Annotated in this window: 58 protein-coding genes and 2 pseudogenes; 14 read left to right on the forward strand and 46 right to left on the reverse strand. The window is 39.1% G+C overall.

All coding sequences use genetic code 11. The features are described from left to right. Window positions 1–116: 116 nt before the first annotated feature. Window positions 117–515: pseudogene (locus C6Y03_RS17875) on the forward strand (sigma-70 family RNA polymerase sigma factor); the annotation flags it as partial. 450 nt (window positions 516–965) lie between these two features. On the opposite strand, the gene C6Y03_RS17880 reads toward C6Y03_RS17875, so the two are convergent. From C6Y03_RS17880 to C6Y03_RS17915, 8 genes and pseudogenes are all read right to left on the reverse strand, one after another. Beyond that, window positions 966–1979: an NADP-dependent oxidoreductase gene (locus tag C6Y03_RS17880; RefSeq protein ID WP_106039703.1), complete on the reverse strand. Its 1014-nt coding sequence runs from the start codon at window positions 1977–1979 to the stop codon at window positions 966–968. Between the two features lie 373 nt (window positions 1980–2352). Then, complete coding sequence (locus tag C6Y03_RS17885; RefSeq protein ID WP_106039704.1) at window positions 2353–3105, reverse strand: SDR family NAD(P)-dependent oxidoreductase; 753 nt, start codon at window positions 3103–3105, stop codon at window positions 2353–2355. A 186-nt stretch (window positions 3106–3291) separates the two neighbouring features. Next, window positions 3292–4077, reverse strand: a complete 786-nt coding sequence (locus tag C6Y03_RS17890) for an SDR family NAD(P)-dependent oxidoreductase (protein WP_106039705.1) — start codon at window positions 4075–4077, stop codon at window positions 3292–3294. Window positions 4078–4415: 338 nt separating this feature from the next. After that, a complete protein-coding gene (locus C6Y03_RS17895) occupies window positions 4416–5474 on the reverse strand; it encodes an alkene reductase (protein WP_060596634.1) in 1059 nt (352 codons plus the stop codon). A gap of 14 nt (window positions 5475–5488) precedes the next feature. Then, window positions 5489–6337, reverse strand: a complete 849-nt coding sequence (locus C6Y03_RS17900) for an alpha/beta fold hydrolase (RefSeq protein ID WP_106039706.1) — start codon at window positions 6335–6337, stop codon at window positions 5489–5491. A gap of 109 nt (window positions 6338–6446) precedes the next feature. Next, window positions 6447–7022 (reverse strand): TetR/AcrR family transcriptional regulator, encoded by a 576-nt coding sequence (locus C6Y03_RS17905; protein WP_060596632.1) that lies wholly within the window; start codon window positions 7020–7022, stop codon window positions 6447–6449. A 144-nt stretch (window positions 7023–7166) separates the two neighbouring features. Next, window positions 7167–7291, reverse strand: a pseudogene (locus C6Y03_RS19415) (TetR/AcrR family transcriptional regulator); the annotation flags it as partial. A gap of 203 nt (window positions 7292–7494) precedes the next feature. Further along, on the reverse strand, window positions 7495–8331 hold the full coding sequence (locus C6Y03_RS17915; RefSeq protein WP_034661397.1) for a helix-turn-helix transcriptional regulator: 837 nt from the start codon (window positions 8329–8331) through the stop codon (window positions 7495–7497). Window positions 8332–8435: 104 nt separating this feature from the next. Between C6Y03_RS17915 and fabF the strand changes: the two genes are divergently transcribed. Continuing rightward, on the forward strand, window positions 8436–9668 hold the full coding sequence (fabF, locus tag C6Y03_RS17920) for a beta-ketoacyl-ACP synthase II (RefSeq protein WP_003217365.1): 1233 nt from the start codon (window positions 8436–8438) through the stop codon (window positions 9666–9668). Between the two features lie 38 nt (window positions 9669–9706). Here fabF and C6Y03_RS17925 read toward each other — a convergent pair whose 3' ends face one another. Then, complete coding sequence (locus C6Y03_RS17925; RefSeq protein WP_106039707.1) at window positions 9707–10042, reverse strand: NUDIX hydrolase; 336 nt, start codon at window positions 10040–10042, stop codon at window positions 9707–9709. A gap of 152 nt (window positions 10043–10194) precedes the next feature. Here C6Y03_RS17925 and C6Y03_RS19515 point away from each other — a divergent pair, with 152 nt between their 5' ends. Beyond that, a complete protein-coding gene (locus C6Y03_RS19515) occupies window positions 10195–10326 on the forward strand; it encodes a hypothetical protein (RefSeq protein WP_003217310.1) in 132 nt (43 codons plus the stop codon). A 46-nt stretch (window positions 10327–10372) separates the two neighbouring features. Here C6Y03_RS19515 and C6Y03_RS17930 read toward each other — a convergent pair whose 3' ends face one another. The 4 genes from C6Y03_RS17930 to C6Y03_RS19420 all read right to left on the reverse strand — a co-directional run bounded on the left by C6Y03_RS17930 (window position 10373) and on the right by C6Y03_RS19420 (window position 13149). Next, window positions 10373–10564, reverse strand: coding sequence for a hypothetical protein (locus C6Y03_RS17930; protein WP_060596631.1), 192 nt, complete (start codon window positions 10562–10564; stop codon window positions 10373–10375). A 101-nt stretch (window positions 10565–10665) separates the two neighbouring features. Continuing rightward, a complete protein-coding gene (locus C6Y03_RS17935; protein ID WP_106039708.1) occupies window positions 10666–12078 on the reverse strand; it encodes a polysaccharide deacetylase family protein in 1413 nt (470 codons plus the stop codon). A 160-nt stretch (window positions 12079–12238) separates the two neighbouring features. Beyond that, entirely contained in the window at window positions 12239–12793 is a 555-nt protein-coding gene (locus tag C6Y03_RS17940) for a delta-aminolevulinic acid dehydratase (RefSeq protein ID WP_106039709.1), read from the reverse strand. A gap of 137 nt (window positions 12794–12930) precedes the next feature. Then, window positions 12931–13149, reverse strand: coding sequence for a GNAT family N-acetyltransferase (locus C6Y03_RS19420; protein WP_223260773.1), 219 nt, complete (start codon window positions 13147–13149; stop codon window positions 12931–12933). Between the two features lie 410 nt (window positions 13150–13559). On the opposite strand from C6Y03_RS19420, the gene C6Y03_RS17950 reads away from it, so the two are divergent. The 5 genes from C6Y03_RS17950 to C6Y03_RS17970 all read left to right on the forward strand — a co-directional run bounded on the left by C6Y03_RS17950 (window position 13560) and on the right by C6Y03_RS17970 (window position 17455). Beyond that, window positions 13560–13886, forward strand: coding sequence for an uberolysin/carnocyclin family circular bacteriocin (locus C6Y03_RS17950; protein WP_034661404.1), 327 nt, complete (start codon window positions 13560–13562; stop codon window positions 13884–13886). Window positions 13887–14582: 696 nt separating this feature from the next. After that, a complete protein-coding gene (locus tag C6Y03_RS19425; protein ID WP_223260774.1) occupies window positions 14583–15725 on the forward strand; it encodes a hypothetical protein in 1143 nt (380 codons plus the stop codon). Next, window positions 15688–16227 (forward strand): stage II sporulation protein M, encoded by a 540-nt coding sequence (locus tag C6Y03_RS17960; RefSeq protein WP_223249893.1) that lies wholly within the window; start codon window positions 15688–15690, stop codon window positions 16225–16227. Before C6Y03_RS19425 ends, C6Y03_RS17960 begins: the two co-directional genes overlap by 38 nt. A 21-nt stretch (window positions 16228–16248) precedes the next feature. Beyond that, entirely contained in the window at window positions 16249–16794 is a 546-nt protein-coding gene (locus tag C6Y03_RS17965; protein WP_066030632.1) for a hypothetical protein, read from the forward strand. Continuing rightward, window positions 16787–17455 carry an ATP-binding cassette domain-containing protein gene (locus tag C6Y03_RS17970; RefSeq protein WP_106031277.1) on the forward strand — a complete coding sequence of 223 codons (669 nt, stop codon included), beginning with the start codon at window positions 16787–16789 and terminating at the stop codon, window positions 17453–17455. The genes C6Y03_RS17965 and C6Y03_RS17970 overlap by 8 nt, the downstream gene beginning before the upstream one ends. 53 nt (window positions 17456–17508) lie before the next feature. Here C6Y03_RS17970 and C6Y03_RS17975 read toward each other — a convergent pair whose 3' ends face one another. Next, window positions 17509–17802, reverse strand: a complete 294-nt coding sequence (locus tag C6Y03_RS17975) for a spore coat protein (RefSeq protein ID WP_034661411.1) — start codon at window positions 17800–17802, stop codon at window positions 17509–17511. Window positions 17803–18023: 221 nt separating this feature from the next. Between C6Y03_RS17975 and C6Y03_RS17980 the strand changes: the two genes are divergently transcribed. Continuing rightward, entirely contained in the window at window positions 18024–18236 is a 213-nt protein-coding gene (locus C6Y03_RS17980; protein ID WP_060596628.1) for a hypothetical protein, read from the forward strand. 36 nt (window positions 18237–18272) lie between these two features. Here C6Y03_RS17980 and C6Y03_RS17985 read toward each other — a convergent pair whose 3' ends face one another. The 4 genes from C6Y03_RS17985 to C6Y03_RS18000 all read right to left on the reverse strand — a co-directional run bounded on the left by C6Y03_RS17985 (window position 18273) and on the right by C6Y03_RS18000 (window position 23457). After that, on the reverse strand, window positions 18273–19613 hold the full coding sequence (locus C6Y03_RS17985; protein ID WP_106039710.1) for a sugar porter family MFS transporter: 1341 nt from the start codon (window positions 19611–19613) through the stop codon (window positions 18273–18275). A gap of 81 nt (window positions 19614–19694) precedes the next feature. After that, a complete protein-coding gene (gene araA / locus C6Y03_RS17990) occupies window positions 19695–21116 on the reverse strand; it encodes an L-arabinose isomerase (protein ID WP_106039711.1) in 1422 nt (473 codons plus the stop codon). A gap of 17 nt (window positions 21117–21133) precedes the next feature. Next, window positions 21134–21838 carry an L-ribulose-5-phosphate 4-epimerase gene (locus C6Y03_RS17995; protein ID WP_034661424.1) on the reverse strand — a complete coding sequence of 235 codons (705 nt, stop codon included), beginning with the start codon at window positions 21836–21838 and terminating at the stop codon, window positions 21134–21136. Then, window positions 21832–23457, reverse strand: coding sequence for a xylulokinase (locus tag C6Y03_RS18000; protein ID WP_106039712.1), 1626 nt, complete (start codon window positions 23455–23457; stop codon window positions 21832–21834). Before C6Y03_RS18000 ends, C6Y03_RS17995 begins: the two co-directional genes overlap by 7 nt. A 273-nt stretch (window positions 23458–23730) precedes the next feature. Here C6Y03_RS18000 and C6Y03_RS18005 point away from each other — a divergent pair, with 273 nt between their 5' ends. Beyond that, a complete protein-coding gene (locus C6Y03_RS18005) occupies window positions 23731–24831 on the forward strand; it encodes a GntR family transcriptional regulator (RefSeq protein ID WP_106031275.1) in 1101 nt (366 codons plus the stop codon). 33 nt (window positions 24832–24864) lie between these two features. Here C6Y03_RS18005 and C6Y03_RS18010 read toward each other — a convergent pair whose 3' ends face one another. The 20 genes from C6Y03_RS18010 to C6Y03_RS18100 all read right to left on the reverse strand — a co-directional run bounded on the left by C6Y03_RS18010 (window position 24865) and on the right by C6Y03_RS18100 (window position 44157). Continuing rightward, entirely contained in the window at window positions 24865–25590 is a 726-nt protein-coding gene (locus C6Y03_RS18010) for a DsbA family oxidoreductase (protein ID WP_106031274.1), read from the reverse strand. Between the two features lie 141 nt (window positions 25591–25731). Continuing rightward, complete coding sequence (gene hxlB, locus C6Y03_RS18015; protein ID WP_106039713.1) at window positions 25732–26289, reverse strand: 6-phospho-3-hexuloisomerase; 558 nt, start codon at window positions 26287–26289, stop codon at window positions 25732–25734. Further along, window positions 26286–26918, reverse strand: coding sequence for a 3-hexulose-6-phosphate synthase (gene hxlA / locus C6Y03_RS18020; RefSeq protein WP_003216301.1), 633 nt, complete (start codon window positions 26916–26918; stop codon window positions 26286–26288). Before hxlA ends, hxlB begins: the two co-directional genes overlap by 4 nt. Window positions 26919–27104: 186 nt before the next feature. After that, window positions 27105–27461 (reverse strand): transcriptional activator HxlR, encoded by a 357-nt coding sequence (hxlR, locus tag C6Y03_RS18025; protein WP_012010675.1) that lies wholly within the window; start codon window positions 27459–27461, stop codon window positions 27105–27107. Between the two features lie 76 nt (window positions 27462–27537). Then, window positions 27538–28404: an alpha/beta hydrolase gene (locus C6Y03_RS18030; RefSeq protein ID WP_106039714.1), complete on the reverse strand. Its 867-nt coding sequence runs from the start codon at window positions 28402–28404 to the stop codon at window positions 27538–27540. Window positions 28405–28696: 292 nt separating this feature from the next. Then, entirely contained in the window at window positions 28697–28834 is a 138-nt protein-coding gene (locus tag C6Y03_RS19430; RefSeq protein ID WP_223260775.1) for a hypothetical protein, read from the reverse strand. A gap of 18 nt (window positions 28835–28852) precedes the next feature. Then, entirely contained in the window at window positions 28853–29200 is a 348-nt protein-coding gene (locus C6Y03_RS18040; protein ID WP_106039715.1) for a YxiJ family protein, read from the reverse strand. 80 nt (window positions 29201–29280) lie between these two features. After that, window positions 29281–29757, reverse strand: coding sequence for a hypothetical protein (locus tag C6Y03_RS18045; protein WP_106039716.1), 477 nt, complete (start codon window positions 29755–29757; stop codon window positions 29281–29283). A gap of 175 nt (window positions 29758–29932) precedes the next feature. After that, window positions 29933–30136, reverse strand: coding sequence for a hypothetical protein (locus tag C6Y03_RS18050; protein ID WP_223260776.1), 204 nt, complete (start codon window positions 30134–30136; stop codon window positions 29933–29935). 56 nt (window positions 30137–30192) lie between these two features. Beyond that, window positions 30193–30822 (reverse strand): hypothetical protein, encoded by a 630-nt coding sequence (locus tag C6Y03_RS18055; protein WP_106039717.1) that lies wholly within the window; start codon window positions 30820–30822, stop codon window positions 30193–30195. Window positions 30823–30846: 24 nt separating this feature from the next. Beyond that, on the reverse strand, window positions 30847–31008 hold the full coding sequence (locus C6Y03_RS18060; RefSeq protein ID WP_262982412.1) for a DUF2750 domain-containing protein: 162 nt from the start codon (window positions 31006–31008) through the stop codon (window positions 30847–30849). Between the two features lie 16 nt (window positions 31009–31024). After that, entirely contained in the window at window positions 31025–31507 is a 483-nt protein-coding gene (locus C6Y03_RS19435; RefSeq protein ID WP_223260778.1) for a hypothetical protein, read from the reverse strand. A gap of 65 nt (window positions 31508–31572) precedes the next feature. Further along, a complete protein-coding gene (locus C6Y03_RS18065; protein WP_106039718.1) occupies window positions 31573–31815 on the reverse strand; it encodes a DNA-binding protein in 243 nt (80 codons plus the stop codon). 47 nt (window positions 31816–31862) lie between these two features. After that, window positions 31863–32621: a hypothetical protein gene (locus C6Y03_RS18070; RefSeq protein ID WP_106039719.1), complete on the reverse strand. Its 759-nt coding sequence runs from the start codon at window positions 32619–32621 to the stop codon at window positions 31863–31865. A 73-nt stretch (window positions 32622–32694) separates the two neighbouring features. Continuing rightward, on the reverse strand, window positions 32695–33354 hold the full coding sequence (locus C6Y03_RS18075) for a hypothetical protein (RefSeq protein WP_106039720.1): 660 nt from the start codon (window positions 33352–33354) through the stop codon (window positions 32695–32697). Between the two features lie 450 nt (window positions 33355–33804). Next, window positions 33805–33975: a hypothetical protein gene (locus tag C6Y03_RS19440; RefSeq protein WP_223260779.1), complete on the reverse strand. Its 171-nt coding sequence runs from the start codon at window positions 33973–33975 to the stop codon at window positions 33805–33807. A 181-nt stretch (window positions 33976–34156) separates the two neighbouring features. Further along, a complete protein-coding gene (locus C6Y03_RS18085) occupies window positions 34157–34915 on the reverse strand; it encodes a hypothetical protein (protein WP_106039721.1) in 759 nt (252 codons plus the stop codon). A 16-nt stretch (window positions 34916–34931) separates the two neighbouring features. After that, window positions 34932–41747 carry a DNRLRE domain-containing protein gene (locus C6Y03_RS18090; RefSeq protein WP_411266092.1) on the reverse strand — a complete coding sequence of 2272 codons (6816 nt, stop codon included), beginning with the start codon at window positions 41745–41747 and terminating at the stop codon, window positions 34932–34934. A 334-nt stretch (window positions 41748–42081) separates the two neighbouring features. Next, on the reverse strand, window positions 42082–42870 hold the full coding sequence (blaBPU, locus tag C6Y03_RS18095) for a BPU family class D beta-lactamase (protein ID WP_106039730.1): 789 nt from the start codon (window positions 42868–42870) through the stop codon (window positions 42082–42084). Between the two features lie 123 nt (window positions 42871–42993). Continuing rightward, complete coding sequence (locus tag C6Y03_RS18100; RefSeq protein ID WP_106039723.1) at window positions 42994–44157, reverse strand: acyl-CoA dehydrogenase family protein; 1164 nt, start codon at window positions 44155–44157, stop codon at window positions 42994–42996. 144 nt (window positions 44158–44301) lie between these two features. Here C6Y03_RS18100 and C6Y03_RS18105 point away from each other — a divergent pair, with 144 nt between their 5' ends. Genes C6Y03_RS18105 through C6Y03_RS18120 form a run of 4 tightly spaced genes read left to right on the forward strand, consistent with a single transcriptional unit; the run spans window position 44302 to window position 47344 of the window. Further along, entirely contained in the window at window positions 44302–45066 is a 765-nt protein-coding gene (locus C6Y03_RS18105) for an amino acid ABC transporter ATP-binding protein (protein WP_170938403.1), read from the forward strand. Next, the gene (locus C6Y03_RS18110; RefSeq protein ID WP_095285487.1) at window positions 45063–45923 is read left to right on the forward strand and encodes an amino acid ABC transporter substrate-binding protein; all 861 of its coding nucleotides are present in this window, start codon (window positions 45063–45065) and stop codon (window positions 45921–45923) included. Before C6Y03_RS18105 ends, C6Y03_RS18110 begins: the two co-directional genes overlap by 4 nt. Beyond that, window positions 45920–46618 (forward strand): amino acid ABC transporter permease, encoded by a 699-nt coding sequence (locus C6Y03_RS18115; protein WP_066030620.1) that lies wholly within the window; start codon window positions 45920–45922, stop codon window positions 46616–46618. Before C6Y03_RS18110 ends, C6Y03_RS18115 begins: the two co-directional genes overlap by 4 nt. A 12-nt stretch (window positions 46619–46630) precedes the next feature. Then, a complete protein-coding gene (locus C6Y03_RS18120) occupies window positions 46631–47344 on the forward strand; it encodes an amino acid ABC transporter permease (protein ID WP_106039724.1) in 714 nt (237 codons plus the stop codon). A gap of 37 nt (window positions 47345–47381) precedes the next feature. Here C6Y03_RS18120 and C6Y03_RS18125 read toward each other — a convergent pair whose 3' ends face one another. The 8 genes from C6Y03_RS18125 to fdhA form a co-directional block, all read right to left on the reverse strand. Next, window positions 47382–48212, reverse strand: coding sequence for a manganese catalase (locus tag C6Y03_RS18125; RefSeq protein ID WP_106031267.1), 831 nt, complete (start codon window positions 48210–48212; stop codon window positions 47382–47384). A gap of 124 nt (window positions 48213–48336) precedes the next feature. Beyond that, window positions 48337–49377, reverse strand: coding sequence for a 2,3-butanediol dehydrogenase (locus C6Y03_RS18130; protein WP_034661461.1), 1041 nt, complete (start codon window positions 49375–49377; stop codon window positions 48337–48339). A 70-nt stretch (window positions 49378–49447) separates the two neighbouring features. Continuing rightward, window positions 49448–50668 (reverse strand): MFS transporter, encoded by a 1221-nt coding sequence (locus C6Y03_RS18135; protein WP_106039725.1) that lies wholly within the window; start codon window positions 50666–50668, stop codon window positions 49448–49450. A 371-nt stretch (window positions 50669–51039) separates the two neighbouring features. Continuing rightward, window positions 51040–51789 (reverse strand): SDR family oxidoreductase, encoded by a 750-nt coding sequence (locus tag C6Y03_RS18140; protein ID WP_106039726.1) that lies wholly within the window; start codon window positions 51787–51789, stop codon window positions 51040–51042. Window positions 51790–51931: 142 nt separating this feature from the next. Continuing rightward, complete coding sequence (locus C6Y03_RS18145) at window positions 51932–53053, reverse strand: ABC transporter permease (RefSeq protein WP_106039727.1); 1122 nt, start codon at window positions 53051–53053, stop codon at window positions 51932–51934. Next, the gene (locus C6Y03_RS18150) at window positions 53046–54212 is read right to left on the reverse strand and encodes an ABC transporter permease (protein WP_106039728.1); all 1167 of its coding nucleotides are present in this window, start codon (window positions 54210–54212) and stop codon (window positions 53046–53048) included. The genes C6Y03_RS18145 and C6Y03_RS18150 overlap by 8 nt, the downstream gene beginning before the upstream one ends. 19 nt (window positions 54213–54231) lie before the next feature. Beyond that, window positions 54232–55176, reverse strand: coding sequence for an ABC transporter ATP-binding protein (locus C6Y03_RS18155; RefSeq protein WP_106036907.1), 945 nt, complete (start codon window positions 55174–55176; stop codon window positions 54232–54234). Between the two features lie 234 nt (window positions 55177–55410). Beyond that, window positions 55411–56625 carry a formaldehyde dehydrogenase, glutathione-independent gene (fdhA, locus tag C6Y03_RS18160; protein WP_106031262.1) on the reverse strand — a complete coding sequence of 405 codons (1215 nt, stop codon included), beginning with the start codon at window positions 56623–56625 and terminating at the stop codon, window positions 55411–55413. Window positions 56626–57072 lie beyond the last annotated feature (447 nt).

The raw sequence follows: 57072 nt of genomic DNA on the forward strand, positions 1-57072 counted from the left end.
ACTAAACAAACAAAAAGAAGAATATGAAGAACTTAATTTAACCGACGACTTGACGCTGGATGAAACTGCAGCATCGAATGAAATATATGAGGATGACGACGCTCCCCCCTCTTGACATTAATAATGAAATTCTGATGCATTTACGCGCACTCAAAAAAACTAAAAAGGATGTCTCCTTACATGACCCCATCGGTCAGGATAAAGAAGGCAACGAAATTTCTTTAATTGATGTCTTAAAATCAGAAAGTGAAGATGTGATCGATACCATTCAGCTCAACATGGAGCTTGAAAAAGTAAAGGAGTATATCGACATTCTCGACGGCCGAGAAAAAGAAGTCATCGTCGGCCGGTTCGGTCTTGATTTAAAGAAAGAAAAAACGCAGCGGGAAATAGCAAAGGAGCTCGGGATTTCGCGAAGCTATGTATCCCGTATTGAGAAGCGGGCGCTGATGAAGATGTTTCATGAGTTTTACCGGGCGGAGAAGGAGAAACGGAAGCGGGAGAAGGGGAAATAATATCAAAGAAGCCGGTCTAAATTCCGGCTTCTTTTCATTCCACTAAGCACTCAACATAATAAAACCATATCATTGGTTATGGAGCTTATTTCCATTACACTCCTTATATTCATTTGCCATCGTTTCTATACGTTTATGTGAATTATGGTTAAAAATGGTAAGTCAAAACAAGGATCGTTCGTTACTTTTTCATCTTATTGATTAAGAATTTTAATCTCTAGTCTATATATAGTGTTTTTTATAAACATACAGTAATTACCATGTCGTGGCATGTCTGTTAAAGTAACCACCTGTCTTAAATCCAACTTTTTTATAGGAAAAATTGGATAGCTAGTTCTCCATGTTTTATAATTACTGATACAGAACTCCGGCTTGCAGAAGTTTTTCTATCCTTTCAAAATCCTTTACATAAATGATCTCAACTTTTTGACTGCTTTCTTCATATTCCCCTTAAAAATTAATAATCACTTTCCCTTTTGGTCGTCCATTTGCGACTAGTTCTAGCGCTTCATTTACGTTGTCTATAGTAAATAGTATTGGATGAATTGCTGGAACAATGTTGTTTTCTTCAATGATTTTGGTAATCTCTTTAAGTTGTGCGCCGTCAGAACGAACGAAAATAAAATGATATTCCACGTTTTGTTTCTTAGCTTTGCGGTCATAATTTGCGCCAGCAAGGGAAAATAACATTCGTTTCCACCATGGGGAATTTAGGTATTTCCCGAAACGTTTATTTGGTCCTGTACGGAGAGAGAGCAATCTTCCGCCCGGTTTGATGATACTCAATTCACTGTCAAATTCTTTAGGTCCCAGTGTATCAATCACGTAATCCACATTCGACAACAAGTCAACATAGTTTTCTATTGCATAATCCAAATATTGGTCTGCACCCCTTTCCAAAGTGCGTTCGCGCGCTTCTGAGTTGCCACTAACAATGACATTTAGGCCCATTTCCTTTGCTATTGGTACAGCCATTTGACCAAAGCTGCCTGATCCACCTGGAATGAAGACAGATTTACCTGACTGTGCCTCAAGTTCTTCATGTAGACCTTGATACGCTGTGAGTCCAGCCAGTGGTACAGCAGCGGCTTCCACGTAAGACAAATTTTTTGGCATGGGTGCAATTGCGGCAGCATCAATTGCGGCATATTCCGCAAAAGCACCAATTTTTTTAAGGGGAAGACGTGTATAGATGGCATCTCCTACGTGAAATTCTGTCACATTTTTTCCGATTTTTTCGATAACTCCTGTCAATTCATTACCAAGCGTTAATGGGAATTCATAATCTTGAATCAGTTTCACGCTGCCTGTAATAATTAACATTTCGAGTGGATTGACTGCCGCAGCTTTGACCTTTACCAAGACTTCGTTTTCATCGATTTCTGGAATTGGAATGTCATTGACTTTGGCATGGATATTTTTTGAATACTTGGTGATCTGAGCTGCTTTCATGAGTGTTTTCATTTTTTCATTAGCATCCTTCCTTGAGATTATTACAGCTGGTGTTCCCACACTCAATCAGTAGAACAGATGTTAGAGTTCATCAGCCCATAGCGTTCGAATGCAGTACACGTCAGCCAGTGTAGCGCAATTCATGCGTCAAGCATTTTTCAGTTGTATGCCTTTTTTAAGCATTATTGTCCATTTTGCAGGTTCAATTTAAAAACTACTTTTCATTCCCTTTTTTTTGTTACAAAAATAGAGAGTCACTTCCCAGTCCCAAACAGTTTGTGGAACCTTGATATTTGCCATAAGTTATACTTATCTCTTGCGCTCTACTACGTGTCATTGGTGCCAGCGCTAAACGATTATGTTACCATATATATAAAAATTAGATTTAAAGGCTTTCTAGTATTGGAAAGATCGGCTTTCTCAACTTAAATTCATAGTTTTCATCTACAACCCCAACCACTTCATCTTTGTCATAAACCTCCATCATAAAACCTGCCATTTGCTTAGCTGTGTGGTACATAGGGAGATTTGCTTTGTAATCAAACTCTTTTATATCATTTGCATGTTTTGCGAATTCTGTTTCCGTCATTGCTGGTGCTAAAACTTTTGCCTTCATTTTCGCACCTTTCAGTTCAAGTTCTTTTGCAAGCCCTTCGGTGAAGGCACTAACATAATATTTAGAAGCAGAGTAAGCAACACTGCCAACAGCAATTACATATCCAAGTGCTGAGGATACGTTAATTAATTGAGTTCCCTCTACATCAGCATATTCTCTTACAAATAGTGTAGAAAGGATTGTCAAGGATTCTATGTTCACGCGTAACATGGTTTCTAATTTATCTAAATTCTGATCTATGACAGAAGAGGTTTCACCAAGACCAGCATTATTAATCCAAGTCTCAATTTGATACTCCTTTAAACTGTTATACAGTATATATGCCTGATCTTTGACAGATAGGTCACTTGTCCGAATAATAACATCTAAACTAGGATTTAGATTCTGAATGGTTGATTTAAGTTCTTCTAATTTATCTAATCTTCTAGCTGCAATAATTAAGTTTTTGCCACGAGCAGCAAATGCTAATGCTGTCTCATATCCGATACCTGAGCTTGCTCCTGTAATAACTGTGTACTTCATATTATTCTCTCCTTAAAAATATTTCTCCTTGTTCTTGACCATGTTTCAGTAGATCAAATAAGAAGGTTTCCGTCTTTATAAAAATCTCTGTAACTTTTTTAGTAAACGATTTATTCCAATACGAGATCTTGGCTAGATGGCAGATCATAATCAACTGCCACTCCCCCCTGGTCACCCTCAATTAGGTCAATGCCCTGTTCTTTGCTGTGTGGATCTGACCATACGGGTCACCATTTTGCGCGGCATCAGTCGTGGAAGGAATGCCATGAACCGGTTTCGAGCCCCTGGCATTATGAACGTCTTGCCGCGTAAGAAGCCTCGGTACCCTTCCTCAGCCACCTGCCCGGCCTCCATGATAGCACCACTCTGGAACAACTTCGATTCCCCAATACCCGAACGTTCAACAAAGCCGGTTGACGTCAGTCCCGGACATAGTGCCGTCACAGTCACCCCTGTACCGCTCAGTTCGTTCTCCAAAGCCTCAGTGAACGACAACACGTACGCCTTCGTTGCGTAGTAAACCGACATCATAGGTCCCGGGAAGAAAGCCACCAACGAAGCCACATTCATCACGCCTCCTTGGCCCCGTTTGACCATATCCGGCAAGAACAGTTTCGTCATAACAGTCAGAGCCTTGATATTGACGTCAATCATATTCGTCTCTTGTTCTAACTGCGTCTCCAAGAACGTCCCGTACAAACCGAAGCCGGCATTATTGACAAGATAGTCGACGACGACCCCCTTCTCCTTGAGCTCCGCAAAAATCTCTTTCGGCACACCGGGTGAAGCCACATCCTTTGCGATGACCGTCGCTTGACTGCCATATCTTTTCCGATATTCCTTCGCGAGCTCCAAAAGCTTACCCTCGCTACGCGCCACCAGCACCAAATTATATCCTCCCTTGGCGAAACGATCCGCCAACTCTTTGCCAATTCCACCCGATACCCCGGTGATAAGAACAGTTTTTTTCATTTTACAGCACACCTCCATTTTTAGTTTAATTAAACCTTTAAAACGTTTTACTGCGTTTCTTACTGCGAGTTGTTACTATGGATGTAGGTTATCGGTAATTGTAATTTTTGTATAAAAGGATTTATACTTGCCGCATATACCTCAACTAAGACCTCGCCATTATTTATTTTGGGCTTAGGGAAGTCTAAAAAAATTTGGTTTTTCACCGTAGTTTTCAATCGCTAAAACTTTCATGACAATCCTTCACATTTTTAATTAACGCACATGTATCTATTTATAAAGAATCTAAGAAAAAAAGATATGAATATCCCTAGATGGGATATTCATAATTAATTAAATTATTTTAAGAAAGGATAATCTGTATAGCCTTCTTTTCCTCCTGCATAGAGCGTGTTTTTATCAGGTTCGTTTAGAGGAGCACCTGAATGAATCCGTTCTACAAAGTCTGGATTAGCTAGTACCCAAGTGCCTACTGTGACAACATCTGCAAGATTATTATCTACATCAGACGAAAGTTGATCTAGAGGACGACCTGGACGGTTAACAAGAAGTGCTTGGTCCCAAAGTTGACGAACATCTTTTAGGAATTGCTCGTTTCCAAAGTGCATTAAATGCAGATAAGCAAGGTTAAGCTTATTTAATTCACTTATTAAATAGCGATACATCTCAAGGCTATTCTCCCCCTCATCAATGCCTTGCAGTGTTCCTTGAGGAGAAAAACGGATGCCTGTTCTTTCTGCTCCTATTTCATCAACAACTGCTTTAGCTACTTCAATTGCGAATCGAGAACGCCCCTCAATCGTACGACCGTATGCACCTTGACGATGATTGGAGTTTTCACTAAGGAATTGTTGGATCAGATAACCATTCGCTCCGTGAATTTCAACTCCGTCTGCACCAGCTTCAATTGCTGAACGTGCTGCTAAACGAAACTCATTGATAACATCTTTTATCTCAAGCTCACTCAGTTCTCTTGGTGTTGGAATTTCTTTCATTCCTTCTGCCGTGAAAATTTCTATACCAGGTGCAATAGCTGACGGTGCAACTGCTTGGCGGTGGTGAGGTGTGTTATCAGGGTGTGATACTCGTCCCACATGCATAAGTTGAATAAAAATATGACCGCCTTCACTATGAACTTTAGAAGTGACTTTTTCCCATCCTCTAATATGATTTTCTGTATAAATACCAGGTGTATTAGTATAACCTTGCCCATCATCCGAAGGTTGGGTTCCTTCACTTATAATTAAACCGACTGAAGCACGCTGACCATAGTACTCTGCTACTAATTCGCTCGGCGTACCATCTGGTAAAGCTCTATTTCTAGTCATCGGAGCCATGCCTATGCGGTTTTTTAAGTCAATGTTTCCGATACGAACTTTTTCAAATAATCTGCTCATATGAATACTCCTTTTTAATAAGAATTAGAATCAAGAAATAAATTTACGTGTTCTGCAAATAGTTCTGGAAATTGAAACAGATGCCCGTGACCAGAATCAGGATATATAATCAACTGTGCTTTGGGTAATTTCTCTGTTAAGATATAGCTGTTTTTAGTCGGTACCATCACATCATTAACACCATTAGTGACAAGTACAGGGTGTTTGATGTTTTGTAACCATTCATAATCATGATTAGATTTTTGTTTAGCCCATTTTGCAATAGCTTGTAATTGTGCCTCTTTTACTTGTTCCGAACTATTTACTTTTTTCTGATTAAAAATTCTTTGTAGTGAAGCTATTCCTGCTGATTTACTTGTTTCGGTTTGTTCGTAGAAAAAGAACATAAAATCATTTATTCCATCCTCTTCCGTTCCGCCGTGACGATTCATTCTTTCAAGAATCTCTGGATTTGGATTAATACCAGATTCAGGTGAAGTACCTGCCATAATAATTTTTCTTACTAAATCTCCTTCTTGTAAAGCTAACTCTTGTGCAACCATGCCACCAATGGAAAAACCAAGAATGTCAACTTGTTCTAATCCAAGAGCTCTTATAAATGTTGCTGTATCTTTTGCCATATCAGTAATTGTAGTAGGTGTTAGTCCATCGGTCTCACCAACCCCTTTATTGTCAAATAAGATTACTGGGCGTTTATTTGCAATAGGTTCAAGCATGTCTGGATCCCAGTTTTCCATCGTTCCTCTAAAGTGAACAAGAAATACTACTGGTATACCATCTTTTGTACCAAATCTCCTATATGCGTAACGAGTTCCTTCTACTTCAATAAATTCTGATTCTGTTGGTATTTTAAAATTTCTCATTTTTGTGTTCCTCCTTAGAAATTAAAAAACGATTTATAACTATGCATTATGATGGTGTGTTTCATGCTTATTTTAGAATGAACATTCTAAAAAGGGTAAAAAAAGAAAGCTAGTCCAACACTGAAAGTGCTAGAGAAATGATGCCTTCTAATTCTTTTTTACTGTAATCAGTTTTTATTAGTACTCTTATACCTACCAAATTGTTGTGTAAGAAACGAGATATGTTATCAGAATCGATTTCTTTTGATAGCTCTCCATTAGTTTGACCCTGTTTTATAAGGTGATTAAACATATCTTCAGTACGATTAAACATTTTTGTAACGATGCGCCCAATTTCTTTGTCCAACAAAGATAATTCAATGGCTGCATTTACTGATAGACATCCTTTTGGGTATTGTTTAATGGAATTCAGTACGAAAATAAAAACATCACGTATCGCCTGTTTAATGGATGAAGTGCTGCTGATTATGCTTTCCATCTCATTAACGATGAGCTCTTCATAATGATGAAGGGAAGCTAAAAACAGTGAACGCTTGTCGCCAAATGTGTCATATATACTCCTACGGTGTATCCCCATATGATCCACCAAATCTTGCATGGATGTTTTTTCATAGCCTTGTTCCCAAAATAACTCCATTGCTTTTCTTAATACTTCTTTTTCGTCAAACTCTTTACTTCTAGCCATTTTAATTCTCCTTAAAAAAATCCATGAACCAATACTAACAAAAACAAAAGTCATCACCCATTATAGAATGAACATTCTAAAATAAACACATGAATTACAAACCATGATTACATAATACCCTTTTTAGAACGATAAGTAAAGAATTATACTTCTGCGATGAACACCCATATGTCACCAAGTCTTGCATGAATGTTTTTTCATAACCCTGTTCCCAGAAAAGCCCCATTGTTTTCTTAATGCTCTTTTTTATCAAATTTATTTCTAGACATAATCCCACCTTACAACGTATTACCTCTTAATTCTGAGAAAGGACTAAGAATCATTGATGCATTCATCCCTCCCTCATTCTAAAATAATAAAGAATGATCACTCTCGTTTGAGTAGCAAAACAGTTAGATCTAACGTGTTTCAAGCATAGCAAATTCAAGAACGATCGGTAAAGAATTTGGAATTCATCATATGTTTTATATGGTTAGCTTTCAATTAAACGTTTTAACTTAAGCTCAGTTTCAGTATTCTCAACTGGAGTATAGACGCTGCATCTTAAATCAGTATCTCCATGCACTTGTAAAGAAGTAAGATTAAACAACATTTTACCTACCTTAGCATGACGAAACTCAATTAATACTTCAGGAGCAGAGCTTATCTCATTTTCATTCCAAATTTTATGAAACTCAGGATATGCCTGTTCCATTTCTTGTATAAATTGCTCATACCAGTCATCAGCCACATACTGTCCATAATACGTTCTAAATATTGCGATATATCCTCTAACAAAATGCTCCCAATTCACTGCTAAACTTTTAAATTCCTTTCTTGCGAATAGTAAGCGTATGATATTCCTTTCTGCTGGGGTGATTTGTTCAAAATCCAAAAATACATTAGCTGCTGCTTGATTCCACCCAACAATCTGACTTCTTCTATCTGATATAATTGTTGGACAATAACGAAGTTCCTGCAAAATTTTCACTAAAGCTGGACTGATTTCCTTCTCCTTCTCATTTATAAAGGGTTGTTTCACTCCTTCCTCTAACGCTAGAGCATACAAATATCTCCTTTCATCGTTATTTAATTGTAATGCTCGAGAAATAGCATCTAATACCGAAGTAGACACTTTTATATCTCTACCTTGTTCTAACCATGTATACCATGTAAGACTTACACCGGCTAGTTGAGCCACTTCCTCTCTTCTTAGTCCTGGTGTTCTTCTGCGGGTTCCTACTGGTAAACCAACCATTTGAGGAGTAATTTTCGAACGTTGATTCTTTAGAAATTCTGATAAAGCTTGAAGTCTTGTTTCAGGTTTCATTAAAATCTCCTTTTTAAATAGTGCTAATTATACTAGGATAAACAACAACTTGTAATAGGATAACACAAAAGTTAAAGTTAATAAAAAATAAGGAGGGAATTATTATGAAAAGAGTTGTCATTACTGGAATGGGAATTATTTCGCCTCTAGGAAATGATGTAAATAGCTTTTGGAATCAACTAGTTAAAGGTCAATCGGGAATATCTCTAATTGATTCTTTTGATACTATTGATTATAAAACAAAGATAGCTGGAATGGTTCGTGATTTCGATGTAGATGGAATATTTGGGAGGAAAGAAGCCAAACGATTAGATCGATTTAGTCAGTTTGCTTTAGCAGCAGCCGAACAAGCATTAGAAAAATCACAATTACAGTTAGATAAGGTTGATCTTGAACGTTTAGGGGTATACGTTGGTTCAGGGATCGGAGGTATACAATCACTTGTTGATAATGTGAATGTATTAAATAAACGAGGTCCCGCAAGAGTAAGCCCTAGCCTTGTACCAATGATGATTTCAAATGCAGCTGCGGCTCAAATAAGTATTAGATTAGGGGCACAAGGCCCGTCATTATCACCAGTAACGGCCTGCTCAATCGGGAACACCTCTATTGGTGAAGCTTTCAACGCTATCCGAAATGATGAGGCAGATATTATATTTGCCGGTGGAGCAGAAGCTGCAATCACACAGTTATCTTTGGCTAGTTTTGGAAACGCCCATGCACTATCTACAAAAAACCAAGATCCAAGTCGAGCCAGCCGTCCGTTCGATACAGATAGAGATGGCTTTGTTATGAGTGAAGGCGCAGGTATTTTAGTATTAGAATCATTAGAAAACGCTATTCTTAGAGATGCGCCGATATTATGTGAAGTAGTGGGATACGGAGCTAGTTCAGATGCTCATCATATGGTAGCATCACACCCAGAAGGTAAGGGTGCCTACTTAGCAATGAAAAAAGCATTGAGAAGTGCAAATATATCAACAGGTGAAATTGATGTTATTAGTGCTCATGCAACAAGTACACAAATAGGTGATCGTTCAGAAATTCTAGCTATTAAGAAATTGTTTGGTGAACATTCCCGCAAAATTCCAACAACTGCAAACAAATCAATGACTGGTCACATGCTTGGTGCTGCTGGTGGAGTAGAAGCAATTGCTTTAGTGGAAAGTTTGAGACAAGGAATTATTCCTCCAACTATTAATGTAGAGAATTTAGATCCAGATTGCGACTTAGATGTTGTCTCAAAAACGCGAAATCTTCCAATGAAATATGGACTATCAAATTCTTTTGGCTTTGGCGGACATAATTCAGCAATCGTGTTAAAGAATTATGATTGAAGATCCACCTTTATAATTCAGAGGTGAAATAAATGCATCTACCAAGGGTTGATCACCCTTGGTTTCAAATTTAGAATATCATGATCCGGATCTAGAATGTTCATCTGCCCGCCGATGATTTCCGCAAAGAAGGTCACGATGAGTGCATGATGCATTTTATCGTGAAAGAATACTTCTCGAACCGAATGAAGTTCATTTACTTTGCAAACATACCCTGTCTCTTCTTTCACCTCACGGACCACGGCCTGCTGCAGGTGTTCACCTTTTTCTACAGTACCGCTTGGAAGTTCCCAATATCCCTTTACATTTTTGACCATTAACATATTTTCTTCCTCATCATAAATAATAGCTGATACTACGTCTCCTCGTTTCAAAGAAATCCCCCCAACCATTCTCTGTTTACATCAATTGTCGAATAAATAGAACGAACTGTTCATTTCAATACATTCATTATACTGTATCCTTGATACAAGATAATGGATACAGAAACTAAATAGGAATTAGTCAGCAGATTGGAGGCCACAGCATGTGGATCATCATCATTTTACTTATTGTCCTCATTGGATTTACAGGGAATATCGTTTCTTTATTAAGACAAATGAAAGAGTCAAACGAGAAAATCATACAACTGTTAGAACATCAAAAACCGAAAAAATAAAAACCTCACCCTTTTAGAGAGAGGTTTTTAGAGTAAGCAATTATTCTTATCGTTTCTCATGAAGCAACATATATCTGATTCGACGAATATAATGCAGCGCAATATGACCGAGACATAAAATGAGCCCGATCATCGCAAGAATATAGATGGGCAGCATCAAACCAGGTACATAGTTGACGATAAAACCCAAACAAAACGCTGTCAGCATATATAGACTGATCAACCTCATCAATACCATCCGAAGCCCTCCCTTTCTACATTCACTTTAACATATTTTCCCTTTATTTTCATGATTGGCTTTTAAAAAAAGATGCGAATCCACTAAGATTCGCATGATCATTACGTATTCAATTCACCTTTCTTCGCGCGCGCTTCCTTCCACTGCTCAAGCTCTGAAACTGTTAATAATTGATATCCTTGTTTGGTCAATTCCTTGATAATCGTGACAGCTGCGTTTGCCGAGGTGTCATAGATGTCGTGCATTAAGACCGTTTCTCCGCTAGACGCATGTGTGAGAATGTAGTTGGCGACGTATTGGCTGTTGCGATATTTCCAGTCTTCGGGATCTACGTCCCAAAGCGTGACTTTCATGTTGACAGCTTCGTTGATCTGCCCATTTGTTCCACCATATGGCGGTCTAAAGTGAGTCGGTGTGAATCCGCCTGCTTTTTCAATAATTTGCTGCGTATCTTCTACTTGTTTGATAGCTTGTTTTAACGGCAGTCTTGTGAGTAAAGGATGGCTATAGGAATGATTTCCGATTTCATTCCCACCCTTTCTGATCTCACCCAGCATATCGGGGTAATATTGAACCCTGCTGCCTAATACAAAAAATGTCGCATGTCCTTTGTTTTCTTTTAAGGCTTTTAAGATTTTTGAGGTCGTGGATGGATTTGGTCCATCGTCAAATGTCAGGGCAATGGCTTTTTGATTTGGGTTGAATGTTGCCTGTTTTGGCAGTTTTACAAGCTTTCTTTTTGAGATCGGTTCTTTTTTCTCATTTTTGTTCTTTTCTTTATGAATATATTCAGGCTTTAACATGCCTTTAAGCACTGTTTTTTTAATCGCCAGCACTTGAGGGCCTTTTTTGTCTGGTGCGATTTGCCCTGCTGGAAAGTAGAATTCTATAAAACGATCCTTGATGGCAAAATACTGATAATGCTCTGCCGCAGGAGACGTTCCTTGTTTGAGCAAATGCTCATTTTCAGCAAGAGTGCGATCTTTTTTTAATTCCTCAAATGTCATTTGAGACAGTTTTTGCAGACTTTCTTTCTTTGATAAAAATAGATCATCTATAGATAAAAAATGCTGTTTCTTGAAATCAAAATTGAATATCTTCGTTTCATGTGCGCCTTTTACTCCGCCTTTCAATTCATATGTATTGAATTTGATCGCAGCAGTTTGTTTGGCATAATGAGTAATCTCGTAATCTATGTTTAATTCGTATCGATGATCTTCATCGACATCGCTTGCTTCACTAAATGATGTTTTGAATTTGTCGAGCGCTGTTTCTGCAAATCTTTTCATCTCTTGATCTAGCTTTTTTTGATGAAACACCGGATAGTTGACTGCATATCTCATGTATCTCCCGTCATTCACGAGGGTGACTATCTCAACTTCTTTGTAGCTCGCATCTGGTTCTACCTTCTTCTTCTCCGTCCCGCTTGCCTGCTGATTATGATAAAATGCAGCGATTCCGATGATGATTGCAAGTCCGCATAGGACGAGACTGATTTTCCATTTCATTGACACAATGATTCCCCTCTCGTGATGGCGCCATGTCTTGATGACGTGTGTTTGTAGGATAGACTTTCGGTGAACCCGATTTAGTTTACAAAAAATAAATTTGTCACATTTTAGACATAATTTAAGAGAGGAATAGAAAAAAGGACTTGATTTCTCAGCCCTTTGATTATTTTTGCATATATAGTTGAAATAATTTCGTTTCTTCATCAATAGAACGTGCTCGATCAAATGCCGCTCTGACCGTCTTTGTATTGTTTAAGAGCTCGTACAGCATGGTCAAGACAAAGATAAATGCCGCATCTCCATCAATGTAATCATCAGGCGCTGTATAGGACAAAGCACCTGCTTCTAAAAAGGCATCAGCAAGTTTTTTCTCACCTAGTGTGCAGCCGGTTGATATGACGTGAACCCCTTTTAACGAAGCATACCGCTTGATTTCATCCGCTCCAAAAGTTACACCTCTAGGCTCCCCATCTTCGTATACATCTTCCCCTAACTCCGGCATGAGAAACGCTCCTTCTTCCCCATGAAAAGATAAAAGAAAGTAGTCCGTCTCCCTTCTATTTCTCCCAGATAACACATCAATCAGATCATTGGGTCTGCCTATCCAATGCATATCGACTTTTGCACCAAAGTTCTCAAATGCTGCACGCAGGGCAAAAGATTCTAGCTCACTATTTGGTCCTGTTGCTAATGTGATGCGCATGGTCTGTTGTTCCACTTGTATCTCCTCCAAACGATGATAAAAATAAACCCATTTTTTCTTCATCTGCATATGTATCCGTCCATTTTAGTGCACTGATCAATACATTTGCTCGATGTCCTGTCATTCTCGTGCGAAGGAAAGAGCTTCCGTCATCAAGCCTTGCCTACTCCCTTTCCGTGGGCACCAGCCGTTACATACATCGCTGCTACATTCGCTCGGTGCTTTAATTTCTGTAAGGTTTCTTGGATGAGCGTGACCGTCCCCACAAGCTGCCCTTGATAAAAGGTGCCAAAGGTCCACATAGATTGTGCCGAAGCAAAACGAGCCGAATATTTGTCTTTTGTATCTATTTGTTCTTCTTCATAACTCATGGCAAAGCCCTCTGGATGTAATCGCAGTGCTTCTAGTCTTAATGCTGTATATTCTTCAGATCACCTGCGTTAACAATTGAATATTCAGACAACCACCTCCAACAGAATGATTGATACTTCCAATTTTATCTTGAAAGGAGGTTTTGATCAAAGGATATTGATCCTTTAGCACCAATCTCTTTTCCTACATGCAATTAGACATGCTTATCCATCTGTGAAAACAAGGTATTTCCGATCATGTTTACTCGTTTTATCCTAACAAAAACGATTCTTTTCTCACTTATCTTTTCACCTTTTTTATATTAATCTATAACTAATTCATGAAAAAAAGAAAAAAAAGGATTGCTATGAATGAAAAGATATCATAAGATAGAATAGTAATAAAAAGACAAAAAAGGGAGGAATTTGATATGACAGAAACAAGAAACGAAATCAAACTACATGTTCTTTTTGGTGCTTTAGCAGTAGGTTTCCTTATGCTAGCTCTTTTTTCCTTCTCGCTACAGATGCTGCCAGTTGCTGATCTAGCAAAAGAATTTGGTATTCCAGGCAGTGTTGCAGCTGTTGTTTTGAACGTTGTTGAAGCGGGCGGAGCTGTTACAACAATCGTCTCCATTTTAACTGCTGTAGGATCAGGTGGTCTTTCTCTTATTGCAGCGGCTGGTAAAGAGACCATTCGTCAGTACCTTAAAGCCCAAATTAAGAAAAAAGGCCGTAAAGCCGTTATTGCTTGGTAATTCATTTTTATGACTCAATAGAAGGAGACTTTGTTCTCCTTCTATTTAAATTTTGATGCAGGTGAGAAGATGTTATATCCATTATTATCACTACTTCTATCAATTAGAATTCAACAACAATATTCAAATCTAGCTCAGTTTATAATACGTAAGGTTCCATTTTTCACATCGTTTTCTTCTAAACAGTACATATTATTTTCTTGTATCCTTGATACTTTATTCGGATGTATGATTGTAATCGTTATTTCTTCATTTCTTTACTCTCCGATCTATCAAATAGAATGGGAAAGTGCTTTTGTGATATTTTTGTTTCTTTTCTCTATCGTCAAAGGGATTGAATCTTATAGAAGAACTCATATTCTTCCTTTTGAAGAATTGATACAGCTTGCACCTGTTTCCTCAAGACACCTTTTCCAAACGCTTTTGTTTTCAGAACTGATCTGGTTGATGTTGACCAGTTTGAGTACTTATTTAATCTATTTTCTGTTTCAATATTCTATTGCTCAAACACATGATTGGATATTCTGGTTAAAGCATCTCAATGTCATGTTGACAGGTTTCTTCCTATTTATCGTCAGCAATAAGATATTTGGTGCTTACATCTATAATATTGTCGTGAAAAAAATCGGGATCATTCGTGTTCTTTTTTTCGCAAGCATCTCTTTACTTTTTTTCTTATTTGGAAGAGTCCTGATATTGAACATTATTTTCCCTTTTTATCACACCTTCCAACAACTTTTTCAGTCGATTTCATCGCTTGCAGAGGATTCGTTTTGGATTACACTTTCCAACAATTTGGTGGCTTTATATCAAAATGATCTTCAGCATATCCATCATGCTTTATTCTCAAAGGATTCTGTATTTCTACAATTTCAAGCGCTTTTCACTTCACCTGTCACATTTTTCGTGGTGATATTAGCAGCTATACTCGTCATGAAGAGTCCTGTCCACTGGATACCAACTGGGAAAGATCATGATCAAAACTCAACACATTTTCGAGATTTATTTTATTGGTACTTTCAAGTACTTAATAAAATTCAAGGCTCGCTGTTTCAAAAGAATATGTTGATCCAAAAAGACCTCAAGGTGTTAAAAGAAAAAAGATGGCTGCTGTCTAAAGAGTTTTTTAATTATATGTTTATGTCATATGAAGCCTTCTTTTATATCGGGGTTATGACTAGTTTGATCTCCATTATTGATCATCCGGCTTTGCAGATTCAGCTGCTTTTTACATTAAATGTGATGATTTTAGCAAATCAAACGTATGAGATGAGAATGCTGACCCCTTCTATTTTTTCTTTAAGTGCTGAAAAAAAGAATATTTGGCTTTTTGAGCTTTCTCAAACATCTCTTATTCAGTTTTTCTTATCAAAAATCCAGTTATTTTATTGTTTATTTTCCATACCAGCTCTCTTTCTGCTATTCATTAATCTATCAATCATGGGTGTATATCAGCTTTTTGATATTCAGATGCTCATTCAATTTGTGGCATTAGGGATTGGTTTTTTCATTTTCCCTTTGATTCAGCTTTACTTGTTTCCATTTACAACGAAATTCAATTTTATTCATGAGCATGAAATAGGGACAACCAATGAGGAAATAGAAGTTATCGATAAAGGGCAGGCTTTTGCAAGAAACTTTCTTGTATTACCTTTTATGTACTACATGATCTTGACCTCTTTTCTACCTATTTTGCAGCAATCCTCAGGTCTCATAAACTTTCTGTTTGCTTTATATTTTGTGATCGTTTCATTGATCTGCTTGGTGTTATGCCGCAAGACCATCTATAAAGGGATTGAGTATGTTGAAAAAAATAAGATATTTTCTATCGGAGAATAGACTGATTTTACGCCTCGGCTACATTTATGCTGCTATCTTTATTGCAGCAGTGCTGATTGGTAGCCTTCTTCCTTATGATCAGATTCCTTATTTAAAAAAGGATGAAGAGATGTTTTTTCTATCTATTTTCTTAAACAATTTGCAAGTTGGGATGGCGATATTAGGGATCGGAGCTTTTACAGGCGGCATCATGGCTGCTGGCATTCTTTTTTACAACGGATACATTATTGGCAAACTAGTTCAGTATTTGATTGTCAATCAAGAAGTGCAGCAGATATTCACAGGATTACTGCCTCATGCTTTCGTAGAGATTCTTGGTTTCATCCTGTTTTCAATTGTCAGCTCTTTTCCTTTTATTTATCTTTATCGATTTATAAAAGGAGAAACAATTGATTTAAAAAAGTTGACTGTGACTGTGCTTCAATTGATTTTTGCAGCAATTGTTCTCTTATTCGCAGCATCTCTTTTAGAGGAATACGTTAGCCATGTACATCTACCATAGAAGAAAGGGGAATGTGGTTCCATGGAGCTACTTCTACGACCTAAGGAATTTTTCAATCAGAATCAATCGATTAAAACCATTGTAGGCCTTGTCTTACTATCATTATTTGTTTCGACTGTCTTTTTAACATTTTTTATTATTGATTTGTTAGTAGATGAACCGTTACCTGCTGGAAAACAAGTAGCCAGCATTGTTTTTATTTTTTTGCTGACGATCCCGCTTTATTTCATTTTGAATTTTCTCAGTACTGTTCTCACTTCAATTTATATGTATTTTTTTCATAAAGCTTTTATTTTACGCAAAATGTATCTTGTCATTTTGGTTTATAATGCATTTCTTTTATTAGTGAATAGTGCAGCGATCTATTGTGTGATGGTGTTACAATTAGACCACTATTTTATCTTGATCCAAGCAATTTCCTTCTTCATCAACTTATATCTTTTGCGCATCCTTTATGATGGCATCATTTACTATGCAGAAGGGTCGAAAAAGGCTGCCCTTGCGACAGTGATCTTGTATATGCTGGTGACCACTGTGTTTGTTATTGGAGGATTCATCAATGGCTAGTCTTCAAGTGTCTCAGCTATCTTTTCGCTATGAAACAACAGAAGAAAGCTCTCTCCTTCTCGATCAAGTTTCGTTTGATCTGAAAGGAAGTGATCGAGCTTGTATCATTGGAAAGAACGGCAGCGGTAAATCGACTCTTTTAAAGATCATCGCTGGTCTGCTTCCATCTGTATCAGAAACGATTTTACTCAACAAACAGCTTCACCCCAGGACCACTCAATATAAAAGTCTGGTGGCGTACATCCCTGATAAGCCTTTAGTCTATGATGCGCTCACTGGTCTTGAGCACATGGAGCTTGTTCAGTCTTTATGGAAAATGAACAAGTCAGAAAAAGAGTTATACAAAGAGACCTTTCTAACGCTTTGTGATGCATTTGATTTAACGCATGCCCTAAAGATGCCAGTCAAACAGTATTCATTGGGCATGAGATATAAACTTTTCTTTAATTGTATGGTGGCAAGATCTCCAGAGCTGATCATTCTTGATGAGCCTTTTACCTCTCTTGATGAGGCCTCACAGATACAATCGATTTCTTTATTAAAAAAAGAATTCTCACATCGATGTGTTTTATTTACCAGCCATCAGCGCTACCTTTATTCAGAATTAGGAAACCGTTTCTTCCAGCTGGATCAAGGACAATTAAACGAAGTGGAACGTTAGACATACAAAAGGCATCCCATAAAAGGATGCCTCTCTTCTTTTTCTCGATCACATTACCACTTACAGCGTTTCACTGGACGGCAGCAAGGTTTTTTGATATCCCTGCCGCAATCGTATTCTTCCACAATGTACTCGTTATGAGTAGATTGAGTGACAGGGTAGTAGTTTTCAATTCTTTTGATGTTTTTATTGACGTTTGTGATATGCGTTGGATGAATTTTTCTGATGGTTTGTTCATTCGTTGTCGTGTTGACAATTTGACGTGTGGGGAAAACAACCGTTTCATCTCCTCCTTGGTTTCCTCTGCGAGGACCAAAGAAAAAGTCATCTAATCGATTTCGGCTCATCTCAACACCCCTTCAAGTTGTCTTTCACTTACACTCTATCGTATGTAAGAAGCGCATTTCGTGACTAGATGCTTGTCTATTTTTAAAAAAAATCCACTATTCATCTCGTTTTCTCTTTCTTTACAAAAGGGCAATTTTAACATATTATACAATATGATATATTGTGGTAGAAGAAATTGTGGCCCATAACCTTCCCACTTATCAAATACGAGGTGAACGATATGATCAATACGACACAACCAATCGAACGAAACAAGCTTGACATTGCACTTGAACTGACTCAATTGCATTTGAATCGATATGAAACGAATCATCCTGATCAGTTGAGTGAGGTTTATGCGAAATATTATGCGCTGCTTGAAGTGCTGGATTTATCTTCTTATGATCAATTGATTGATTTATTGCCCGCTGAGCTAAAACAGACGCTTGAGTAAAAAACCCCTCTATCCACATGGGATAGAGGGGTTTCTTTATACACGTGCTGCCATATCGGTTTCGATTTGCTCTAAGCTTCTTCCTTTTGTTTCAACTAGTACAAAGCGGGTGAACAATAGTCCGATTAAGCAGATGACACCAAATGAGGAGAAAATGACCCCAAAGCTGAACTTATCAGCTAAGATAGGGAAAACGAGTCCAACTGCTAACGATCCCGTCCAGTTAAAGGCAGATGAGATACCTGCTCCGATACCTCTAACAGAAAGCGGGAAGATTTCGCCGATGATGATCCACGTGATCGGTGCCCATGAGAAGGCGTAACACAAGATAAAGCAGCAAAGGGAAATCAATGTCACCCAGTTTAAAATCCCTTCACTAACGCCAAGTGCACCTAATGCCGCTGGTGCAAAGAAGGAAAGTGCCATACCTGTGCCCCCTACGGTGAGAATCGTTCGGCGGTCGAACCTGTCGACAAATTGTAAAAAGATAACGGTTGTCACGACGAAAATGACACCGACAATGACTGTAAAGCCTGCTGCGACCTGCGGCGCAAGGCCTACATTCCGAGCAATACTCGTTGCATAATACACAATGGAATTGGCGCCCTGTATTTGCTGAAGGGTCGCCATCCCAACCCCGATGAAAAGAGCCATTCTGAATTTCTTTTGGAACAATTCACGAATACCAGAGCGTTCTTCTTTCGCGACTTCTAAAATTTCCTGCATTTCTGCTTCGATTTCTTCACGGGAAGAACGCAGTGATCCTAATACCTCCCGTGCTTTATGAGCCATTCCGTGTTTAATTAAATATCTCGGAGATTCAGGGAGCCTCAGCATACCAATATAAAGCACGATAGCAAATAAAGCGGCACTTCCCAGCATCCAGCGCCAGCTGTCTGGAATAGGTTCAAACACAAACGCGACAATATAGCTCAGCAATAGTCCGCTCACAATCATAAGCTGATTGAGCCCAGACAATTTCCCGCGGATTTTAGCAGGAGCAATTTCAGACATGTATGCCGGCACCAAAGATGAGGCTGTTCCTACTGCTGTGCCTAAAAAGATACGTGCAATGGTTAATGAAATCTCTTCTGGTGCGATAGCTGATCCGATAGCTCCGACAAAAAAGATAACGGATGAGACCAAAATAAGCTTTCTGCGGCCAAATTTATCCCCTAAGAGACCGCTTAAAATGGAGCCAATGATGGCCCCGCCCATTAATGAAGAGACAACGATTCCAAGCCATAATGGGCTGAGCTGAAATTCTTCCTGAATATGTCCTTCTGCCCCTGCAATAATTCCAATATCATATCCGAATAAGATGCCTGCAAAGGACCCGAAAAAGAAGATAAATTTGCTTGACACTTTTTTCTCCAAGTGGATGACCCCCTCACTTAATTAACCGCTTTCATTTCTCCCGGTGCTTCTACTGTAAACAGTAGAAGACGTTTCACCCTTCTATAAAACCACATATTCTGCATGAACAAGCTTTGTAAAATGAACAATTTGATCAACCGTTAAATTGAGGGATACGACTGTATGATGACCCCCGCCTTGCTTAATCCATGCTTTGACTCCGTCCTGAAAATTCGGCTTGATTTTCCAGAGCACACGTGCAACCGGTAAATGAGGTGCTGCTTCCTCCGGCTCAAAGGCTTCGACTTCTTGTATGAGCCATTTGAAATGGGTTCCAAAGTCAGCAATGGAAACAACAACACCTTCGCCTGCTTTTCCATCAAACACAAGACGCGCTGGATCTTCCCTGTTTCCGATACCAAGTGGAGATACGACAATCACTGGTTTCGTATGGGCGAGCGCTGGATCTACTTCTAACATATGAGATTGCAGCACCGCTTCCTGTCCAGAGGTCATTTCATACGTGTAGTCCTCCATAAAACCAGTGGATTGATGATGACTCATCACCTTTAATAATCGGTCCAGTGCAGCAGTTTTCCAATCGCCTTCCCCAGCAAAGCCATATCCCTTTGCCATTAGCCGCTGTACCGCAAGTCCTGGCAGCTGTTTCATTCCATGTAAATCTTCAAAGTTTGTCGTAAAGGCATTGTAGCCGCCTTCATCTAAGAAGCGTTTGATGGCAATTTCATAACGCGCTTGCACCTTGACACTTTTTTCCCATTCTTCAACTGAATACGTTCCATAATCCACATCATATTGCGTTAAATACTCCGCAAATAATGCATCTACCTCTGCTTCTTCTACTGCATTTACATATTCGACGAGATCGCCTATTCCAAAGTAATCAACAGTCCACCCTAATTGAATCTGGGCTTCTATTTTATCGCCTTCTGTTACAGCCACGTGGCGCATGTTGTCACCAAACCTAGCTACTTTAATCTGAAAGCTCTCATGATAAGCAGCCGCCACGTCCATCCAATCAGCGATTTGCTGCTGCACATCCGGCTTAGACCAATGACCGGCGACAATTTGATTTTGTTTATTTAAGCGCGCATTGATATAGCCATATTCTCTATCTCCATGGGCAGATTGATGAAGATTCATATAGTCCATGTCGATCGTGTCCCACGGAATCTTCTCATAATACTGTGTGACAAGATGCAAAAGAGGCTTCTGCAAGAGATCGGTTCCGCGTATCCACATTTTTGCCGGTGAAAATGTATGCATCCATGTCATCACGCCGACAACCTCATCGCGATAATTGACTTCTTTCATGAGCTTTGTGATTTGATCCGCGCTGACAGCCAGCTCCTGCAAGATCACTGGGTAAGGAAGTAAACCACTCTCATTTAAGGCATCCGTCATCTTTTGAGCATCTGCTTTTACTTTCTGCAGTGCTTCATTTCCATATAAATGCTGCGATCCAACAATAAACCAGCATTCTTTATGTTGACTTGTTAACATAGAAATCCCTCTTTTCTTTATCTTGAAGGTTTTTGTCCGTAATACGCATGTTCTCCGTGTTTTCTTAAGTAATGTTTATCTAAAATTCGTTGCGGGAGAGGCTCCGCGTATTCGTTTAATTGCTTTGCGAACAGATTCATTTTGGCGACTTCATCTAAAATCACACTGTTTGTGACCGCACTTTTTGCATCTTTTCCCCACGTGAATGGGCCGTGACCTTGAAGCAATACACCCGGCACCGCCATCACATCTAGGTTTCTTTCCTCAAACGTTTCGATGATCAGCCGGCCCGTTTCTACCTCATAACCGCGGTTGACTTCTTCTTCTGTCAGAAATCGAGCACACGGAACAGCGCCGTAAAATGTATCGGCATGTGTTGTGCCCATTGCCTGTAAATCAAGACCTGCCTGCGCCCAAACGGTTGCCCACATGGAATGGCTATGTGATATACCGCCAATTTCCTCAAAGTGTTTGTAAAGAACAGCATGTGTTGCTGTATCTGATGAAGGACTGAATTCCCCTTCCACTACTTCACCGTCAAAGTCGACCACAACCATGTCTTTTGCTGATAATTGGTCATACGCTATACCGCTCGGCTTAATAACAAATAGACCGCTGTCACGATCACACGCACTGACATTGCCCCATGTAAATTTCACAAGTCCGTATTTCGGCAAATCTAAATTTGCTTCAAATACTTCTTCTTTTAAGCGCTCTAGCATACGGTTGTCACTCCTTTCTTTGGCATCAGATGTGCTACTGCCGCTTCTTCAATCGCAAGGCCCTCTTGATAGCGCTTTAAAAATTCGTCAAAGCCTTTGACATCAAGCGGGTCGGGTTCCATGAGCTCTTCTGATGTATGGGCAAACACTTGATGCGTGAGAAATTCAGCCAATGTTTGCTTTTGATGATGGACCATATAGGAAGCAAGGACAGCCATCCCAAACGCACCGCCTTCTCCCGCAGTGGAAACGACTGATACAGGTGTATCAAGCGCTGCGGCCACTATTTTTTGACCAACGAGCGGGGTTTTAAATAACCCCCCATGCCCTAGTAAACGATCAATCACAACCTGTTCATGTTCTTTTAAACGATCCATCCCTATTTTCATTGCACCAAAAGCAGAAAAAAGATGGGTACGCATGAAATTAGCCAGATTAAAGCGGCTTTCAGCTGATCTGACAAAAAGAGGCCTTCCTTCTGGCAATCTTGTAATATTTTCACCAGAATAATAGCCATAGCTTAAGAGTCCGCCGCCATCTCGATCTGCTTCTAACGCCTGCTGCAATAAGGCTTCGTATACCTTTTCTGACGCCACTTGCATACCCAATGCTTCAAATGCCTCTTTGAATATATTCATCCAAGCATTTAAGTCACTTGTACAGTTATTCGCATGAACCATTGCGACTGGCAGTCCGTCTGGCGTTGTGACCATATCCACTTCTGGATACACACCCTTTAGCTCCTGCTCTAGCACAATCATGGCAAAAACAGATGTCCCAACTGAAATGTTCCCTGTCCGTTTTTCTACACTGTTTGTTGCCACCATTCCCGTTCCGGCGTCACCTTCCGGGGGGCAAAATGGAATGCCTGGCTTCAAGTGTTTGCCTTGATCTAAAATGGCTGCTCCTGCTGCCGTTAACACGCCAGCCTCCTCGCCTGCTAAATAAACACGCGGCAGAAGGTGACGCAGCTTCCACGGGTAGCCTTTTTCTACGATCAAGTCTTCAAATTGATGGAGCATTACTTCATTGTAATCCTTCGTTTGTTCATCAATTGGAAACATGCCTGACGCATCACCAATGCCAATAGCCTGCTTTCCGGTTAACAGCCAGTGAATGTACCCTGATAGGGTGGTCATATATTCTAAACGGGAAAGATGTTTTTCCTCCTCTAATATCGCTTGATACAGATGGGCAATGCTCCATCTTTCTGGAATATGAAATTGGAAGACATCCGTCAGTTTTTGACTCGCCTCAATGGTTGTTGCATTCCGCCATGTTCGGAATGGAACGAGGACCTCTCCTGTATGATCACATGCCACATAGCCATGCATCATAGCTGATACTCCAATTGAGCCAATGGTTTGAATGGTCACGCCATACCTTTGCTCGACTTGCTCTTTCATCTCCCGGTACGCCACTTGAAGTCCTGTAATGATATCAATTAAGTTGTACGTCCAAATTCCTTCCTGGAGAGAACTTTCCCATTCAAATGTACCTTGAGCAATTGGCTGAAACGCTTCATCTATTAAAATGGCTTTAATTCGTGTTGAACCAAATTCAATCCCTAAAGATGTCCGTCCTTCTTTTAAGGCTTTGGTCGTCTCTTCATGATCCATTCTGCGTTCACCTCCATAATTGATAGCGGTTTCAATTTTAATTTTCTAGATTCATTGATTCTCTGTGCACATTCACAATATAATATTTGTACGTACATATGTCAATATTAAATATAGTTGTACATACACAATATGACAAAAACCTTCACTTTTCTAAAGCTGAGACGACAGAACGGGAAAGCGCCTGTTTTTGATTCGACAACCATGTTAAAATATGTCCATACAATTTCTTCTCAATCCGAGTAGATGATCAACTGAGAAAGAAGTGAAACGATGAAAAAGAAGTACCAGATCATTATCGATGATATAAAAAGCAAAATACTCACAGGGGATTACCGGATCGGGGAACGTATTCCAACCGAATCAAGCCTGCAGGAGATGTATCAAGTGAGCAGGCATACGGTTCGAAAGGCCATCTTAGAATTGTCGAGCGAAGGGTTTTTACGAAGTGAAAAGGGCTCAGGTACATTTGTGACCAATCAATATCAAGCAAAGCCTGCTGGACATGCACATATGAAAACGATTGGGGTTATCACGACATACATATCCGATTACATTTTCCCTTCTATTATTCGAGGCATTGAAAGCCGATTAAACGAAGAGAACTATTCTTTGTTACTGGCAAGTACGAATAATGATGTGGAACAGGAGAAAAAAGCGCTGGAAATGATGCTGTCATTTGGTGTGGACGGACTCATTGTCGAGCCGACGAAAAGCAATTTATATAATCCGAACATCTCGTACTACCTATCTTTTAAAGAACAGGATGTACCGCTCATTATGATCAATGCCTATTACGAGCAGTTAGAGGTTCCCTTTCTCTGTTTAGATGATGTGAAGTCCAGCTATTTAGCCACAAAAGAGCTGATCACCTCTGGACATCAGCAAATCGGCCTGATCTCAAAAACAGATGACTTACAGGGAAAGTACCGAATGAAGGGATATATTCAAGCGCTCGGTGAAGCCAAGCTTAATTTTCTGCCTGAGCACGTCCTCTTTTTCGATACAGAATCGAAGCAGCATTTGGGAGATGATATCAAAACTTTCTTAATAGAGCATCAGCATGAGCTGACTGCCCTTGTTTGCTATAACGACGAGGTTGGATTAGAAGTTGCCAATGTATGCAGTGACATCGGGCTGTCCATTCCAGAGGATCTCTCCATTATTGGACAGGATAATTCGTATATAGCCCAGAAAAATGCCCATGTGAAGCTGACAACATTGACCCACCCTCAGGAGCAAATGGGCCGGGATGCGGCAGGCTGGATGATTAAAAAAGTTCAAGGAAAAAAGAATCTCCCTCATCAAACCTTTTACGAACCTGAATTGGTTCCAGGTGAAACGATCAAACAAATGAATGCAAGAAAAAAATGAGCCCTTGCCGCAGGAGGCTCATTTTTTATATGATTAGATATCTTCTTTAGGGGCAGGCACTGCGCATACGCCGTCTGCACATGCTGCTTCAAATGCATTGGCAGCCGCTTTCTCAGCTTGAGCTGCTTCTTCTGTCCATGCCGCTTCAAGTGCACGAAGGAAGGTATCGGCTGGCTGTGCACCTGCCACTGAATATTTGCCATTCAATAAGAAAAAAGGAACAGCAGAAACGCCAAGCTGTCTCGCCTCTTTTTCGTCTTTTCGTACATGATCTGCAAAATCTTCGCCGCTTAAAACTTGCTGTACTTCCTTCAGATCAAGACCTGCTTTTTCTGCAATTTCTAAAAGGGTTTGACGATCACCAACATGCTTTCCATCTGTAAAATACGCTTGAAACAGCTCTCCCATGACGAAATCGCCTTTCCCCATTTGACCAGCATATTGCGCCAATCGATGGGCATCAAAGGTGTTTGTCAACACGAGTGGATCAAATTGAAAATCGATTCCTTTCTCTTTGCCGGCCTGCTTCACCTGCTCATTCATCGCCATGGCCTGGCTGCGGCTCATCCCATATTTTTTGACGAGCATATCATGGACATCATAATCGACATCAACGGGTGCATGTGGATCAAGCTCAAAGCTTTTAAACTCGATTTCTACCTGTTCCTTTTGAGGGAATTGTTCAAGCGCTGTTTCTAGTTGTTTTTTTCCTATATAACAAAAAGGACAGGCGATATCTGACCAGATTTGTACTTTCATCTTCATCTTCCTTCCGAGCTTACGCTTTTTCTTTAACGATGTAACAATTATAGTTACATCAAATAGATGATGTCAAGATTCTGCTCTTGATTTAGATAAAAAAAGCCTCTCCTTCTAAGAAAGGAAAGGCTTTGAAAATAGCTATTCTAAATTTGCATGGTGACCGTACATTTTATGTGTATCGATTTCTTTTATTTCCATTAAACGCAAGATGACCGCATCGTATGTCAGAAGAAGCGATTGCTCAAATAGCGAGCCCATTGGCTGAATGGTATGATGGCTTCCTTCCTTTTGATCCTTCGGCGCACCTGACAGTAAAATGACTTCATCCGATAGATCAGCTAGAGGTGAGTCAACTGAAAGCGTGAATGCTGCCACTTTTCCACCAATTGCTTTTGCCTTTTTTGCAAGGATTAGCAAGGTCTCTGTTCGACCAGAGCCGCTCCCCACAATCAAGAGATCTTCTTCTGTAAAGGAAGGAGTATTGGTCTCTCCGATCACATAAGCCTTGACGCCAATATGTGTGAGTCTCATGGCAAATGATTTTCCCATCAAACCAGATCTGCCAGCACCTGCCACAAAGACCTTTCGTGCAGCTAAAATGCTTGAGACAAGCCGCTCCGCTTGTTCGTCTTGAATAGCGGGGGAATGCTCAGAAAGCTCATTCAAAATGGCTTTCACATAGTCACTGGTCTTCATGATTGTGCGATCAGCTGCTTCATTTGTGCAGCCACTTCTGCTTTATTGTCCTGGCTTGCGATACCGCCGCCGACAATGATCAAATCAGGATTTAATTTCACGACTTCAGGTAACGTATCAAGCTTAATCCCGCCTGCAATGGCTGTTTTCGCTTGTTTGACAACTTGTTTAATGGTCATAAGATCAGCAAATGAGTTTTGACCAACCGCTTGCAGATCATAGCCTGTGTGCACACAAATATAATCGACACCAAGCTCATCCAGCTCTTTTGCCCGGCCCGCGATATCTTTGATGCCAATCATATCAACTAAAATTTGTTTCCCTCTTGCTTTCGCTTCCTTCACCGCTCCTTGAATGGACATATCTTCTGCTGCTGCAAGAATGGTGACGATATCCGCTCCAGCTTCAGATGCCTGCTGCACTTCATAGCCGGCAGCATCCATAATTTTCAGATCAGCGAGTACACGTAAATTCGGAAAAGCCTGTTTGACTTCTTTTACAGCACGCAAGCCTTCGTTGATCACAACAGGTGTTCCAATTTCGACTACATCGATCGATCCTTCTACTTCTTTAATCAGCTCAATCGCTTCTGGTATATTCACTAAATCTAATGCTAATTGTAATTTCATGAACGTTCACTCCTATTTTTTCATCTCATCTTCAAGAGCTCTGCGAATGATGCTTCTTGAACGATGAAATGAGTATAACAACAGGATGGCAGCAATCCAAGTACGCACTTTTTTTTTACATACTATACTTTTTCGCATATGGTCACAAAAAAGATACTGTCTTTCGACCAGTATCTTTTGCACTTTCTATTTATCATCCTTTAAAAAATTGCTATCGAGATATTGTTTTCCCCAATCATACATCGCCTCTAAAATCGGCATTAAGCTTTCTCCTAGTTCTGTGAGCGAATACTCAACCTTTGGCGGAACGACAGGATAAACCTCCCGATGCACAATGTGATCTTCCTCTAATTCTCTTAACTGATTGACAAGCATTCTTTGCGTAATCCCAGGCATTAACGATTTTAGCTCACCAAACCGTTTTGTCCCTTCTCTGCCAAGGTGCCATAAAATCAGCATTTTCCACTTACCGCCGATAATATTCAGCGTCAGCTCTTTTTCGCAATTGAACACTTTATTTTCCATACGTGATGACAACGACATACACTCCTTTGGTACAAACCATTTTACGCTTTATCATATACTGCGGCAAATTAGATTGTCGAGCATACGGTCTTCGTTATTGATTCTGTTTATTCACAAAAGACATGACAGCCTTTGTCATTTCTTGCGCTTCTTTTGGAGCCCTGTCTGATCCAAACCATTTATTCAAGTCACTGTGGCTCAGCGAATGAACTCGAAAAACAAACCGCGAGCCTTTATCATGATTCAGTTTTTCTGCAAATCGGTACACCTCTGGATTTTCCCAGCCTGTGACTAAATAAACAGGCGGTACATTCGCTTGATTCATATAAGTGACAGGTGATGCCTTTGTCCAGTTCTTCTCCTGTTTGCCAAACACCTTTTTGTACGATGGTATGGCTTGTATAAATTGATTGATGTTTAACGGTCCATCTAAAATCACGATGGAATTGATCGTTTTTGGCGACAATCCAACACGTTTTAAATAAGTTGAATCTGTGGCCACCAATGCCGTTAAATGACCGCCTGCCGAATGTCCCATCATGTTGATTTTTGATGAATCGATTTGATATTCACCTGCATGATCCTTGACCCATTTAATGGCGTTTGCCGTATCATCTGCCATCTGCTCATAGTTGGCATCAGGGTGAAGCCTGTAATTCATCGAAACAAACACATACCCTTGACCCGTAAAATAATCAGCCTTTGAAGCGACTCTATTCTTATCGCCGCCTGTCCAGCCGCCGCCATGGAGATAGATCATGACTGGATGCTTCTTCTTTTTGTCTTCTTTGCCCTTCGGCATGTACATATCGAGTGTTTGCTGTTTGTTTTGTGTGTCTGCATAATGGATGTTCGTCGTCGGCTTAGGCTGGTTGAAGCGGAACACAAAGAATGCGCATACCAATAAGCCAGCGATGACTGCCGCAAATAAAAACCATTTCATCATTCGATTCAATGTCATTGCACCTTTCTATGTTGGGATGGAGAAGCATGATTGACACATATGTAGGTAGACTAGCACGATTCATTTGATACGACTTGTATGACTTGAACCGTTTGACAATAAAATGAAAATAATCTTCTTCATAGTCTTCTACGAAATAATTGATGTTTTCCCAGCCTCTATTCAAAGGCTCAATATTTAAATATAGACTAGAATCGTTTGTTAAGTCCGAATCTTTGATTTGAACAGAAGATACATTGGTGAATTTTAGATGGATTTCTGCTTTATGGGTCGCAGATTCGTATGAGATTTACAGGACAATACAGTTGATCAAGTCGTAATGTTCATTATACTCTTTAAAGTAGTGAAATTCATTGATTTGCTTTAGATGGTTGATATCGAAATCAGGGATTTGTTTCTGGATTTTTTCATCTAAAAACCATGTCATCGTTTGTCCTCCAAGAGGTTATTGTATAAGTGCAATCATTCGTTTTCTCGTTTCTTCATGGTATTGAACATAGGAATGCAATAAAGGATACGATTCAAGGATATGTTGATACGATTTGATTTGGGGATATTGCTCTTCAAATGACTGACGTAGCACGTTTAACTGTTTTTTCGGTATTCGTTTATGATCGATCAAATAACTCAAGCTGCCTGCAACAAGTGAAAAAAACATATAAAAATCATCTGAGTACATACCAGTTTCTTCTTCAAAAGAGACGATCTCATCTGGATAAGCTGAATCTAATAAGTATTGATAACGTTGTTTTAAATCATCGAATAAACCTTGTTTATCCCGGCTGATTTTCATGGACTTTCCCCTTTCTCTTAATGTTTTTAATCATTCACTCTCCTAACGTATTTTTCAGAATGAACTCTATTCTTATCATGTCACGGAGTTTGTAAATATTCTTCAAATGAAATAAAGTCCGCTTTTTTTCGAAATTCGCTTAAGATTTTCTGATCTCCTGTAAAAATAACATCTGTCGAATCAAAAAATCCGATTTCAAACACAGCTTGAGGAATAACGGGTGTATAATTCACGTTCCAATATTGTTCGTTATCTTCAATTTGAGGTATTGAGTTGATATTCAAATGATGTACATGACGAGGCAATGCGGTCAAAACGGCGAAAATAAAAGAATAAGAATAGTCATTTAAGAACTTTTTGAAATGTTCACCCTTCAGAAATAAAAAATCCGTATAATTCGGCATTACTTCTGAATGGGATTGATTTTTCCGATCATGAAGCATTGTGAGTGTCACATCACTTATGACCCAATGATACTCTTCTACGTTTAAATTGATTTTCTTTATTAATTCATTTGCTTCGAATAAATTTTTCTCTTTTGCTAATACGATTCTCATTACTTGCTCCACCTCATCAATTTAAAACACAAGACTAATTTAAAAATATATTACAGTATCAAAATATGACCATAATTTCCAGCAAGGTAATCACTTGGTGTGAGGTTTAACGGGATTTTCACCCAGTGATAATAACCAAAATCACGATAATAATCATCCATAGTCTTCTGCTCATCTAATACAGCCATGAGTATATAGTCATCATGATGATTTCCCAGCTATCGTCTGATAACAACCAATGGAATTCTTCGAATAAATAATGAGGTGTTTTCGTTTTCAACACTTGATCAGGGAATGTCTTTGTACTGTGAACGAGCGAATGAACAAACGATAGAACATGTTCAAATTCTTTTGGATTGGATATAAACAATTGTTTCACTTTATGCTCCTTTCATATCTACGGATAGGTCTATCATCAGCCACTAATACTCCATTTCAACGCTTGTAACATGACGCATAATGAGATAGCATTTGAGTGTAATAGTCATTGAATGTTTTTTGATCCTTCAATAATCCTTCAAGCCAATTTGTTAAAACAGGATGATCCATTGGTTTCCATCCTTCTTTCAATAACCTATTTTTCACAGAATCTTTTGTTGATACCAACCCTATGATACAAATATTCATATCTCTATCTGCCCAAATCGCCCACTGCAACGAATGCGATAGCCAGACCACTATGTTTGAATTCGTTATGATATCATCTGCTAAAGACCCTTTTGGGTGCATCCATAGTGCATTTACATAACCCTCACCTGAAATGTTCACACTCGCTTTCAGCCAATTAAAATAACCAAATTCCTTCAAATAATATTCGGTTGGATCTGGTTGAAGGACTGCAGTCAAAAATTCTCTATCTTGTGTAACAGTTGATAACTCTTTAATGGTTGGTAAAATATCATCACTCAATGCCCAATCAAACTCTTGAAACAAAAAACAATCAAATGTCTTACGGAAGACTTGTTGTGGTAGCTCTTTATTTGTGTGAAACACATGGTCTACTAAATTCTGATAGAATTTGAATTCTTTTTCTGAACGAATAAATAAGTCTTCAAGCCGTTTCAAACAACTACCTCCACTCTTGTCGAACTAGTAGTTTCTTAATTCTTCCTCTATATCTTCTTTTAATGTTTGAATTTCAATTGAAACCGAATCATTTCGATTATAGAAAATGGACGGATTGATTCCATCTGCTATCATTCCCGGCAGCCACTCTTCTAAAGAATCGTCTATATCAATCATTTCTGGCATAGATTTTCCCCATTGTTCAATGCACAATAAGCGGCATTGGAGTCTTCGTCTTCATTTGAAACCCTTCAAACATCATTTCCGGCTCTCCAAATTGTTGCATATATTGATAAGGATTGAATTCTTCTATTAAACTTTGCCATGTCTTCTTCATAAAAGAACGACCTGATGAATCAACTTTTATCGCCATGCCATCAATCTTTAGTAAATCCGTAGTAACTTGTACAAACGCGTTTATTTCTTCTAAGGATTCAGTCATCCCAATGATATACAAGCATGTTTGATGCGTATCTATTTGTTTAAGTTCTTCTGAATTGAATTGTTCATTTGGAAAGAAAGTCTCGCTTAATTGATCAATATGATCCACTACTTCAAGTTCGTAATCAGTTCCAGTTCGTTTATGTATGATTCGATCATTCACGAATATATAATCATTCAATTCTTCAAGTTCTTTTAAATGATGTGACCAAAATCCTGGAATTGCGATGACTGTTTCAGGCATAACATTCACTCCTTTTAATAGATGGGGGCTTAACCATAAGAATATAGTAAGCTGATATATAGGAGCTATTGGTACTTTTCTATCCAATCATTCAAATCATCTACACAATGCAAGTAAGAATTAGGTGAATCTTTCAAATCAATTCCACTCAAAAGAATCAGCATATCCCAAACTTGATCATCGTCTATTTCTGAATCGTCTGCAGAAACGTAAATTTCAGCCCAATCAGATACTTGTTCTCTTGTGATCGTCCCCTTCAAGACTTGTCTTATTTTATTTAAACAGTCTAGCATTTTGGGTTCATCCATTCATTACACCATTCCTTTCTTAAAACTCACTTCACGTTGTAAACTGCCTATATTTCATATTTGATAATATCCTCCATTGACATACCTTTAAAATATAAAGAAAGAATGTTCGTAATAGTGTATTCGCCATATATACCAATCGGGTTAAATATAGTCTTAGCCGTTTTTGGATCAGCAACCTCTAAGTCCATTACAGGTGCAGTTGAACCTTCTTTCCCCTCGCTTACGTAATAATTTTCATCTCTATATGTCACGAATTTCAGATTTTGAAGATCCTCTTCTTTTATAAAGTCTTTATTTATTTTTGTGATGACTTTCCATGAACCACTTAAAAAGCCTGTCAAACCTGTACTTGCAACAAATAGCTCATTCTCCTTTTTCATCAATTGTTTTAATTCTCTTTTTTCTATTCTTTCATCAACAAACAAATCATAGTATTGGATTAAAATTTCATCATATTGATTTTTTCCCTCACCTGAAATGATCAAAGCATAGCTCAATTTTCCAACTTCTTTTAATGGGAGTTCAATAATAGCTCCTGGTTCAATGTCACTTAAAGTTTTTGCTTTTTTAGTTGTTACTTTAATATCCGTTACTTCTTTCTCATTTAAATCATCAAAATAGTGACTGCCTCCATTGTTTAAGACCGTCATGATTGTCAAAAGCATCTCATCAATCGTTGGCTTTCTTTCCAAATGTTCCTCAGTCATTTCATAAAATTGTTCGATCGCTTCTTCAAAAATATCTAGTCCGTCATCACCAATCATGATGTTCTTTTTCTTATGTTCTTCTTCCCAAAAGCCCATTTAAAATACACTCCTTATATATTGCGTTCTTGATTTCATCAAGTGTTATGTATGTTATTCTCATTTTGCTTTATCATGATAAACGTATACTTGTATAAACTGTTTTATGTGCACGTTTGAAAAGTGCCACTTCATGATCCGTTAACCATTTAAGCTCTCTCATATGATACGAAATATCTTCTAAGTAGGTATCGGTTTCAGCAATTAATTTTTTATCTAAGATATTTCTTTTATTGTCTGCAACTACAAGATAAAGAGTAAACTGCTTTAAATCTAATTCAATCAGAGTATATGCTTTCTTTGTTTTATCAGGACTTAATTTTCTTTGTTTTCCTTTTATCTCTGCTTTATATTCCTTTTCTTTCATTTTTTGAAATGCCGCTTTGACTTGCTGACTGTCCCAATTTTTCAGTTCACACAGATAGAGCATCGCTTTTTCCAAAGTGTCAGCTAAGATCTTTTTCTTATTTGTTGCATTTTCAAATTCACTGTAACGGAAGGGTACTTCCAGCTCGTACGTATTTTTTAAAAATAAGATGTCTGGTTCATCTTTTGAAGTACTAATTAATTTGAAGTCTTTAAAAGAGCCACATATCAAAACAATGGCCTCACAATCTTTTGTTTGAAATTTCTTTTCTAATTCGTATAAAAACATTTCAGTCATACAAAGGGATTGGCTGGCTAAGTTCCCACGATCATCATCTGACATTAATTGTATATTTTTCAAATACACTCCTTATAAGCCTCCTAATAAGATTTTATTCATCATGGCTTTGAATGGTTTGCTCATTCTTTTTCCTTTACTTGCTTTCTTTACTGCAAATGCTCTACCTTATCTTGTTCCTATCTAAGCACCATTTCTCTCCCTTTTAGACCGGTTGAAAAAATCCTAGCTGCTTAGGGGTTTGAAGAATTTCTGTTGCTTCTTTATACAATTCATCAATTAATGGTATAATCATTCCCCGCAAATCTGATTCATTTTCAAATACTCTTAAATATCCTTTTTTGCTCACGAGATTATTCGATACACAAATCCAAATATCGAGATGGTCTATACAATAACCTTGATCACCTTCTTCACCATCATGAAACTCTTCGCCATTTAGATAATCTACTGAAAAATATATGGATGAATGAATGATAACCTGCTGTAAAACAATCTGAGACTTGAATTTCTCTCCCTCTAGATTTTTTTTCCATATACGAATCGTCCAAATTCAGCATTGATCGTTAAACCTAAATCCTTAAATTTTGCTTGTTTTTCTTTCACTAGATTCAGTGCGGTATTTGTTATTTCTTTTTCGATATCTGCGATAGATTCTTTGGTCATCGTGTTTAATTTAACTTTCTTCAATTTTTTCACCTCAATTACTGTAGAAACTCAAATGATCTTTAAAGCAAACAAACCTCCACTTATCAAGTAGGAGGTTGTTTGCTAAACGATAGAAAGCTATATTGATTACTTTTTGAATACTACTATTCCATAAGGATTATAAAACAAATCATCTTTATCTGCTGACCTTCATGATAGATGCCTATATTTCATATTTGATAATATCCTCCATTGACATACCTTTAAAATATAAAGTAAGAATACTTTCAATAATGTATTCGCCATGTATACCAATCGGGTTAAATATAGTCTTAGCCGTTTTTGGATCAGCAACCTCTAAGTCCATTACAGGTGCAGTTGAACCTTCTTTCCCCTCGCTTACGTAATAATTTTCATCTCTATATGTCACGAATTTCAGATTTTGAAGATCCTCTTCTTTTATAAAGTCTTTATTTATTTTTGTGATGACTTTCCATGAACCACTTAAAAAGCCTGTCAAACCTGTACTTGCAACAAATAGTCCCTTCTCTTTTTTAATCAATTTTCTTAACTCACTTTTTTCCATTCTTTCATCAACAAACAAATCATAGTATTTGATTAAAATATCATCATATTGGTTTTTCCCCTCACCTGAAACGATCAAAGCATAGCTTAATTTTCCAACTTCTTTTAATGGGAGTTCAATAATAGCTCCTGGTTCTACTTTACCTAAAGTTTTTGCTTTTTTAGTTGTTACTTTAATATCCGTTACTTCTTTCTCATTTAAATCATCAAAATACTGACTGCTTCCATTGTTTAAGACCGTCATGATTGTCAAAAGCATCTCATCAATCATTGGCTTTCTCTCCAAATGTTCCTCAGTCATTTCATAGAATTGTTCGATCGCTTCTTCAAAAATATCTAAACCGTCATCACCAATCATGATTTTTTTTTTCTTATGTTCTTCTTCCCAAAAACCCATTTTGAAAGCACACTCCTTATTTATGTTTTCTTGATTTCGACATGTAATATTTATACTTTTTATTCTTTTTACTAATTGGTCTTATTTTATTTCGAAGCTTTTTCTTTCCACCATGTTTTAGATACAAACGATGCTCTAACCCTCTTGCTTCAGCATAGGATAAACCCTCTTTTTCTGGAGTAAGAGTAGCATCACCATGTTTCTTTTTATGCGCAGCTCTTCTTTTCTTAACATTTTTTGTTCTTCCTACATAAACGACCTTTTTACCTTTTCTTAAAGTATATACAGAATGTGCACCTTTTAATATTCGACTCGCACCTTTAAATATCTTCCCAGGTCCAAAGTTCGAAGCTGCTGCTAAAGCTGCGCCTTTCCAGCCCTTGCCTGATTTATAAGCTTTGTATCCATCATATACCGCAAATCCTGCATTGACAACAAACCATACCCAATGGCCGTCTGGATCGACATTCATGACCGGGTTGTTGTTTCCATAGGTATATCCGTTTTGATCTAGTGCATCTCCATCGCTTCCTGGATCTGGATCTAGTGATAGGAATACTCCGTTTCTCGGTTCATAGTAGCGAGCGATTAAATAGTAAAGTCCTGTTTCTTCGTCGAAGCGGTACCCAGCATAGCGGTATGGGTTTCCTTTTACTTCTTCATCTTCTTTTACCTTTGTTGGAACACCCCATGTATCGTATTCGTACTCAGCAACGATTTTTCCTGCACTATTTGTCATGGCTATGACATCACCGTGTGCATTGTAGTGATAGAAATATTTTTTCCCGTTTTGTGTGAATGCAAGTAGTTGTCCACTCTCACCGTATGTGTATGCTTTTGTGACTTCGTTGTCTCCATCTGTTTCGTATAAAACATTCAGGCTGTCGCCGTCATAAAAGTAATTGGTGACTTTTCCATTCACTGTTTTTTGAATTCTATATCCACGCTCATCATATTTGTAAGTGACAAATGGCTTGTCTTCCCCTTTTTTCGTGATGGCCGTAATGTTATCTTCAGCATCCCATTCATAAAGGAATTGTCCGTCAGACGTTCGGTTGCCATTTTTGTCATATGTCAAAGTCTCATCATTTACCTTTGTCAGTTGGTTCATGATGTTGAATGATGCGTTGATTGTTTTTTTAGTGCCATTTTTTTCTGTCGTGACTGTTTTTCTGTTCCCAAACCCATCATATGTGTACTCAATGACCGTGCCATCTGGATGAGCTTCTTTGATCAATTGATCTAATTTTCCATATTCATAACGAATCTTCCCGTTGCTTCCTTGATCAACCGTTATTCTGTTTCCATTTTGATCATATTCGTAAGCTTCGTTTAAGATTGTCGTGCCTTGGCTTGTTCCAATGTGCAAATCATTGATTAAATTGCGCTCATCATAAGCAAAGCTAGCACCACTGCCGTTACCTGTAATAAAGGACTGGACATTTCCGTTTTCATCATAATCAAACGAATACGTAGAACTCGAATCCTTCATCTGCGTCATTTGATCAAGCTTATTGTAACTGAATTGGTTCGTTCCTTTTTGATTTCCGTGTGTCCACTCAAAGGATTTCAGTTTATCTGAATTGGTTGGATACGTCCAAGTTTGGCTACTGCCACGCTCTGTTAACTTTGTGATGCGGTTTTGTTGGTCAAATGTTCGATTTTTGGTTGTGTTTTGTTCTTTGTTGACAACCGTTGTTTCGTTCCCATTTTTATCATAGCTAAAGTTATATTTTTCTGTTCCATTGTATGACTTTGATTTCACTCGGTCTGTTCCATCATACGTGAGAGACACTTCATGTCCATTAGCAGAAATGGTTTTGATTAAGTTGCTATTCGCATCATATTCACTTTTTAACACATTTCCTAATGGATCAATGGTTTTTGTCAATTTGCCCATCAGGTCGTATTCAAATTGATACGTCTGATCTGACTCTGCACGAATGGTTTTCGACCGTTCATTACCTTCTTTATCGTAAGTTCTCACAATGGATGTCCCGTTAGATAAAGTGATTTTCTTCAGCTGATCGGCCTGGTCATATTCGAATGTTGTTTTTTCGCCTTTCGCGTCGGTTTCAGAAAGTTTTTTGCCTGTTTCGTCGAAGGCAGATTGAGATGAGTAACCAAGTTCATCCTCTTCTTTAACAGCATAGTTGCCTTTCTCGTCGTATGTGGTTTTCGTTAACAGACTACCTTCTACTAGACGGATATCATCAAACCAAACCGTTCCAGTCGCGCTTTTTTGGAAAACAATCTGAACGTCGACTTTTTTCAATGGTTTTGTTTTTGGTATGACAACCGCTGCTCGGTTCCACTCTTGTGTACCGGTTGGGAATTTCGCATTAAACGTTCCTGTTGTGCCATCTGTATACGTAACGGACGCTTGAAGTGAGTAGTCATTTTCATTTGAGGCTTTGACATTTTCAGCCTTAGACATCCCAGTCAATGTGACATACACAGATTGATTATTCGCACTTTGTTCAATCGGTACAGATTGTTTATAGATGACATTCGCTTGAGATGAAGAGGTTCTGGTCATTTTTAACGAAACGTCATCGTTAAAGCCTTCTTCATTATCTAATGAACCACCTGTTCCGCTCCAGCTTGTTGTTTTATCGGTAAAGGAATTATTTTTGACTGGATTATAACTTGATGAAACTTCGCCTTTTTCTAGCTGAATCTCATCGAACCAGGCTTTTCCTTTTCCAGCCTTATCTCGATGATCCACTTCCATATAGATCACAGCTTTGCCTGCATGAGATGGCGTCGTGAACGTGACTTGGCGTTTTGTCCAATCGTTTTTGCCTGATAATGTGCTGTAGCCGTTGCTGATCCATTGAATTCGCTTGTTGTTTGTATCTCTTAAATCGATGTTAAAAAATGCTCTTGCTTTCGTTAGCTCTGTCTTTATTTTTCCACTCAGTGTATACGTCGTATTTGGCTCTAGTACCACTTCTTGAGTAGCAGAAGAATAGCCAAGTTCGGTTCCTTCAGTTGTCGATTGTGAACTGATCTCTAACACTCGACTGCCAGATAACGCACCACTTTTTCCAGCTGTTTGCGCTAATTTCCCGTCATCCTTAGATGAGGTAAGCTTCCAGCCAGTTAGCGTATCTTCAAAACTGCCATTTTTTAATATACTCGCGCCTGCAGCAAGTTCTTTACTCGTTTGTACCAAATTCCCGTACGAGTCATAAATACTTGCTGAAGACATATTTCCACTTTGATCCGTTTCAGATACAGCATCTAATCCATCATAGGCGATATCTGTGATATCTCCTTCTGTATCTTTCACTTTAGTGACATCATTATTTTTGTTATATTCGTAGGTTTCAGTGCCATAAGCATCTTTTGCCTGAATGACGTTGCCATTTTTGTCATACGAATAGCTTTCTGTAGCTTTTCCTTTCTCTACATCATTTGGGTCAGTTTCTTCTACGATTTGATTGCCTTCATATTTCGTTTTAGTGGTGATTTTAAGCCCTTCCGCATCATCTACAACTTGAATTGGATTGGCTGCTTCGTTATACGTATACTGTATTTTTCGCCCGTTTGGCTGCGTTAGCATGAGTGTCTTTTTAGATAAATCATATGCATACTCAAAGGTTTCTTTTTTTGCATTGATTGCCTTGACTAAACGATGATTTTCATATTGATATTCTGTAAAAACAGGCTGATCTTTTGTACTGTTTTGAGAGAATTGTTTAATCAATCTGCCTTCTTTATCGTATTCATATGAGATACTTGTTCCATCTGAATCAATGACTTTCGTTAGTAAACCTGCATCATACTCATATGAAAGCTTTTTCCCTTTTGGTCCTTGAACCGAAATGATATGACCATCTTCATCATAATCCATTGTTATTTTTCGGCCAGATGCATCTTCCATTGAAGTGAGCTGATTGTTTTCGTTATATTTGTATGTCGTTGTATTTTTATGTCCATCTACAACCTTGGTGATCTTCCCACCGTTTTTACTAAAGTGCGCAAAGGTTTGATCCTTCGTTTTTAACATGTATTCATCTTTTGATTCCGTTAATTCAAGGAAAATACCTGTTGGTGGTTGATACGTACCATCTGCTTTTTTTGTAAAAACATGAGTTGTGGCATCTTCATCAAGATAGATGACACCTTCTTTTGTTGGCGTGATACTCGTTTCTACATCTGCGTACCACCCTTGACCAAACAGGTGGTCAGCTGCATCTAAACTATTGTAGGTTCGACCCATTCCAAGTCCTGGTCCTCTTCCATCAATCGACATTTCTTCTTCACTGACAATCACATTCCCAGTTGCACCATTAAGCTGACCGTCTGGTATATCAATAATCGACCAGTAATCCTCTGTTCCAAGGAATTCGGCCCCTTCATGGAATGTCGGGTTAAAGGCTGGTGTCGGAATCGTTTCTCCATTTGCATCGTAGGCGGAAAGGGTAAAGGAGTAGTTCTTGCGTCCTTTATAATTTCCATTTGCATTTTCATATACTGGTGATGGGTCTAGCGCTAATTCTCCACCCTTTCCATCTGTATGAAGCACATATTTCCCACTTTTAACTTCAGTAGGAGTCGGCCAAATATTCTTGTTTTGTGTTGTCCAATGATCGACATCACCCACATCAAATGATTGATATGCCTTACCATTATAGATGTTAATTTTATATCCTTTTGCATTTTTCACTTTGTCCCAATGTAAATTGATATAACCTGTTTGGCTCTCTTTTGTATTGGTATAAGCATAACCAGATAAAGCTTTCGGTCTAGATAAATCAGGTAAAGTTGGTCCAGCTGGCGGTGAAGCAATAGCTTCTCCATCTTTATTATAGGCAATCACTCTGAAGGAATAATGTTTTTGAGCCGCATCTCCTCCAGCATTTTTGTAAGTCGCACCAGGATGAATTGGAAGCTCTGCCCCTTTTTCATCTTGGAGGTGCAATGCATATTTACCTGCTTTGATCTCAGCAGCTGTCGGCCATACTTTTTTCCCTTTTGTTGACCATGAAGTTTGATTCCCAAGATCCAACGTCTCATAGCTTTTCCCATTAAACATTTGTATTTTATAACCGGTCGCACCGGAAACTGAATTCCAAGAAAGATCAAAGTAACCTGTTGCATTATTATTATTGAATCCTTTTGTACTAGGTGCTTTCGCTCTAGCCACATTCGGCATGACAGGTTTTACTTTTGCTGACATTGCGCCTTCACCTTGGTCAAAAATCGCACTTACAGCTACCCAATAATTTTTACTTGTTGCATAATTGCCACCTGAGTTTTTGTAAACTGGGGAAGGATCAACTGCTAATTCAGTTCCACCTTTTCCGTCTAAATGAAGTTTATATTTTTTAGCTGCAATCTCGCTTGCTGTTGGCCATATATTCTTTCCTTTTGTACTCCATGATGCCACATTTCCAACTGAAATGGCTTCATACTCTTTTCCGTTGTATAACCACACTTTGTAGCCTTTTGCACCAGCTACCTTTTTCCAACTTAAATTGAAGTAGCCTGTACCATTTCCATTACTAAAACCTTTTACAGTTGGTGCATTTGCTTGTGGAATGGTATACGTTACTTCAATGACTGGTTTATTGGTAGAGTTTGTTGATGAGATTATTTTTTTCCAATGGTCTTGCCCATTTCCATTTGCATGTAATTTAAAGCCATAGTTAGCTGTTCCGCTATTCCAAGCTTTGATGGTTGAAGTCACATCATAGCTCGCCCATTGTCCTTTATATACATTGGCTTTGCCGATGTTTTTGGAGCTTGGTTTATTGTTCCACGTTAGTTTTGTATGATCATAGTTGGCATTCACTGTATCCAGCCAAAGACCAGTAGCCTTCGTCCCGTAATATGAATGAGCAACATATGTTTTGAGCGTCGCTTTCGTTACATTCATATTTTGAATCGGTTTGAATGAGTTAAACTTCATGAACGCATAGTTTGTACCAGTTGTTTTATCGTAATAACCTGTTTTGAGTACATAACTTTTAAGTTTAGCGTCCCATTTTTGCGTAGAGGATGAATAATTTGTTGTTGGGTACTTACTCATGATAAATGTGTCTGCTGATACAGATAAAGAAGTCGAAGGATCGATAGACACAGGATAAACTCGTTCAGGATCTTTGAGCCATTTTTCATCTGCTGTCACATGAAGTAAATAGCCATCGTCTTCTTTTTCTAATTTAAAGCTCACATCTTCTGAGCGAGCCACTTCACCTGACTTTTCATCTAAATTAGAATCAGTCATAAACGGTTTCGGGACTTGAAAAATGGTCCGTTTTTTCTGATCGTAAAATGTAATAGAACCGTCTTCCTCAATTTCCCCAGTTAGATCTGTCTTTATTTTAAATGTAAATGAATTGTAGCCATCATATTGATTGAGTACAATATCTTCCTTGATGTTTTCATTAAAGGTGAATGATTGTAAATCTATATTTGGAAATACCTCTTCATATGTAAGCTCGTTGGTGTTCTCTTTAAATTGTGCAGAGGTATCTTTGGAATTGATTTCTGATTTGTTTTTCCCTGAAGCTTTTAAAATTGAAAATTCAATTTGATGCTTCTTGTGTTCAAATGTCGCATATAGTCCTTGTTTCATTTGCTTTTGAAAAGTAGTTTCTAATTTCGCATTTTCTGTTTCTATTTCTTTTTTCGAGATCGTCTTTAATTCTGGAGAGATGTCCTCCCACTCAGCATCTGGGGCCTCTTTTATATGAATTGGATCAGGATATACCTCTTGTGTAAATACACCCTCTCCTTCATAAAAAAGCTTGCTGTTTTCTGTTCTTTCTGAAAGAACTTCTCCGTCTTTTCCAATTTCTTCTTCGTCAATGCCTGCCATTTCAAGGGCTTTTGAATCATCTAATTCTTCTAAGCGGTTATGACTTGATTTTGTATTTTCGTCATGTTCTTCTGCAAAAATATCAGAAGGAAACATTGATAAAAGCATCACAAAGGCTAATAGTGCTGCGATATTCCTTTTCCATTTTACTTTCCTTTTTAGATTCATATTAATCTCCTTATCATATATTTGTAACATTTGTAACATTACGCCATATATAATAATATATTTGAAATGATACTTCAATATATTTCTATAAATATATCATCCTTTCAAACTAACCCATATATCATCAACTTATCAATATATCCCCTTTTTCATATAAAAAAGCACCCTAAACGGATGCTTCAATCAAATGATATTTTTTCAAAATGCGATAGGTGATTTCTTTTGCTTCTATTCCGGTGCCTTCGATATTTGTGGCGAAGATGTAGGTTTTGTTTTCATGTTTGATGAAGCCTACGTACCAGCCAATGCCTGAGCCGGAGCCTGTTTTTCCGTATAGGGTGGTGTGTTTCTCTTCTTCTTGTACCATCATTCGTTTGACCGTTCTCATGGTGTTTAGGTCAAATGGGAGAGTTTCTTCATATAGCTGTTTGAGGAAACGAACTTGTTCAACTGGAGAAATTCGCAACGTACTGCTTAACCAAAATTGATCGATTCCGCCAGATATGTCTTCGTTCCCATAATGAATGTCTTTCACCCAACGACTCATGCGTTCTTCCCCGATGTCATGCGCCATGGCTTGATAGTACCAGACGACTGAATCTCTCATGCCAGATCCTAGTGTATGATCCCTATTCCAGCGGTCAATCTCTCTTTTCACTCCGTCCCAATATTTGATGTCATATTCATCTCTCACTGCGCCTGTTTGGAGTCCGATTAAGGCATTTGCTACCTTAAATGTCGATTGAGGTGCAAAGCGCTCTTTCGCTCTTTTTTTGTTATACACCCAGGGCGACTTTTCTTTTACTTCTTGAATCACAAATGTGCCTTCTCGGTCTTTCAAGAATTCATCTACTGACCATGCTAGTGATGCTCCTTCAGTTGATGAAGGCTGGCTTATACAAAGTGCCATCAGCATCATGCCAGTAAACAGCCATTTTATATACTTTTTCTTCAAAACAATCGCTCCTTTTCCCATGATTCCATTGATTGTAGCATGTTGAGCGATGAGATATAAGGTACGCTTGTCCTCTTTTCTTTCAAACAAAAAAAGCCGGTTCATCCGGCTTTTTGCTGTATATTAGCTTTCTTTTTTCTCTTCAATGGCTTGCTTCGCGATTTTTGAAATCGTCATATCGTCCATTGGCGGGTTATGGAGCCCGGCACGAATATCTCGATAGTAACGCTGCAGTGGACAGTCAAGGCTTAAGCTTTTTGCACCGACTAAACGCATGGCTTTATCAACAACTTGCAGACTGTGATTGACGACTGTATGTTTCACAGCGCCGAATTCATTGGTTAACAGCTCTCTTTTCTCCGGCTTTTCATACAATGTGGTCGTTGAGTAGATGACGTGGCGTGCTTGCTTTAATAGTAAGTCAATTTCACCAATAAGTGTTTGGACATTTGGCAGATCACTAATCGTTCCGCTGATACTGTTCGGTGAATGGGTGATGGCATACTGAACAGCATAGTCTCTTGCCGCTTGCGCAATCCCTAAATAGCAGGAAGGAATGTGTGCAATCCAAGGATTTAGCGTACCACCCCGCGGCCCTTTTTGCACTTCAACAAGCATGTCATCTGAGACCTTAACCTGATCTAAGATTAAATCATGGCTTTCTGTTCCTCTCATGCCCACAACATTCCACGTTTCTTCTATTGAAACACCTTCTGTCTCACGATGAATTAAGAAGAAGCCCATCGCCTCTTTTTCTTCGATCCATACGCCGACTAAAAAGTATGTAAGCGCTGGTGACATCGTTGTGAAAATTTTACGTCCATTGATGATCCACTCATTACCTGATCTAGTGGCTGTTGTCCCAGGCTTGCCCCCTCTTGTTGGACTGCCTGTCTGCGCCTCGCTCACGGCACGGTTGACAAGGGCGCCCTTCTGCACTTCTTCCGCGAAGAATTGCAGCTGCTTCTCATTCCATTGTTTCTTATCGTAGATTTCGCCTACAACCCCTTGGTGCCAGCCGATCGATAAGGCAGTCGCTCCGTCCATGCTGCCAAGCGTTTCTTGAAACAGAACCATATCCGTGACAGATTGACCTCCGCCCCCGTATTCAGCAGGGAGAGACAACGTCGTATAGCCCATCTCTACTAATGATTTAATATTTTTTTCAGGAAAATAAGCGCCTTCATCATGTTCTTTTGCCGTTTGTTCGATCGTTTCACGAAGAGATTCTAGTTGATTGAGCCATGTTTTTTGAAAATCGGTATCGACAAATAATGCTTTAGACAAAACGTATCCAACTCCTCTGTTTCTCACAATCTATGATATCTCATTTTTCCAATAGGGATTAATAAAACACACTTTACTTATAGGATTTAATGTGTTAAATTTTATCAATATTAAGTACATATGTCAAAGGAACGTGATGCTTTTATGATCTCAGCTACTAATCTACATAAATCCTATGGGCAGACCCATGTGTTAAAAGGCATTGATTTCACCGTACAGGAAGGTGAAGTGGTCGCCATTATTGGACCGAGCGGATCAGGAAAAACCACCCTTCTCCGCAGCTTAAACAGCCTTGATATTCCAGACAAAGGAGAGCTGACAGTTGGTGAAGCCACGATTCAATTTGAACGATATCAAAAAAAAGATCTTCTAAAACTCAGGCAGCAATCTTCCATGGTGTTTCAGCATTATCACTTGTTTCAAAATAAACGAGCACTTGAAAATATTACAGAAGGATTGATTGTGTCTCAAAACATGTCTAAGAAAGAAGCAGAAAAGGTCGGAGAGCAATTTTTAACGCGGATTGGACTGCTTCATAAAAAAGATGCATTTCCGAGTGAATTATCTGGCGGTCAGCAGCAGCGAATTGGCATAGCCCGCGCTCTTGCGATGAACCCTTCGGTGCTTTTGTTTGATGAACCTACGTCGGCACTGGACCCAGAGATGGTAGGAGAAATTCTTGAAATGATCAAAGATATTGCGAGCCAAGGAATGACGATGGTCATTGTGACACATGAAATTTCTTTTGCAAAGGACGTGGCGGATACGGTGATCTTTATGGCAGATGGCGAAATTGTTGAAAAAGGCTCACCAGAAGACGTCCTGTTGAAACCACAGCATGAACGAACGAAACAATTTTTATCAAGGATTCATCGCGGAATGTGGCAAGGATCGGAGAAAGACAAATGAAGCAAAAGACAGCATTCATGATGTCCGGTGTCCTTCTGTTTCTCCTTTCTCTGATTGGCTGCAGCAGTGTGAAAACCACGACAGATGACGGCAGACAAATTGTGAAAGTCGCACTGAGTGCAGAGGTCAATCCACCCTTTTTAGCAACAAATGACCGAAACGAACCGATTGGCTATAACATTGATTATTTAAATGAAGTGGAAAAGAGGCTTCCCCACGTACATTTTGATTACATTTTTGGCGAAGAAGAATCCAATTTAATCGGTGTAGGCGCAGGGAAGTTTGAAATGGCGGCTAATTGGTTTTTTAGTAACCCTGAACGTGAAAAGCGGTTCCTTTACCCTAAGGTCCCGTATGGCTATTCGATGACAGGTTTAATTGTGAATGAATCAGACAAGGAGATTCGATCGCTTGATGATATGACATCTAAAAAACTGGCTCCTGTCAGTCCTAGCGGAGGCTTGCGTTCGATATTAAATCAATATAATAAAGAGCATGATCCGGATATTCCACTGACGACCATTGAAAGTCCTTCAAATGAACTCAACTTAAAACGTGTTGAAAGCGGACGGTCCGATGCAGCATTTATGAACATTTCAACCTTTGATACCATTCAAAAGCATTTGAACCTAAAGGTCAAAGTTGGCGGCATTGTGTCAAAGGAGCCTATCTATCTTGTCTTACAGCCAAGCGAGAAGCAGCTTGCAGCAGATTTGGACCGGATCACACAAGAAATGATTGATGATGGAACACTGCCTCAGCTTGCGAAAAAGTGGTTTGGTGTTGATTTCTTTCAAAATATTGATGACATCTCAGAGCAAGGGGATCAAAATGAAGAAAGGAAGGAAGCGTCATGACGTTTACAGCTGGAGATTGGCTGCGCATCTTTTTACAGGTGCTTGAACGCCTGCCACTCACTTTTCTCATTATTACGGTGTCATTGTTTTTTGCTATCATCATCGGGTTGCTATTTGCTTTCATTCGTATCAAGCAAATCCCAGTGCTGAAGCAATTGGCTGTTATCTATTTATCTTTTACACGAAGTACGCCTTTAATTGTTCAGTTGTTTTTGATTTATTTTGGACTGCCTCAGCTTTTACTTGTCGCAGGGATGCAAATCAATCATTGGGATCGTGTGTTATTTGTGATGATGACGTTTTCTTTACATACTGGCGCTTATTTATCTGAAGTCTTTCGCAGTGCGTATTCATCTGTTGGGAAGGACCAGCTGGAGGCCGCCTACATTGTTGGGATGACAGATACACAGGCCTTGATCAGGATTATTATCCCGCAGGCCTTTCTCATTGCACTGCCAAACCTCGGAAATTACACCATTGATCTCGTGAAAGACACAGCGATTGCCTTTACAATCGGACTTATTGATATCATGGGACAGGTGAAGATCATTTTAGGAAATAACTACGGGATCGGCATGTTTGAAGTGTACGCGATCATTGCGATTGTGTATTGGCTCATTTGCATGAGCATTGAACTGATCACCATGCTGCTTGAAAGGAAATTTGTAAAAGGCCGCACCAGCCTGTCACGTTAAGGAGGCGATTTGATGCAAACCATTGATATTCAATTTGCGATTGACCAAGTACCTCATATTCTAAAAGGCGTTCCTTTTACTTTATTGATTGCACTCGTTTCCATGGCTGTGAGCCTTTTGATCGGATCTGTTTTTGCTTTCATTCGTCTCTTTCGCATTTCTGTACTCAGGCAGCTTGTGACACTCTATGTCTCCTTTTTTAGAGGAACGCCTATTATTGTTCAGCTGTTCGCTTTCTTTTATGGGCTCCCTTTTGTTCTAACCAAAGTGAGCGGTACATTCGGGCTGACCTTTCATCCAGATATGGTCTCCCCATTAGCTGTTGCCCTCATTACCTTCAGCCTCCATTCAGCCGCCCATTTAACAGAGGTGGTTCGGAGTGCACTCCTTGCGGTAGACAAAGGGCAGCTTGAAGCGGCAAAAATTGTGGGTATGACGACGCGCCAGGCGATGATGCGCATTATTTTGCCGCAGGCCTTTGTGGTCGCCTTACCGAACCTAGGCAATCAGCTCATTCAGCTATTAAAAGCCACCTCTCTTTCGTTTACGATTGGAGTACTTGAAATCATGGGGATTTCCCGAATCATTGCGAATGACGGCTATCAGTTTTTAGAAACGTACCTCGTCTCTGCTTTGATCTATTGGCTGCTGAGCATTTTCTTTGAACTCGCTTTTGCCTTGTTAGAGAAACGTGTCAGCGTGTACGGAAGATCTCTTGGACGTTAAAAAAGCCGATCAGGCTCAAATACCTGACCGGCTTTTTTTATTCGCCTTTTTTCGGTGTGTTAAACAGTTCCTTTGGTGCGGGTTTTAGTTTTGGTGCGGAACCGAACACGACTGGTGCAGAAATATATCTGAATTCCCCTTTTCCATCCATGCTTCGGCCATATGCCCATCTGCCTTCCTTGCTTGCTTCTCCTCTTGAGAAGTTAAACAGATCATAGGATACTTGCTGTTTTTCTAGTGAGCGCGGGAAGGTGGTTGGTACGACGACGTCCCCTTCTCGTTCTTCTAATTCTTTAATGGCCGCAAGCCACATATTTTGATGATATGTATCACGAGCAATAAGAAAAGAAAGCATATCCTTCACGCCGCGATCATCGGTCATTTCGTAGAGCCTTGTAACCTGAAGCCTCCCTTGTGATTCTGCATTTAAGTTGGCCCTAAAATCAGCCATTAAATTTCCACTTGCAATGATATACTTGGCATTCCACGGATACCCTTGACTATCTGCTGCCATAGCTCCTAAACCGGCAACAATTGCATGCTGAGGATTCATTCCACCCATGACAGCTGCAAGCGCTGGATCACTTTGATACGCCTGTTCTTGTTCTTTAACCGGTGCTTTATCTAGTAAACGCGCGATCATCGTCGCCAGCATTTCGACATGACCAATTTCCTCTGTCCCTATGTCAAACAATAAATCTCTGTATTTTTGATCTGCCCGGCAATTAAAGCCTTGAAATAAATATTGCATCATGACACTAATTTCTCCATATTGTCCGCCTAATACTTCTTGTAGCTTTTTCGCGTAAAGCGGATCAGGCTTGGAGGGCTTTGCTTCATATTGCAGTTCTTTGATGTGATAAAACATGATGTCATCTCCCTTATCAAAACATCTTTTCACTTATCACTATTCAACCACATGCCTCTTTATGAAAATGAGTAGAATATGTGCACAAAAAAAGAGAATGGCCTCTGCCATTCCCTTTGTCATCCTACTCAGCACTAACTAAAATTTTCACTTGATCTTTTTCATTGATTAATGCATGGAAACCATCTTCGATCACATCGTCCAGCTTGATTTTTTTCGTGACGAGCGTATCTGCAGAGAAATAGCCTTTTCTCATTAAGTTTAATACAGATGGGAATACGTCTCTGTAGCCGATAATTCCTTTGACTGTACGTTCTTTAATGACAATGTCATTTGGCAGAATTTCTGCGCCTTTTTCCCAAATGCTCACAATGACTGTTTCACCTGAAATTCTTGTTGATTGGATTGCTTGCTTCAATACAACAGGTACACCTGTCACTTCAAAAGAAACATCGACGCCACCGTTTGTACGGCTTGCGATTTCTTGAACAACATCTTCATATTGAGAAGGATCAACAATGATCGCTCCAAGCTCTTTAGCTTTTTCTTGGCGTTCTTTAGATAATTCTACTGCGTAAATATCAGTAGCACCAGCTGCTTTTAATGCTTCAATGACAAGTAAGCCAATTGGTCCGCAGCCAAACACAGCCGCTGTATCCCCAGCTTGTACTTTACTAGAACGAACCGCATATAAAGCAACTGCAGAAGGCTCTACAAGCGCACCTTGCTCATATGAGATTTCGTCTGGTAATAAATGAAGTAATTCTTCATCGACAGATACATATTCAGAGAATCCACCGCCGCCTCCGGCAAGTCCTAAAAAGCCCATGTTTTCATCTAAGTTGTAAGCACCTTGGTGTCCGTGAGTCGCAAAAATAGGCTCAACAACCACTCGGTCGCCTACTTTGTAATTGCTCACGCCTTCTCCTACTTCAACAACCTCACCAGAGAACTCGTGTCCCAGCGTAACGGGTGCTTTTTCTTTTGTAAGTGGATGAGGTTCATTCACTGGAATGAAAATCGGTCCTCCTAAATATTCATGTAAATCACTACCACAAATGCCGCACCATTTTACTTTTAGTTTCACTTTTCCTGGAGCAACTGTTGGTTCGTCAATTTCCTCTAGTCGAATGTCCTTTTGATCGTGCCAGCGTAGTGCTTTCATGTGTAAGACTCCTTTTCTCATCAATTTGATTAACTTACTTAAATAATCATAACATAATTTTTTTAATTTTCTAAGTAGGATGCACTATTTTTTTGACATTCAATGGACGAAAGATGACAAAACATAGCAATAAACAGACAAGAAGCATACATACACACCCGATGACAACGGAGGTTCGGATTGATAAAACATGTGCAAGTCCACCAGAGACCCCTGTCATCATTATCGTCAGAATGGCTTCAACCAAAGCATAAAAACTGGCTACCCTCCCCATGACCTCTACCGGGATATTCGTTTGATAGAAAGTCATAAAACCTGAGTTCGCAAATGCTAAAAAGAATGCTAGTATAAAAAAACCAACAGCGGCTACAAACAATGTGCTGGAAAAAGCATAAATGAGATAGCCACATGCAACAAACAAACTGCCAATCCCAAGCATGATCGAAACAGGCAGCCTCTCCACAATCACCGAATTGAGACCTGCGCCTGTGATGATGCCTGCCCCAGCTATACTGACAAGAAGACCATATTCTGTATCAGTCAGCAGCAGCACTTCTTTTGCAAAGGCTGTTTCAAGAGAGTCAATGGCAGTAGGAAGCACCGTGATGGCGGCACTAAACAATAAATACACCGCCATAATCTGGCGTGATGTCAAACTAAACCGAAGAACAAGCTTCGCATCCTCTTTTAACATTGAAAGGGAAAAGCCATTTTGGCCAGCATCTTGTTTTAGCAAATTCGGTAAACACATCGTTAACAGAGCAGATATCAACAAGCAGATCGCATTTATATAAATTGAAAAAACAGGTGTACCGATTAAAAAAAGCAGACCTGCTGCTGCGGGTCCAAGTAAAAATCCACCCGATTGTAATAATGAGCGAATGGCATTAAACCGTTTTCGATTATCCGCCGGGATCAATCCTGTCATATATACCATCGAAGCTGGATGAAACATCGCTTGTGCCATTTGAATGAGAAACACCATCACATACAGGATCAGCAGATGTCCTGAAAATAACGCAAAGGGTACACATGCGATCAGGATAGCCCGGGTGATATCTAAGCTGATCATCACATTCCGCTGATTCAGCCTGTCAACCAAACTGCCAGACCAGCTGTTTGTCAAAAGAGCTGCAGCCGGTCTCAGCATATAGACGGCTGTTACAGCCAGCACAGAGCCCGTTTCTTGAAAAATGAGCAGATGGAGAGCAATCATATAAATCCATTCTCCTATGTTCGCAATTCCGATGGCTCCAAGCAGCAAACTCATATCCCGCCAATGTTTTTTCATAGCTGTTCCCCCTATTTGTCATAAAAAAATCCCGCCCCCAAGACATTTCTGTCTTGAGGACGGGATTTACTCCGCGTTGCCACCTCAGTTTATTCATCTGTTGCCAGATGAACCTTAGCAGGTCATCATGAACCCATCTCTGTAACGGGAGAATGTCGCTGCACCACCATCCGAAGGAATCCGGTGCAGAGCTAAGAGGCTTGGTTCCATCATGCTTCCCAGCTCCTTCTCAGCTTAACGGAGTTCTCTGTGCGGGACAGCTATGATGTACTCTTCTCTATTTGCGCTGTGTCTTTATTTCATCACGATCTTCAGCTGAATTGTTACATATTGTACTGCGCCTCGATCAAAGCGTCAATGTTTTTTTCAAGTTAATCAGCATAGATCATCTTTCTGGTCATGCCACCATCAACGACTAAATCTGTACCCGTCACAAATTGATTGTCTTCATCTGTTAAATAAAAGCAAGCCTTCACAATATCCTTTGGCGCCCCGACTCGATTGGAAAGATGCTGCTTGTGGTCGACCTCTCGAAGATTCTCCTCATCCTTCGTTTCAATCCATCCAGGGGAAATGCTATTCACCGTGATGTGATCCGGGCTAAAAGAAGCAGCCAAGGCATGAGTCAGTGCTGATATTCCGCCTTTTGATGCAGCATATGCTTCCGTATGAGGCTCTGACATGGTCGCGCGGGTGGATGAAATGTTCACAATAGAACCGCCTTTTGGATTCTCTTTTATATAACGTGCTGCTTCTCTTGCACATAGAAAAGTCCCTCTTAGGTTCGTATGTAACACACGATCCCACTCATCGACCGTTAATTCATAAGGCGATACTGTGCACATGACACCAGCATTATTGATGAGGATATCAATCGTTTTGCAGCGCTCCGCTGCAAACGACATTAAGTGTTGAATATCCTTCTCTTGTGTCACGTCCGTTTTTTTAAAATAAGCTTCTAACGATTCTTTTTTCAGCTCTTCCTCCAAACGCTTGCCCTTCTCTTCATCTATATCTGCAAGCACCACACGCGCTCCTCCTTTTGCATAGCCCCAGGCGATCGATTCACCAATTCCATTGGCTGCGCCTGTGATGACGACGGTTTTATTGTGAAAGTTCATCGTTTATTCAACCCTTTCTACATCAGATGTTGTCGTCTATCATACCATTTTGAGAAGTACGCATGAATAAAAAACCCCTCTATCGCAATTGAGAGCAATAGAGGGGTTTTTTAAACTAATAGAATGAAATGAAGAAAAGTAATTAATAGGATCGGATATTTTTCAAACCAATCACCATAAAAACAATCGTAAAAGCAGCTAAAACTGTTATGTCTAATAATAAGATTGAGTGATTGACAGTACCGCTCATGATCTCGCCAAAACCAGACATCATCCATGTTTGCGGTATAGCCAAAGAGATCTTCTTCATAATGTCTGGAACGATATCTAATGGCCAATAAATACCACCCAGCATGCATGATCCTACAATGATAATTGCACTAAATACTTCAGCTTGCTTTTTTGTATGAGATAAGATTGCAATCATAAAACCTAAACTCACAACAAGCCCTATAACAAATGATCCAAACACTAGAATAAGAATCAGGTTGCCTAAGTACACATGAAAGAACACAGATAAGACGGTCAAAAGAACACCCAGTTGTATCCATCCAAGGAGGAAATAAGCCATTAAATAGCCAAGCAGCACATATATTTTATGGATAGGACTCGAAAGCAATCTTTGCCATGTATAATCTTTATATTCCAAATGAATAGACGACACCGAGCTTGAGATCGCAAACATCATAAACATGATCGTAAAACCAAGTGGTATTAAATTTGGTTGTTGACTTGCTTGACTATCTAGATTGTCTTCATCCAATGAAATGGTGCCAGATTCGTTTAATTCTTTCAGTGCATTGATAAGAGAAACGCTATTCTGCTCTTTCACACCTTGATTGATCTGATAAATGATGGCCGACGTCTCTTTTAAATAGGGAGCTAAGACCGCATATTCCTCTGTTTTCTTATAAACCGTCACATCAAAAATTTCTTTATTTTCTTTTAAATGGGATTTTAATTGATTCGTGACTGTAATAGACGCAACTGCCTTTTCATCGGATAATAATTCTTTTGCTTCACTTTTAGTCGCCTTTACCCAAAGAAATTTGGTGTTCTTTTCGAGAATCCGAAAAATTTCTTGATTCAGATTATCTTGACTAGGCTCTTGAATAAAAGCAACTGTAGGTTTCTTTTTATCAGATGCCGTACTTCCAAAAATAAAACTAAATACGATTGGCATAACAAATAAAAAAATAAGGGTCAAAGGGGACTTTAATGTTTCTTTTAGCTTTAAAGTAATAATGGCTGATATTTTATGCATAACGATGCTTCCTTTCAAAAGACATTCTGATTAAAGCAATGATGAAGAAAGCTAGTCCCATCCCGCAGCTTAATATAAAGCCGCTTTGAATTTCACTAAAATCAGCACCTGACATACTTTTCAAAAACATTTGGAGCGCAAGGGAATTAGGCAAGATATAGCTGATGTTGATCAACCATTGTGGAAATAAGTATAAGGGAACCATACTTCCACCTAAAGCAGCTAACACTTGAGTTCCTAAAATCCCAACACTGTTAAACGTTTTTTCTCTTTTGATAAAAGAACCAATCAGCACCCCGAAGCCCGCAGCATTAACTATAAAACTGCATCCTATCATGAAAACAGTAAAAGGCTCTCCCCAGTTCACCTTAAAGACAAAACTAGTAAATAAAATAATGATCGCAAGTTGAATCATACTCATCAAAAGAATACCCAATAACTTCCCAACGATGTAACTAGTATTGCTTAATTTTGATACAAGTAACCTTTTATAAACATCTTCCTCTTTTTCCTCTATCATACTGCCAACTAAGAAAACAACAGTCATTAATAAAAAAAGTACACCCATCCCGCCTGCGTAGTATTGGAAGGATGTAATCGGCTGGCTGTTGATATGAATATTCCTCTCGTTCACCAGTTCTTTTTTCAGTTGATCAGACACGATCTCCACTTCTTTACCTTGATTCAACGGTACCAGAATACGATTCATATGATAATTTTGAAAGAATTGCAAAACCACATTTTCTAGAACCATTTCTTGTAAGTTTGAATTAGGTCCTTTCAAGATATTCAATTGCACATGGTCATGATTCAATAAGCTTTTTTCAAAATCCGGCATGATGATTATACCCATTGTAATGTCTCTACTATTTAAATCTCTCTCTAGCTGATTTTTCGAGGTGACCTTCACATCAAATATGTCACTGAGTTCACTCTTAGACAATGTTGAAAGAAACATTTTACTTGTAGCGGACTTATCTTGATCTGTTATTCCTACTCGAAATGAATTGATCCTGATTTCACTATCTTTCTTCATGTTATCTCCAAATGCTGCACCTAATATAGCAATTAATATGATAGGCATAAAAAAAAGTGTAAAAAAGCTTTTTTTATCCCTAAAAAACAATAATAGATCTTTCAGTACAACCCAAATGCTCATATGCTCACCTCTAAACAGTCTAATCTCTCAAATTTTTACTAGTTAAATACAAAAAGACATTTTCTAAATTTGGTTCTACAATTTCTGCTGAGATAATTTGAATATTTAATGCGGTCACACCTTGAATGAGATGACTTAATAACTGCTGAGGGTGTTGATCAAATATTTTCATTTGATTTCCTTGAACCACGATTTCCTTTAAAGGGTCGACTTCATGTATGAATTGACGCACCCGGTCTATATCATTTTGTCCATGTTCACATTTTATGGTCAAAACAATTTCTCTTTGATTTCCGACAAGCTCACTTAATTCATGCTGATCCCCTAAAGCGATGATAGACCCATGATCCATAATGGCCATTCTTTCACATAAAAATTCGACTTCTTCCATGTAATGACTAGTATATATAATGGTCATTCCTTCTCCATTTAATGTCTTAACTGTTTCTAATATATGATTTCTAGATTGGGGATCTATGCCTACAGTAGGCTCATCCATGATTAATAGTTTCGGTTGATGCAATATCGCGCAACCGATATTCACTCTTCTTTTCATTCCTCCAGAGAATACTTTCACTTGATCATTCGCTCTATCTTCAAGACCAATTAGCTCAAGTGTTTCTTGTACTCTGCTTTTTAACTCTTTTCCTTTGAGTCCGTACATTCTCCCCCAAAATATTAAATTTTCTTTTGCTGTCAAATGTAAATATAAAGCGATCTCTTGCGGAACAATTCCTATCATTTCCTGCGCTTTTTTTGTTTCTTTTTTTAAATCTATACCTTCAATCATTATGGTGCCGCTTGTGGCATGGATCAGCCCTGACAAGATGCCAATCAATGTTGATTTCCCTGCACCATTCGGACCTAATAATCCAAATGATTCTCCTTTTTTTAAGTGAAAGTTTATCCCTTTTAATACCTGTTTATCTTCATAATTTTTCTTGATGTCGTGTACGTTTAGCAATCAATACCTCTCCCCTATTTTCTTCTTATTGAAGCCTGTATTTTACCTCTTCCTAGTCATTTAATATCAAATAAATTATCTGGTATGGTCTTCAACTATAGAATAATTTTTCCAATTTATATATTTTAACATGAGATGCATTACAGGAGAATAGTACAGGTCATTTTAAAATAGAACATAAAAAAACTTACAGGAATCCTCCTGTAAGTTTTTTCGATTAATTTCATTGAATCATTATTTAGAAATCATCCCATGCGGGTCAATCACAAATTTCTTCGCCACACCCGAATCAAAGTCGCTGTATCCTTGAGGAGCTTGATCAAGGTTAATGACGGTCGCATTTACCGCTTTGGCGATTTGTGCTCTTCCGCTTAAAATGGATTTCATTAGACTGCGGTGATATTGCATGACAGGGGTTTGACCTGTCACAAAGGTATGGGCTTTTGCCCAGCCAAGTCCAATTCGCACTTTCAGAGAACCAACTTTTGCATCAGCATCCACGGCACCTGGGTCTTCTGTGACGTAAAGCCCTGGGATTCCGAGCTTACCGCCAACTTTGGTAATATCCATAATTGTATTTAGAACGGTTGCAGGTGCTTCTCCTTGATCTCCATGACCTGAAGCTTCAAAGCCGACACAATCGACGGCACAGTCAACTTCTGGCTCTCCTAAGATATTCGTGATTTGTTCGCCGATTCGATCATGTTTTCGTAAATTGATCGTCTCACAGCCAAAGCTTCTGGCCTGCTCCAGCCTTTGTTCATTCAAATCACCGACAATTACCGCAGAGGCGCCAAGGAGCTGAGCGGAATGTGCTGCGGCAAGACCTACTGGCCCGGCACCAGCAATATATACAGTCGAACCAGGCTTTACTCCAGCCGTATAAGCACCGTGAAAACCTGTCGGGAAAATATCGGAAAGCATCGTCAGATCAAGTATTTTCTCCATCGCTTGATCTTTGTCTGGAAATTTGAGCAGCTGAAAATCTGCATATGGGACCATGACGTACTCGGATTGGCCGCCAACCCATCCGCCCATATCGACGTATCCATAGGCAGAGCCTGGACGGTCCGGGTTTACATTTAAGCACACATGAGTTTTTTGTTCCTTGCACATGACGCAGCGTCCACAAGCAATATTAAATGGAACGGACACAAGGTCTCCTTTTTGAATAAACTCCACATCTCGTCCAACCTCAACGACTTCACCTGTAATTTCATGACCAAGGACTAGTCCTGCAGGCGCAGTGGTACGCCCTCTCACCATGTGCTGGTCACTTCCGCAAATATTCGTCGTCACTACTTTTAAAATGACGCCATGCTCACATTTGCGCCCCACATTGGCTTTCGGTACACCCGGGCCATCTCTTAAAATCAAATCAGGGTATCCAATATCCTCAACTGCTACATTTCCTGCTCCTTTATAAACGACACCTTTGTTTCCCGACATGTTTTCATTCCTCCCTTTTTGTTTAAAAATGAAGTCTCTACAATTTTCTCTATTTATGAAGCAATTCCCTGCTTCAAATGGCACAATGGATGAAAAAAAAAGCGAAGAATGTCTATCACGGAGAGAAAAATGTATCTTCCAGTCAAATAAAAAAGAAAATATTGAAAAAAAAGCTAAACTTTTGAAGAACGGTGTCGATATAAGAAATAAGCCAGACAGGTATCCTTAATCGACAAACAAATTCCTTATATATACTATCATTCCTTACACACCTGGCTGGCGCCTACATAACATTGAAAAGACTCTTCTGATGAAGAGTCTCAGGCTGTCGAGAAAATCTCGACAGCTTTATTTTTTCCTTAAACTTTCCATCTCCTCATTTTATAATAGAGAAAAACCCACTTAAGGAAGGTGTTTTTCTCATGTTCCACACTAGAAATTCTTCTC

The organism is Bacillus sp. LNXM65 (assembly GCF_002998575.1).
Lineage (GTDB): Bacteria > Bacillota > Bacilli > Bacillales > Bacillaceae > Bacillus.

Coding starts and splice junctions, on each gene's coding strand:
- C6Y03_RS17880 (WP_106039703.1), bottom strand. CDS start 1,979: ATGAAAACACTCATGAAAGCAGCTCAGATCACCAAGTATTCAAAAAAT.
- C6Y03_RS17885 (WP_106039704.1), bottom strand. CDS start 3,105: ATGAAGTACACAGTTATTACAGGAGCAAGCTCAGGTATCGGATATGAG.
- C6Y03_RS17890 (WP_106039705.1), bottom strand. CDS start 4,077: ATGAAAAAAACTGTTCTTATCACCGGGGTATCGGGTGGAATTGGCAAA.
- C6Y03_RS17895 (WP_060596634.1), bottom strand. CDS start 5,474: ATGAGCAGATTATTTGAAAAAGTTCGTATCGGAAACATTGACTTAAAA.
- C6Y03_RS17900 (WP_106039706.1), bottom strand. CDS start 6,337: ATGAGAAATTTTAAAATACCAACAGAATCAGAATTTATTGAAGTAGAA.
- C6Y03_RS17905 (WP_060596632.1), bottom strand. CDS start 7,022: ATGGCTAGAAGTAAAGAGTTTGACGAAAAAGAAGTATTAAGAAAAGCA.
- C6Y03_RS17915 (WP_034661397.1), bottom strand. CDS start 8,331: ATGAAACCTGAAACAAGACTTCAAGCTTTATCAGAATTTCTAAAGAAT.
- fabF (WP_003217365.1), top strand. CDS start 8,436: ATGAAAAGAGTTGTCATTACTGGAATGGGAATTATTTCGCCTCTAGGA.
- C6Y03_RS19515 (WP_003217310.1), top strand. CDS start 10,195: ATGTGGATCATCATCATTTTACTTATTGTCCTCATTGGATTTACAGGG.
- C6Y03_RS17930 (WP_060596631.1), bottom strand. CDS start 10,564: ATGGTATTGATGAGGTTGATCAGTCTATATATGCTGACAGCGTTTTGT.
- C6Y03_RS19420 (WP_223260773.1), bottom strand. CDS start 13,149: ATGAGTTATGAAGAAGAACAAATAGATACAAAAGACAAATATTCGGCT.
- C6Y03_RS17950 (WP_034661404.1), top strand. CDS start 13,560: ATGACAGAAACAAGAAACGAAATCAAACTACATGTTCTTTTTGGTGCT.
- C6Y03_RS17960 (WP_223249893.1), top strand. CDS start 15,688: ATGTTGAAAAAAATAAGATATTTTCTATCGGAGAATAGACTGATTTTA.
- C6Y03_RS17965 (WP_066030632.1), top strand. CDS start 16,249: ATGGAGCTACTTCTACGACCTAAGGAATTTTTCAATCAGAATCAATCG.
- C6Y03_RS17970 (WP_106031277.1), top strand. CDS start 16,787: ATGGCTAGTCTTCAAGTGTCTCAGCTATCTTTTCGCTATGAAACAACA.
- C6Y03_RS17975 (WP_034661411.1), bottom strand. CDS start 17,802: ATGAGCCGAAATCGATTAGATGACTTTTTCTTTGGTCCTCGCAGAGGA.
- C6Y03_RS17980 (WP_060596628.1), top strand. CDS start 18,024: ATGATCAATACGACACAACCAATCGAACGAAACAAGCTTGACATTGCA.
- araA (WP_106039711.1), bottom strand. CDS start 21,116: ATGTTAACAAGTCAACATAAAGAATGCTGGTTTATTGTTGGATCGCAG.
- C6Y03_RS17995 (WP_034661424.1), bottom strand. CDS start 21,838: ATGCTAGAGCGCTTAAAAGAAGAAGTATTTGAAGCAAATTTAGATTTG.
- C6Y03_RS18000 (WP_106039712.1), bottom strand. CDS start 23,457: ATGGATCATGAAGAGACGACCAAAGCCTTAAAAGAAGGACGGACATCT.
- C6Y03_RS18005 (WP_106031275.1), top strand. CDS start 23,731: ATGAAAAAGAAGTACCAGATCATTATCGATGATATAAAAAGCAAAATA.
- C6Y03_RS18010 (WP_106031274.1), bottom strand. CDS start 25,590: ATGAAAGTACAAATCTGGTCAGATATCGCCTGTCCTTTTTGTTATATA.
- hxlB (WP_106039713.1), bottom strand. CDS start 26,289: ATGAAGACCAGTGACTATGTGAAAGCCATTTTGAATGAGCTTTCTGAG.
- hxlA (WP_003216301.1), bottom strand. CDS start 26,918: ATGAAATTACAATTAGCATTAGATTTAGTGAATATACCAGAAGCGATT.
- hxlR (WP_012010675.1), bottom strand. CDS start 27,461: ATGTCGTTGTCATCACGTATGGAAAATAAAGTGTTCAATTGCGAAAAA.
- C6Y03_RS18030 (WP_106039714.1), bottom strand. CDS start 28,404: ATGACATTGAATCGAATGATGAAATGGTTTTTATTTGCGGCAGTCATC.
- C6Y03_RS19430 (WP_223260775.1), bottom strand. CDS start 28,834: ATGACATGGTTTTTAGATGAAAAAATCCAGAAACAAATCCCTGATTTC.
- C6Y03_RS18040 (WP_106039715.1), bottom strand. CDS start 29,200: ATGAAAATCAGCCGGGATAAACAAGGTTTATTCGATGATTTAAAACAA.
- C6Y03_RS18045 (WP_106039716.1), bottom strand. CDS start 29,757: ATGAGAATCGTATTAGCAAAAGAGAAAAATTTATTCGAAGCAAATGAA.
- C6Y03_RS18060 (WP_262982412.1), bottom strand. CDS start 31,008: ATGCCAGAAATGATTGATATAGACGATTCTTTAGAAGAGTGGCTGCCG.
- C6Y03_RS19435 (WP_223260778.1), bottom strand. CDS start 31,507: ATGCCTGAAACAGTCATCGCAATTCCAGGATTTTGGTCACATCATTTA.
- C6Y03_RS18065 (WP_106039718.1), bottom strand. CDS start 31,815: ATGGATGAACCCAAAATGCTAGACTGTTTAAATAAAATAAGACAAGTC.
- C6Y03_RS18070 (WP_106039719.1), bottom strand. CDS start 32,621: ATGGGCTTTTGGGAAGAAGAACATAAGAAAAAGAACATCATGATTGGT.
- C6Y03_RS18085 (WP_106039721.1), bottom strand. CDS start 34,915: ATGGGTTTTTGGGAAGAAGAACATAAGAAAAAAAAAATCATGATTGGT.
- C6Y03_RS18090 (WP_411266092.1), bottom strand. CDS start 41,747: ATGGCAGGCATTGACGAAGAAGAAATTGGAAAAGACGGAGAAGTTCTT.
- C6Y03_RS18105 (WP_170938403.1), top strand. CDS start 44,302: ATGATCTCAGCTACTAATCTACATAAATCCTATGGGCAGACCCATGTG.
- C6Y03_RS18110 (WP_095285487.1), top strand. CDS start 45,063: ATGAAGCAAAAGACAGCATTCATGATGTCCGGTGTCCTTCTGTTTCTC.
- C6Y03_RS18115 (WP_066030620.1), top strand. CDS start 45,920: ATGACGTTTACAGCTGGAGATTGGCTGCGCATCTTTTTACAGGTGCTT.
- C6Y03_RS18120 (WP_106039724.1), top strand. CDS start 46,631: ATGCAAACCATTGATATTCAATTTGCGATTGACCAAGTACCTCATATT.
- C6Y03_RS18125 (WP_106031267.1), bottom strand. CDS start 48,212: ATGTTTTATCACATCAAAGAACTGCAATATGAAGCAAAGCCCTCCAAG.
- C6Y03_RS18130 (WP_034661461.1), bottom strand. CDS start 49,377: ATGAAAGCACTACGCTGGCACGATCAAAAGGACATTCGACTAGAGGAA.
- C6Y03_RS18135 (WP_106039725.1), bottom strand. CDS start 50,668: ATGAAAAAACATTGGCGGGATATGAGTTTGCTGCTTGGAGCCATCGGA.
- C6Y03_RS18140 (WP_106039726.1), bottom strand. CDS start 51,789: ATGAACTTTCACAATAAAACCGTCGTCATCACAGGCGCAGCCAATGGA.
- C6Y03_RS18145 (WP_106039727.1), bottom strand. CDS start 53,053: ATGCATAAAATATCAGCCATTATTACTTTAAAGCTAAAAGAAACATTA.
- C6Y03_RS18150 (WP_106039728.1), bottom strand. CDS start 54,212: ATGAGCATTTGGGTTGTACTGAAAGATCTATTATTGTTTTTTAGGGAT.
- fdhA (WP_106031262.1), bottom strand. CDS start 56,625: ATGTCGGGAAACAAAGGTGTCGTTTATAAAGGAGCAGGAAATGTAGCA.